Source organism: Microbacterium sp. Ag1 (assembly GCF_001005635.1).
Taxonomy (GTDB): Bacteria; Actinomycetota; Actinomycetes; order Actinomycetales; family Microbacteriaceae; genus Microbacterium; species Microbacterium oxydans.
Map to the genome: position 1 here is coordinate 282,637 of NZ_LBCR01000032.1, position 55,300 is coordinate 337,936.

The 55,300-nt window shown below is 67.5% G+C and carries 61 protein-coding genes and 1 riboswitch (2 of these 62 running past the window's edge); of the genes, 39 read left to right on the forward strand and 22 right to left on the reverse strand.

Annotated features, from left to right (window positions below):
- From AAY78_RS14510 to AAY78_RS20285, 11 genes are all read right to left on the reverse strand, one after another.
- Positions 1 to 272, reverse strand: the beginning of a protein-coding gene (locus tag AAY78_RS14510; protein WP_046748985.1) for a hypothetical protein. The gene continues 1,486 nt to the left of window position 1, outside the view; only the first 272 of its 1,758 coding nucleotides appear in the window; its start codon is at positions 270 to 272; its stop codon lies off the left edge, out of view.
- A complete protein-coding gene (locus tag AAY78_RS14515; RefSeq protein WP_156172660.1) occupies positions 269 to 631 on the reverse strand; it encodes a hypothetical protein in 363 nt (120 codons plus the stop codon). Before AAY78_RS14515 ends, AAY78_RS14510 begins: the two co-directional genes overlap by 4 nt.
- 2 nt (positions 632 to 633) lie before the next feature.
- Positions 634 to 1,857, reverse strand: a complete 1,224-nt coding sequence (locus tag AAY78_RS14520; protein ID WP_046748987.1) for a hypothetical protein — start codon at positions 1,855 to 1,857, stop codon at positions 634 to 636.
- Entirely contained in the window at positions 1,854 to 2,381 is a 528-nt protein-coding gene (locus AAY78_RS14525; protein WP_046748988.1) for a hypothetical protein, read from the reverse strand. The genes AAY78_RS14520 and AAY78_RS14525 overlap by 4 nt, the downstream gene beginning before the upstream one ends.
- A 5-nt stretch (positions 2,382 to 2,386) precedes the next feature.
- Positions 2,387 to 2,806 carry a hypothetical protein gene (locus tag AAY78_RS14530; protein ID WP_046748989.1) on the reverse strand — a complete coding sequence of 140 codons (420 nt, stop codon included), beginning with the start codon at positions 2,804 to 2,806 and terminating at the stop codon, positions 2,387 to 2,389.
- Positions 2,807 to 2,808: 2 nt separating this feature from the next.
- On the reverse strand, positions 2,809 to 3,204 hold the full coding sequence (locus AAY78_RS14535) for a hypothetical protein (protein ID WP_046748990.1): 396 nt from the start codon (positions 3,202 to 3,204) through the stop codon (positions 2,809 to 2,811).
- 2 nt (positions 3,205 to 3,206) lie between these two features.
- A complete protein-coding gene (locus AAY78_RS14540; protein ID WP_046748991.1) occupies positions 3,207 to 3,815 on the reverse strand; it encodes a hypothetical protein in 609 nt (202 codons plus the stop codon).
- A 57-nt stretch (positions 3,816 to 3,872) separates the two neighbouring features.
- Positions 3,873 to 5,489 (reverse strand): hypothetical protein, encoded by a 1,617-nt coding sequence (locus tag AAY78_RS14545; RefSeq protein ID WP_046748992.1) that lies wholly within the window; start codon positions 5,487 to 5,489, stop codon positions 3,873 to 3,875.
- Between the two features lie 64 nt (positions 5,490 to 5,553).
- Complete coding sequence (locus tag AAY78_RS14550) at positions 5,554 to 6,705, reverse strand: phage portal protein (protein ID WP_046748993.1); 1,152 nt, start codon at positions 6,703 to 6,705, stop codon at positions 5,554 to 5,556.
- Between the two features lie 59 nt (positions 6,706 to 6,764).
- Complete coding sequence (locus AAY78_RS14555; protein WP_046748994.1) at positions 6,765 to 8,204, reverse strand: terminase large subunit domain-containing protein; 1,440 nt, start codon at positions 8,202 to 8,204, stop codon at positions 6,765 to 6,767.
- A gap of 101 nt (positions 8,205 to 8,305) precedes the next feature.
- On the reverse strand, positions 8,306 to 8,602 hold the full coding sequence (locus AAY78_RS20285; protein ID WP_082108705.1) for a recombination protein NinG: 297 nt from the start codon (positions 8,600 to 8,602) through the stop codon (positions 8,306 to 8,308).
- Positions 8,603 to 9,408: 806 nt separating this feature from the next.
- Between AAY78_RS20285 and AAY78_RS14560 the strand changes: the two genes are divergently transcribed.
- Complete coding sequence (locus tag AAY78_RS14560) at positions 9,409 to 9,609, forward strand: hypothetical protein (protein WP_046748995.1); 201 nt, start codon at positions 9,409 to 9,411, stop codon at positions 9,607 to 9,609.
- Positions 9,606 to 10,976 carry a DNA primase family protein gene (locus AAY78_RS14565; RefSeq protein WP_046748996.1) on the forward strand — a complete coding sequence of 457 codons (1,371 nt, stop codon included), beginning with the start codon at positions 9,606 to 9,608 and terminating at the stop codon, positions 10,974 to 10,976. The genes AAY78_RS14560 and AAY78_RS14565 overlap by 4 nt, the downstream gene beginning before the upstream one ends.
- 96 nt (positions 10,977 to 11,072) lie before the next feature.
- On the opposite strand, the gene AAY78_RS14570 is transcribed toward AAY78_RS14565, so the two are convergent.
- Positions 11,073 to 11,675, reverse strand: a complete 603-nt coding sequence (locus AAY78_RS14570) for a DUF2576 domain-containing protein (protein ID WP_046748997.1) — start codon at positions 11,673 to 11,675, stop codon at positions 11,073 to 11,075.
- Between the two features lie 26 nt (positions 11,676 to 11,701).
- Entirely contained in the window at positions 11,702 to 13,246 is a 1,545-nt protein-coding gene (locus tag AAY78_RS14575) for a recombinase family protein (RefSeq protein ID WP_046748998.1), read from the reverse strand.
- 136 nt (positions 13,247 to 13,382) lie between these two features.
- Between AAY78_RS14575 and AAY78_RS14580 the strand changes: the two genes are divergently transcribed.
- The 3 genes from AAY78_RS14580 to AAY78_RS14590 are packed head-to-tail and all read left to right on the forward strand — an operon-like array spanning position 13,383 to position 14,645.
- On the forward strand, positions 13,383 to 13,784 hold the full coding sequence (locus AAY78_RS14580; RefSeq protein ID WP_046748999.1) for a TadE/TadG family type IV pilus assembly protein: 402 nt from the start codon (positions 13,383 to 13,385) through the stop codon (positions 13,782 to 13,784).
- Positions 13,753 to 14,211, forward strand: coding sequence for a hypothetical protein (locus AAY78_RS14585; RefSeq protein WP_046749000.1), 459 nt, complete (start codon positions 13,753 to 13,755; stop codon positions 14,209 to 14,211). Before AAY78_RS14580 ends, AAY78_RS14585 begins: the two co-directional genes overlap by 32 nt.
- Positions 14,212 to 14,261: 50 nt before the next feature.
- Entirely contained in the window at positions 14,262 to 14,645 is a 384-nt protein-coding gene (locus AAY78_RS14590; protein WP_171011067.1) for a hypothetical protein, read from the forward strand.
- A gap of 9 nt (positions 14,646 to 14,654) precedes the next feature.
- On the opposite strand, the gene AAY78_RS14595 is transcribed toward AAY78_RS14590, so the two are convergent.
- Positions 14,655 to 15,215, reverse strand: coding sequence for an NUDIX hydrolase (locus AAY78_RS14595; protein WP_046749002.1), 561 nt, complete (start codon positions 15,213 to 15,215; stop codon positions 14,655 to 14,657).
- Positions 15,212 to 16,471 carry an MFS transporter gene (locus AAY78_RS14600; protein WP_046749083.1) on the reverse strand — a complete coding sequence of 420 codons (1,260 nt, stop codon included), beginning with the start codon at positions 16,469 to 16,471 and terminating at the stop codon, positions 15,212 to 15,214. Before AAY78_RS14600 ends, AAY78_RS14595 begins: the two co-directional genes overlap by 4 nt.
- A 121-nt stretch (positions 16,472 to 16,592) precedes the next feature.
- Here AAY78_RS14600 and prfB point away from each other — a divergent pair, with 121 nt between their 5' ends.
- Complete coding sequence (gene prfB / locus AAY78_RS14605; protein ID WP_046749003.1) at positions 16,593 to 17,702, forward strand: peptide chain release factor 2; 1,110 nt, start codon at positions 16,593 to 16,595, stop codon at positions 17,700 to 17,702.
- A 52-nt stretch (positions 17,703 to 17,754) separates the two neighbouring features.
- Here prfB and AAY78_RS14610 read toward each other — a convergent pair whose 3' ends face one another.
- From AAY78_RS14610 to AAY78_RS14615, 3 genes are all read right to left on the reverse strand, one after another.
- Positions 17,755 to 18,441: a septum formation family protein gene (locus AAY78_RS14610; protein WP_046749004.1), complete on the reverse strand. Its 687-nt coding sequence runs from the start codon at positions 18,439 to 18,441 to the stop codon at positions 17,755 to 17,757.
- Complete coding sequence (locus tag AAY78_RS19575; protein WP_082108706.1) at positions 18,381 to 18,848, reverse strand: DUF2510 domain-containing protein; 468 nt, start codon at positions 18,846 to 18,848, stop codon at positions 18,381 to 18,383. The genes AAY78_RS14610 and AAY78_RS19575 overlap by 61 nt, the downstream gene beginning before the upstream one ends.
- 198 nt (positions 18,849 to 19,046) lie before the next feature.
- Positions 19,047 to 20,108 (reverse strand): DUF2510 domain-containing protein, encoded by a 1,062-nt coding sequence (locus AAY78_RS14615; RefSeq protein WP_046749005.1) that lies wholly within the window; start codon positions 20,106 to 20,108, stop codon positions 19,047 to 19,049.
- 184 nt (positions 20,109 to 20,292) lie between these two features.
- On the opposite strand from AAY78_RS14615, the gene ftsE reads away from it, so the two are divergent.
- The 3 genes from ftsE to smpB all read left to right on the forward strand — a co-directional run bounded on the left by ftsE (position 20,293) and on the right by smpB (position 22,892).
- Entirely contained in the window at positions 20,293 to 21,441 is a 1,149-nt protein-coding gene (gene ftsE, locus AAY78_RS14620) for a cell division ATP-binding protein FtsE (protein WP_046749006.1), read from the forward strand.
- Positions 21,438 to 22,352: a permease-like cell division protein FtsX gene (ftsX, locus tag AAY78_RS14625; RefSeq protein ID WP_046749007.1), complete on the forward strand. Its 915-nt coding sequence runs from the start codon at positions 21,438 to 21,440 to the stop codon at positions 22,350 to 22,352. Before ftsE ends, ftsX begins: the two co-directional genes overlap by 4 nt.
- A 63-nt stretch (positions 22,353 to 22,415) precedes the next feature.
- Positions 22,416 to 22,892 (forward strand): SsrA-binding protein SmpB, encoded by a 477-nt coding sequence (gene smpB, locus AAY78_RS14630; RefSeq protein WP_046749008.1) that lies wholly within the window; start codon positions 22,416 to 22,418, stop codon positions 22,890 to 22,892.
- Positions 22,893 to 22,913: 21 nt separating this feature from the next.
- On the opposite strand, the gene AAY78_RS14635 is transcribed toward smpB, so the two are convergent.
- Positions 22,914 to 24,794 carry a S9 family peptidase gene (locus AAY78_RS14635; protein ID WP_046749009.1) on the reverse strand — a complete coding sequence of 627 codons (1,881 nt, stop codon included), beginning with the start codon at positions 24,792 to 24,794 and terminating at the stop codon, positions 22,914 to 22,916.
- A 127-nt stretch (positions 24,795 to 24,921) separates the two neighbouring features.
- A complete protein-coding gene (lexA, locus tag AAY78_RS14640) occupies positions 24,922 to 25,608 on the reverse strand; it encodes a transcriptional repressor LexA (RefSeq protein WP_046749010.1) in 687 nt (228 codons plus the stop codon).
- A gap of 290 nt (positions 25,609 to 25,898) precedes the next feature.
- On the opposite strand from lexA, the gene AAY78_RS14645 reads away from it, so the two are divergent.
- The 7 genes from AAY78_RS14645 (at position 25,899) to AAY78_RS14675 (ending at position 30,763) form a co-directional block, all read left to right on the forward strand.
- Positions 25,899 to 26,267: a LysM peptidoglycan-binding domain-containing protein gene (locus AAY78_RS14645; RefSeq protein WP_046749011.1), complete on the forward strand. Its 369-nt coding sequence runs from the start codon at positions 25,899 to 25,901 to the stop codon at positions 26,265 to 26,267.
- 81 nt (positions 26,268 to 26,348) lie between these two features.
- Complete coding sequence (locus AAY78_RS14650) at positions 26,349 to 27,434, forward strand: histidinol-phosphate transaminase (RefSeq protein ID WP_046749012.1); 1,086 nt, start codon at positions 26,349 to 26,351, stop codon at positions 27,432 to 27,434.
- On the forward strand, positions 27,431 to 28,048 hold the full coding sequence (gene hisB, locus AAY78_RS14655; protein WP_046749013.1) for an imidazoleglycerol-phosphate dehydratase HisB: 618 nt from the start codon (positions 27,431 to 27,433) through the stop codon (positions 28,046 to 28,048). The genes AAY78_RS14650 and hisB overlap by 4 nt, the downstream gene beginning before the upstream one ends.
- Positions 28,045 to 28,680: an imidazole glycerol phosphate synthase subunit HisH gene (gene hisH, locus AAY78_RS14660; RefSeq protein ID WP_046749014.1), complete on the forward strand. Its 636-nt coding sequence runs from the start codon at positions 28,045 to 28,047 to the stop codon at positions 28,678 to 28,680. Before hisB ends, hisH begins: the two co-directional genes overlap by 4 nt.
- Positions 28,681 to 28,783: 103 nt before the next feature.
- Entirely contained in the window at positions 28,784 to 29,530 is a 747-nt protein-coding gene (gene priA, locus AAY78_RS14665; RefSeq protein WP_046749015.1) for a bifunctional 1-(5-phosphoribosyl)-5-((5-phosphoribosylamino)methylideneamino)imidazole-4-carboxamide isomerase/phosphoribosylanthranilate isomerase PriA, read from the forward strand.
- Positions 29,514 to 30,311, forward strand: a complete 798-nt coding sequence (locus AAY78_RS14670; RefSeq protein WP_046749016.1) for an SseB family protein — start codon at positions 29,514 to 29,516, stop codon at positions 30,309 to 30,311. Before priA ends, AAY78_RS14670 begins: the two co-directional genes overlap by 17 nt.
- A 23-nt stretch (positions 30,312 to 30,334) precedes the next feature.
- A complete protein-coding gene (locus AAY78_RS14675) occupies positions 30,335 to 30,763 on the forward strand; it encodes a hypothetical protein (RefSeq protein WP_046749017.1) in 429 nt (142 codons plus the stop codon).
- On the opposite strand, the gene AAY78_RS14680 is transcribed toward AAY78_RS14675, so the two are convergent.
- Positions 30,756 to 31,154, reverse strand: coding sequence for a DUF1844 domain-containing protein (locus AAY78_RS14680; RefSeq protein ID WP_046749018.1), 399 nt, complete (start codon positions 31,152 to 31,154; stop codon positions 30,756 to 30,758). The two genes, AAY78_RS14675 and AAY78_RS14680, sit on opposite strands and share 8 nt — an antisense overlap.
- A 231-nt stretch (positions 31,155 to 31,385) precedes the next feature.
- Here AAY78_RS14680 and infC point away from each other — a divergent pair, with 231 nt between their 5' ends.
- From infC to rplT, 3 genes are all read left to right on the forward strand, one after another.
- Complete coding sequence (gene infC / locus AAY78_RS14685; protein ID WP_082108707.1) at positions 31,386 to 32,027, forward strand: translation initiation factor IF-3; 642 nt, start codon at positions 31,386 to 31,388, stop codon at positions 32,025 to 32,027.
- Between the two features lie 72 nt (positions 32,028 to 32,099).
- Positions 32,100 to 32,294, forward strand: a complete 195-nt coding sequence (rpmI, locus tag AAY78_RS14690) for a 50S ribosomal protein L35 (RefSeq protein WP_017828564.1) — start codon at positions 32,100 to 32,102, stop codon at positions 32,292 to 32,294.
- Positions 32,295 to 32,328: 34 nt separating this feature from the next.
- Positions 32,329 to 32,715, forward strand: coding sequence for a 50S ribosomal protein L20 (gene rplT, locus AAY78_RS14695; protein ID WP_017202428.1), 387 nt, complete (start codon positions 32,329 to 32,331; stop codon positions 32,713 to 32,715).
- Positions 32,716 to 32,723: 8 nt separating this feature from the next.
- On the opposite strand, the gene AAY78_RS14700 is transcribed toward rplT, so the two are convergent.
- Positions 32,724 to 33,176 carry a ribosomal maturation YjgA family protein gene (locus AAY78_RS14700; protein WP_046749020.1) on the reverse strand — a complete coding sequence of 151 codons (453 nt, stop codon included), beginning with the start codon at positions 33,174 to 33,176 and terminating at the stop codon, positions 32,724 to 32,726.
- Positions 33,177 to 33,233: 57 nt separating this feature from the next.
- Between AAY78_RS14700 and AAY78_RS14705 the strand changes: the two genes are divergently transcribed.
- The 20 genes from AAY78_RS14705 to argH all read left to right on the forward strand — a co-directional run.
- Positions 33,234 to 34,046: a TrmH family RNA methyltransferase gene (locus tag AAY78_RS14705; protein ID WP_045263330.1), complete on the forward strand. Its 813-nt coding sequence runs from the start codon at positions 33,234 to 33,236 to the stop codon at positions 34,044 to 34,046.
- Between the two features lie 36 nt (positions 34,047 to 34,082).
- Positions 34,083 to 34,754 carry a response regulator transcription factor gene (locus AAY78_RS14710; RefSeq protein WP_046749021.1) on the forward strand — a complete coding sequence of 224 codons (672 nt, stop codon included), beginning with the start codon at positions 34,083 to 34,085 and terminating at the stop codon, positions 34,752 to 34,754.
- A gap of 3 nt (positions 34,755 to 34,757) precedes the next feature.
- Positions 34,758 to 36,134: a sensor histidine kinase gene (locus AAY78_RS14715; protein ID WP_046749022.1), complete on the forward strand. Its 1,377-nt coding sequence runs from the start codon at positions 34,758 to 34,760 to the stop codon at positions 36,132 to 36,134.
- Positions 36,131 to 37,093: a TAXI family TRAP transporter solute-binding subunit gene (locus tag AAY78_RS14720; RefSeq protein ID WP_046749023.1), complete on the forward strand. Its 963-nt coding sequence runs from the start codon at positions 36,131 to 36,133 to the stop codon at positions 37,091 to 37,093. Before AAY78_RS14715 ends, AAY78_RS14720 begins: the two co-directional genes overlap by 4 nt.
- 251 nt (positions 37,094 to 37,344) lie before the next feature.
- A complete protein-coding gene (locus tag AAY78_RS14725; protein WP_082108708.1) occupies positions 37,345 to 38,094 on the forward strand; it encodes an amino acid ABC transporter ATP-binding protein in 750 nt (249 codons plus the stop codon).
- 56 nt (positions 38,095 to 38,150) lie between these two features.
- Complete coding sequence (locus AAY78_RS14730) at positions 38,151 to 39,068, forward strand: glutamate ABC transporter substrate-binding protein (protein ID WP_046749024.1); 918 nt, start codon at positions 38,151 to 38,153, stop codon at positions 39,066 to 39,068.
- A gap of 79 nt (positions 39,069 to 39,147) precedes the next feature.
- On the forward strand, positions 39,148 to 39,795 hold the full coding sequence (locus AAY78_RS14735; RefSeq protein ID WP_046749025.1) for an amino acid ABC transporter permease: 648 nt from the start codon (positions 39,148 to 39,150) through the stop codon (positions 39,793 to 39,795).
- Positions 39,792 to 40,694, forward strand: coding sequence for an amino acid ABC transporter permease (locus tag AAY78_RS14740; RefSeq protein ID WP_046749085.1), 903 nt, complete (start codon positions 39,792 to 39,794; stop codon positions 40,692 to 40,694). The genes AAY78_RS14735 and AAY78_RS14740 overlap by 4 nt, the downstream gene beginning before the upstream one ends.
- Positions 40,695 to 40,736: 42 nt before the next feature.
- Positions 40,737 to 41,777, forward strand: a complete 1,041-nt coding sequence (pheS, locus tag AAY78_RS14745) for a phenylalanine--tRNA ligase subunit alpha (RefSeq protein ID WP_046749026.1) — start codon at positions 40,737 to 40,739, stop codon at positions 41,775 to 41,777.
- Complete coding sequence (gene pheT, locus AAY78_RS14750; protein WP_046749027.1) at positions 41,777 to 44,296, forward strand: phenylalanine--tRNA ligase subunit beta; 2,520 nt, start codon at positions 41,777 to 41,779, stop codon at positions 44,294 to 44,296. Before pheS ends, pheT begins: the two co-directional genes overlap by 1 nt.
- Before the next feature lie 74 nt (positions 44,297 to 44,370).
- Positions 44,371 to 45,093 carry a DUF402 domain-containing protein gene (locus AAY78_RS14755; protein ID WP_052748799.1) on the forward strand — a complete coding sequence of 241 codons (723 nt, stop codon included), beginning with the start codon at positions 44,371 to 44,373 and terminating at the stop codon, positions 45,091 to 45,093.
- Positions 45,090 to 46,052 carry an NAD-dependent epimerase/dehydratase family protein gene (locus AAY78_RS14760; RefSeq protein ID WP_046749028.1) on the forward strand — a complete coding sequence of 321 codons (963 nt, stop codon included), beginning with the start codon at positions 45,090 to 45,092 and terminating at the stop codon, positions 46,050 to 46,052. Before AAY78_RS14755 ends, AAY78_RS14760 begins: the two co-directional genes overlap by 4 nt.
- A gap of 6 nt (positions 46,053 to 46,058) precedes the next feature.
- Positions 46,059 to 46,153, forward strand: a riboswitch (TPP riboswitch).
- Positions 46,144 to 46,992 carry a hydroxyethylthiazole kinase gene (gene thiM / locus AAY78_RS14765; RefSeq protein WP_046749029.1) on the forward strand — a complete coding sequence of 283 codons (849 nt, stop codon included), beginning with the start codon at positions 46,144 to 46,146 and terminating at the stop codon, positions 46,990 to 46,992. It overlaps the preceding riboswitch by 10 nt.
- Positions 46,989 to 49,139, forward strand: coding sequence for a bifunctional hydroxymethylpyrimidine kinase/phosphomethylpyrimidine kinase (locus AAY78_RS14770; RefSeq protein ID WP_046749030.1), 2,151 nt, complete (start codon positions 46,989 to 46,991; stop codon positions 49,137 to 49,139). The genes thiM and AAY78_RS14770 overlap by 4 nt, the downstream gene beginning before the upstream one ends.
- A 239-nt stretch (positions 49,140 to 49,378) precedes the next feature.
- Positions 49,379 to 50,431: an N-acetyl-gamma-glutamyl-phosphate reductase gene (argC, locus tag AAY78_RS14775; RefSeq protein WP_046749031.1), complete on the forward strand. Its 1,053-nt coding sequence runs from the start codon at positions 49,379 to 49,381 to the stop codon at positions 50,429 to 50,431.
- Positions 50,428 to 51,585: a bifunctional glutamate N-acetyltransferase/amino-acid acetyltransferase ArgJ gene (gene argJ, locus AAY78_RS14780; RefSeq protein WP_046749032.1), complete on the forward strand. Its 1,158-nt coding sequence runs from the start codon at positions 50,428 to 50,430 to the stop codon at positions 51,583 to 51,585. The genes argC and argJ overlap by 4 nt, the downstream gene beginning before the upstream one ends.
- Positions 51,582 to 52,499, forward strand: coding sequence for an acetylglutamate kinase (gene argB / locus AAY78_RS14785; RefSeq protein ID WP_046749033.1), 918 nt, complete (start codon positions 51,582 to 51,584; stop codon positions 52,497 to 52,499). The genes argJ and argB overlap by 4 nt, the downstream gene beginning before the upstream one ends.
- A complete protein-coding gene (locus AAY78_RS14790; RefSeq protein ID WP_046749034.1) occupies positions 52,496 to 53,701 on the forward strand; it encodes an acetylornithine transaminase in 1,206 nt (401 codons plus the stop codon). The genes argB and AAY78_RS14790 overlap by 4 nt, the downstream gene beginning before the upstream one ends.
- Positions 53,698 to 54,627 carry an ornithine carbamoyltransferase gene (argF, locus tag AAY78_RS14795; RefSeq protein WP_046749035.1) on the forward strand — a complete coding sequence of 310 codons (930 nt, stop codon included), beginning with the start codon at positions 53,698 to 53,700 and terminating at the stop codon, positions 54,625 to 54,627. Before AAY78_RS14790 ends, argF begins: the two co-directional genes overlap by 4 nt.
- A protein-coding gene (gene argH, locus AAY78_RS14800) for an argininosuccinate lyase (RefSeq protein ID WP_046749036.1) crosses the window boundary here: on the forward strand, positions 54,627 to 55,300 show its 5' portion. 757 nt of this gene lie beyond the right edge of the window; only the first 674 of its 1,431 coding nucleotides appear in the window; it begins with the start codon at positions 54,627 to 54,629; its stop codon lies off the right edge, out of view. The genes argF and argH overlap by 1 nt, the downstream gene beginning before the upstream one ends.

Here is a 55,300-nt window from a genome sequence, read left to right on the forward strand (position 1 = left end):
GGGCGCGCGCTGCGTAGCGCGAGGTCGAAGCTGCGACTCTGCGAGAAGGCCGGGAACGTGGCGTCGGCATCGATCCGCACCCGAAGCTTGCGGCGCGGGTCGAAGTTCGCGAGCTTCGAAGAGTCGGTGACGGGCACCGTCAGCGAGGCCTCAACGTGGTTGAAGCGCGCGACATCGACGCTCACCGTGCCGTCTTTGATGCTGAGTGGAAGCATCTCGTCCGGCCCACCGAGCAGAAGCGTTGCGCTGTATTCGTGCGTGGAGATGGTCACGGAGTCACCTCGTGGAAGGGGACTTCGACCACCCAGTCATCCCGGGTGTCATCATTCAGGCGGAAGCTCAGACGCTCGCCCTCAGGTACGACGAAGTACATGCCGATCGTGCGTTCGTCCGACACGAGGCGGAAGACGCCCGCCGCGCTCAGAGCGTTGCGAGCGGTGAGGGCGTCCGCCTCAACGTCGAAGAGAAGCACGAGCTTGCCCGCGTCGAGACCGGCAGGGCGAAGCGTTACGTCGGGTTCGCGGCGTCCGAGGATCGGGTGAACGATCGTGCCGCCCTCGCGCTCGGACTCGTAGCCGTCTACGAGACGGGGCGTGATCGTGGTTACGCCTGCGGTGATGTAGGTAGCCATGATCAGTCCCACCCGCTCGTGACAACGCGGCCATTGATCTTGAAACTCTTGCCGTCGTTCGATCGGATGAAGTTGTTCACCGCGCGCTGCGCCTCGGCTACGTCCGCCTTCGTCTGAAGCACGACATCGCGCCCGTTCATCTGATCGACCTTCGAGTCGTAGTCGCCCTTGAACGCGGCGAGGTCGGTTGTCGCCTTGCCGGTCTTGGCATCGATGAAGATTTCCGTACCGTCAGGCAGCGCCACAACACGGTTGCCGAGTTCATCGACCGATACGGCGGCGTCGGTTGCCTGACCTACGAGGCTCAGAAGCGAATCGCTCGCGGCATTGGCCTGCTGCGCACCGGCAGACATCGCATCGGTGTGGCGCTTCCAGGCCTCTTCTGCCTTGTTCAGCTCCACCTCTTGCGGGGTCAGCGAGAGCAGGGCTGAGCCGTTTGCCTCGGCGGATTCCTGCGCCGCCTGTGCATCCTTCTCGGTTGCGACGCGCTTACGGTCAAGGGCGTCCTCAACGATCTTGATCGACCCGACGTTGCCTGCCATGGCGAGCATCGCGTCAGAGGTGGTGACGCCCCAGAGCTTGGCGTTCTCGGCGGCTTCCTTGTACTTCTCGGGGTCCGTCGAGATGTCGATGACGGCAGCGGACTGCTGCGCGGCGGTCGCCACGCGCTGACCGCTTTCGACAAAGCGGTCAGCCCACTCGCTCGCAAGCTCGGCGGCGCGCTGCTCGGCCTCGTGTACGTCCTCGAATCCGGCGATCGCGAGACCGATACCGGCAGCGGCAGCGATGCCCGCCACGGCCCCCGCAGGGCCGAAGCCAGCGAAGGCGTTCGCGGCAACTTCCTGAAGGGCGTCACCGATCGACTCGGCGCTACCGTCGAAGCTCGCGGCGGCTTCCTTCGCGGTCGAGTTGGCCTCGTCTCGGAACTCTTCTACGCCGTCCTCGGCGCGGCGCATGCCGTCCCGGGCATCATCCCCGGCGCGCTCGGCAGCGCGGCCCAGGTCTTTGAATGAATCCTGTGCCTTCTCAGTCTCGCGGCGGGCATCCCGCATGGAGTCTTCGAGTTCGTCACCAGCCTTCTCGAACTTGTCACCGCTCTTTCCTGCGGCGCGTGTGAGGTCGTCGAGGGAGTCCGTCACGTCCTCGATAGCGTCAGCCGCCTTGGCTGCGCCTGCTGCAACCTCTCGGGTGTTCATACCCAGGCTGATGTTCAGTGCGGCGCTCATGACACCTCCTCGATGCTTTCGGCTAGTTCTCGTACTGCGGTCTGTGCCCACAGTCGGAAGACGCGGGGGATAAGGTTCTGTGCGGTCGGCCCTGCGACGTACCCGCGTGCGCGGGGTAGCAGGAACTGACGGCGGGTGCGGCGCTTGACCTCGAAGGTTCCGCCCTTCTTGGCGCGGCGCTTGTAAGTCGTGAACTGCTCGCGGTTGGAGCCGGACTCGACCGCGTAGAAGTGATTCGGATTACGCGGATCGAAGCCGCCCTTGAAGCCACCCTTCGTCGCGCCTGATCGAAGCGTGACGTTTTGATCCGAGACGGCGACTCGGGCGGTGCCAACGATCGTGCGTTGCTGCATCTTGGTAGACGCGCGCTCGGCAAGACCCTTCTTCCACTCGGGTTCGATGACGCGCTTCGACTGTCCGCGAATGCTCTTCGCGATGTCCTTGTCTGCTCGCTTCAGAACGGTGATCAGGTCGCGAAGGGGCGCGTACGTGCGCGCGTCGATACGGAGGATCGGCGCGGCCATGGCACTTACGGCCCTACGGGTAGAGTGCCGGTCGTAACGTCACCGATGACAGGGAACTGAACCGTGAACGATGCCCACGTGTCAATTGCTCCACCGATCTCGATAGCCGGAATCGTCACGGTTACCGTGCGGGTACGTCCGCCGTCCTCAGGGGTAAGGATGAACGTCTTCTCCTGACCTCGGTTCTCGCGAAGGTAGGTGTAGTACGACTCGTCTGCATCGTCCTGGAAGGCGACTGTCTCCAGCGTCCATTCCGGGTCGGTGTAGCGCACCCAGCGGGCACCCGGCTTCAGGCCGCGCGCAGAGATAGCGGACTGTGTAGGGGTGATCTTGACGGAGGTCAGCGCGGCGGCGTAGTCGTCGCCTTCGATCGTGAGGACAGCGTTCGACATGAAGATCGGCTGTACGGGGGTGATGGTTGCCATGACTAGGCCTTTCGTGTGGTGTTGGCGTGAATGGTGATGGTGAACGCGATGCCGCGCCCGCCGAAGTCGTCGCGCTCGATGCGATCCCAGGTGCGAAGCCCCGAGTCTTCGAGCACGTCGAGAAGGGTGTCGAGCCAGTCGTCAAGCTGATCCTCGGAAGCGTTCACAGGTGCCACGAGATGCAGCGCGAAGGTGTGATCGAGGAACGCATTAGGCGCGTAGCTCGCTCGCTCGACGGACTGCCGCGCAAGTAGAAGGGTCGGCTTCAGAAGCTCGACATCGAAGACCTCGGCATAGCTGCGGGTGAACGCGAACGTCTTGCCTGCTGCGGCGTTGACGGTCTTCTCGATCTCGGTGCGTAGCTCACGGAAGCTCGATGCGGTTACGGGTAGTGGCATGATCAACGCACCTTCGGGACGCGTACGGGACGGAGCAGGGCGCGAACGCTCCAGTCGAGGGGGAAGGATGATGCGCCGTACTCGTACTCGTCATTGCCGAAGCCACCGCCAGGCTTGACCGTCCCGGAGTTCAGGACGTTGCGCGCCTGCATGATCTGCGCATCGCGCCATGTTGACGGGACGGGGAAGGCGTCGGCGTCGTCAAGTTCGAGATGTGCAAGGCACGCACGGCGCGAGCCGGCGAGTACGACGTACAGCGCTTCGTCGGTGAGCTTGTTCGTCCAGACGCGGCGAGCCGACGTGACGGTGTGCCAGTCGAGCGCTGAGAACGTATCGACTGGATCAACGATGATCGGCTCAGCCTCGAATGACTCTCGAGTCCCAGGGCCGGTGAGAGTCACCGTCACACCGAGAAGACCCGGTGTCTCGAAGATCGAGGGCACAGGCCACGGCGCGACGACGGCGTCATCTGCGATCGAGGCGAAGAGGGTATGCGTGTCCACCTTGACCTCGGCGTTTGCGAACGCGCCAAGCTCGACCGGCTCACCGTCGCGCGTGGGCACGATAGCGAGCGGTTCAGCGGGGATGTCCCCGACGCGGTAGACGGTCATACCCGCCCCCTTTCAGGTGGAGCCGGGACGCGCCAGACGACGCGCCCCGGCAGCGGGTCAGCCGCCTACGGTGTAGGGGGTGACCAGGGCGAATGCGGCAGGGTTCGTGACGGCTACACCGAGAGCGGCGTAGTAGTTCACGTCGAGTCCACCCTTAACGAGGTCGGGTGCCTCGGCGCGGACGGGGACGCCCGGAAGCTCCAGCGCGGTCATGCCGGAACGCGTTCCGACGATGATCGTTCCCGGGTCGAGTTCGTTCGCGATGCGGAACTCGAAGCCGTTGAGCTCGCCTGACTTGAAGCCCAGCGTTGCTGAGACGTAGCCGAGAATGTCGGCACGGTTGGTCTTGAAGATCGACTTGTAAACGTCGGGCGCGATGAGCGCGAACGTGGGCGTGTAGTCGCGGCTGTAGACCTCGAAGATTCCATCGATCAGGGCGGAGACGCCCGCGCCTGCGTCGAGGCCTGCGGGGTTGTCGGCCATGATGTCGTTCGCCGTTGCGGCGGTGTCGATTGCGGCGAAGACCTTCGCGTCTGCCCAACGCTTGTACGACTCGATCATCGCTGCGCCGTGCGCCTCGAAGTATCCGGCGTGACCGAACAGGCGGTGCTCGATCGCGATGTCGTGTCCACCTGCCCATAGCTCGGCTTCACCCTCGAATGGGGTCGTGGTCGGGGAGTTCGACGGAACGTTGGTCTTGTTACCGGCCCATGCGGCACCGGCAGGCTTGACGTTCCACTTGTAACCGGCGAACTTCTTCGAGGTCAGGTCGCCGTGCCCGATCAGGGGCAGGTACTTCTGTTCGAACTCGTTGCCGGTGTAGATGTCACCGAGCCACTGCGGAACACGCTGCTCCACAACGGGCGAGCCGGAAGCGTCGTACTTCACGTCGGACAGAGCCGCGAAGACGCGAGTCTGTGCGACGAATCCGCCTCGGTTCTCGATGCGTGCCAGCATCTCGGGGGACGCGCTACCGGCGTGTACGCGCTCGGCAATGATGTTCATCTCGGACAGGGATAGGGGTGCCGCCTCGGATGCTGCGGCGTGAACTGTGGTGTCAGGAAGGGACACGGGAGTCTCACTTTCGGTTGGGGCCGCTGCGGCGGCGGTTAGGGGTTCCTCGGCCTCGGGTTCGGCGTCGGGGGTATAAGTCGCGGACTCGCCTTCGGGAGTCGTCACGGTGATGTCTTCGGGCAGGGCGTCGGCCTCTAGCGCCAGGTGCTCGCCGTCTGCCTCGGTCGCCTCCTCTGCGAGGACGCGGGCGGACGGAAACGCGGGACGCTCCACGAGGGCGGCGGCGAAGATGCGGACGGCGGTTGCCGTGGTGCCGTCGAGATGCACGTCGAACTCAGCGGAGACGCTGCGGCGCTTGCCGTTCGGGTCGGCGGCATCCGCGAGCGCGGCGTCTCCCTCGGGGGTGCGCGCGATACGGAACGATGCTCGAACGGCGTTCTCCGTCGCTTCGAGCGAGACGGCACGGCCTACCGGCTGCCCTGAGTCGTGATCGAGGTTGAGTGTCACGATGTCGGGATCGGCAGGGAGCGTGACAACTTCAGCGCCGGGAATCGTCATGCGTCCCGAAGAGGTGTTGCCCTCTTCGCGGAACGGCAGAAGATCAGCAACAAGAAGTCGCTCGTTCAGGTCGGCGCGGACGCGCTTCGCTTCCCAGCGCACATGCGAAGGGGAATCATTCTCAATAACAATCGAGACGGGTGTCAGGGTTTCGATAGACATGGTGTTAGGCGGCTTCCTCGGTCGGCTCTACGCGCTCGGTGCGCGGAGCAGGTAGGGCGTTGGGATCGTTCGTCTCGGGCGCATCTAGGCCGGTGCGGCTCGGGGCGTCTAGAAGCTCGGTCAGATCGAACTTGATCGAGATGCCGTTGGGGGTGATGTCACCCAGGGAGAGGCGAGACTGGATCGGATCGAGCCAGCCGCGAAGAGAGAAGTCCACGAACCGGCTGCGCTGTCCGCGCTCGGTCGTGTACGTCATCGAGTCGATGGAGCTTGTACCTTCGAGCAGGCCGGAGGGGATGCCCGTCAGCTTGGCGATGTCCGAGATGACGGCGTTACGTGCGTCGAGCAGGAACTGATTCGAACCGTCTGGAAGATCAAGCGGCACGAGGTCAGTACCGAACGGGACGTACACGTTCGCGCCACCCTTCGCGCGGCGTGCCGCTGCGTAGGTGTCGAGGTATTCGTCGATCTCGTCGTCGGTGAGGTTCGCGGCCTGATCCGTCTCCTGAAGCTTGATCAGGGGAGACGGGTTCTCGCTGCGCGCCTTGATCGTGTCTTCGAGGTCGAGAGCATGGGCGATCGTGCGCCAACCGGCGTTGATGAGTCCGGGGTGAGCGGACTGGATGAAGGCGTACGTACCTTCGGGGGCGACCTTGCCTCGGATGAGGACAACGCGCTTCGTGCCCTGCACTTCGGTGCGCCAACCGTCCGCGCCGCCGATCGGCACATGCAGCAGGTCGAGGGGGTAGCTGTCGGCGCCGCGCTCCACGACCTCTACGAGGGAATAGCCCACGTAGTACAGATCGGACAGGATGCGGCAGTTACGCAGATAGGCGGACTGGAAGACATCGCTCGTGCGGTCGAGCCATGTCGGCTGCTTGGCCGCGAGCGTTCCGTCACGGTTGAATGCGCGGAGGGGTAGTGACCCGATGGTCTGATGAAGCAGGTTCTCACCGGCAAGCACGCCGGGAACCGTCTGCGCGAGTTCGCGGCTCGGCTGATCGTAGGTCGTATCGAGACCGATCAGCTGCGAGAGGATGACCCGGTTCAGTGACCCTTCGGCCCAGGGCGAAGAGATGCCCAGCCCTCCCGCTTCACCGGGGAGGGCTGGGAATCCGCCGTTCGAGTGGCGGAAGATAGCAGGAATAATGTTCATTGTCTAGTACCATTTTAAAGCAGATTGTAAGGTTCAACTAGTTGACAGTGTGCAATGTGCTAAGCGGCTACAAATCGCATGCCGCGTCGGCTACGGTTCGGCTGCTCGTCGTATTGGCGCAGGGCGAGCGCGGCTGCTTCGATCGGGGACACGTCGCCGCCCTCATCTGGCAGGCCAAAGCCGAAGCCCTTACCGATCTCGCGTCGGCGGGCGATGGTCGCGGCGGCGTCAAGCTGCGCCTGTCCGAAGTGGCGCAGGTTCCCGGAGTTGAGTTCACGCATGAACAGGGCTGACGCATCGGTGACTTGTGGCGTCTTGTACACGACCATGCGCGGGCGCGCGGTGCCCTTCTCGATTGCGGCGACCTCAACGCGCATCGCGGCGCGGTTATCGTCGTACGCGAACATGGCCTTCGGGCGGGCGGTCGTGAAGTCGCTCACCCATCCCGGAAGCCAGCGTGTACCGTCGTCCCACTGCACGACCATGACGCGAGCCGTGCCGTCGTCCTCTCGCCAGGCGGCGCAGACGGACGCTGACGACTCCAGATAGTTGACTGCGAGCGCCAGGCCCGCGTTATCCGGTACGCGCGGCAGATCATCGCTCAGCGCCGCCTCGCGCCACTTCGCGGGAAGGATAAGCGCGGCGGAGTTACCCGCGTCCTCGAAGATCGACAGGTACTCGGCCATGAACTGCGCGCGCCCCATGTGCGGGTAGTCGGCGCGCACGAGAGATAGCGGCGTGAGGTTGTCAGGCTGGATGCCGGGGTGCGATGCGAGAAGCAGAGGCTCGACCTGTTCCCATGTCTCGGCGTCCTCGATGGTCAGGTCAATGCCCGCGCTGTATTCGAGGATGCTCGTACCCTCATCGCCCGCTCGGCCCGCTTCGAGCGCGTCCCACAGCGCGTTCCCAGCACGCTGCTTGCCTGCCGTCCCCGAGAGGATTAGAAGCGGCATGTCGATCACCTTGCCGAAGCGCGTGTTCTGCGTCGGGCGTGCGGTCGAGAACCATCGCGTGGCGCGGGTATCAGCCATGCCCTGCGCTTCGTCAAGCCAAAGGATGTCCCACGTCTTACCGCGTAGGTCGGCCTCAGTTCCCGCCACGAGAAGACGCGAGCCGTTGTCGAACTCGATGCGCTCGCCTCCGTGCTCGCGCACGATCTTGAACGGGCGCGTGTCGGGATCGGGGTACTGATCGCGGAGCACGTCGAGCACGTACAGCACGAACCACAGGCGGATAGCCTTGCCGGTCTCACCTGACGACAGCGCGACCTGTAGACCCGGCTTCAGCGAGCACATGCCCAGAAGCCACGCCATGATCGTTGTCGTCTTGCCCGCCTGACGCGGCACGATGATCACCGAGTGCCGTCTGTTCGAGGACAGGCAGTCCACGATGTGCAGTTGCTGCGGGAAAACTCGAGACTGCTCGGGATAGTGGCCCATCATGCGAAGGCCTTCGAAAAGTGCCTGCCGGTGGAGCGGATCGGAGCGGTTCTCGGACACAACGCGGGGCGCTAGCCCGGAGTCGCGAACGTCCTCCCAGCTTCCGGAAAGAAACTCCTTCTGGAGCCCAGTCGACGGCTCAGCCGTTCTCTCAGAAGTGGTCACCATGACGGGAACTCCCCGCGCTTCGCACGAGAGCGAGCGCGGTTCGTCTTCGCTGCGCCCATGCGCCCGCCGTCTCGCAGGTTGCATCGGGCATGGCTCGGCCCTACGTTCGCAGGCACGAGGCCCAGGTGTGGGGCGAGGCTCACGGCGATGATGTGCCCGACGTGCCACTTCTGGGTACGGAGTACCGCACGCCCGCAGTCAACGCAGGGTGCAGGTAGGCGCTTCTCGATGAGGGCGCGCTGTACGTTGCGGAAGTCGCGCCACGCCTTGGTTCGGTGGAAGGCGGTCATGATGCCGCCGCACGCGCGCGCCGCGCATCGGCCCGCTGCGCAAGCCGGTAGTCCCGGTTCGCATCCCGGCAGGTGTAGCCGTCAGCGTTCCCCGGGCACTCGCGGCACTTGTGGTTGTTGTAGGTCGAGAGTGTGCCGTGCTTCGGTTCCCGGGGAAGAGCCGCCCCGGATCGGCCAAGTAGCGGTAGTTGATCCATGTCAACTATTGTACCGCGAATTGCACAAGTGACCATTCTGAGCGTGACCATTATATAAACCACGCAAGAGTACGGGCACTAAAGTTCGAGATGTAACGATTGCCCGTTCGAGCTGGCGTCGAGGTGGTCGAACCTGCGATAATGGGTCAGGTCGAAGTCGTGGGGGCAGCGGGGCAGTTTTTCGCCACATACTGCGTTCAGCGGGTGAAGCAGCCTGTCTCCGATTCTTCGTAGAATCACTACCCTGGGTGCCCTATCCCAGTCATAGAGCGAAACTACCTACCCCAATCGCTACCCTGAGCTTGCCCTGAAAGTACCCCAAGGTATCCAGCAATTCCATAGAGTCAAATGCCTGGGGCAGTTTCAGGGCAACGTTTGGGGCAGGCTCGATGTCAAACATAATAGACATTGCGAATTGGTGCTATCCTATTGATGTGCCCGCAAAGACCTTAAAGGCGGTCCGATCCGGCACACTCTTAAGCTCCAGTCACGAGCCGCCTTTCTGGTACAATGGTACTTGTAGAAATTCTTCTCTCTTATGAGATGCGGCCCCCGCCTGATGTTCGTGACTGGATCAGTTCGGGGGCCTCATCATATTGAGAGCAAGAAATGTCACCTACTCCGATCGATCCTGAGTACACGGATCGTCACCCCATCTGGGGACTGCCCGCCCGCCTGATCATCGACGGTTCGCCGTTCTGGTACGACTCGTACCTCGACTGCTGGACGAACGGCCTCGGCGTTGAACTCACCGGACGCACGATCATGCTCGGCATGAGTCTGCGTACCCGTGTGGAGGTCGCACGATGAGCGCCGTCAAGCTGAAGGCCGGGAACTACTTCACCGAAGGCGGCATGTTCAAGCCGCACGCCCTTGCTGTGGATGTCTCGACCGGCGTTGCTATCGGGCCTGACGGCTCACTGTGGTCATACGAAGGCGGCGTGTACCGCCCTGATCCTGACGTGGTTGATCGCCGCGTGGCGCGCACCCTGCGCGACCGATACACGATCGGCCGCGGCTCGGTCACCGAACGGCACGTGCGATACATGCCTGAGAAGATCGTCGCCCACCTGTCCGCCGAAGAGCCGCCCGCCTGGGATCGCATGATCAACCTCCGGAGTGGCATGTACGACTGGCACTGGAATCAGATCGAGGAACATCACCCCGTCTACCGATCCACGATCCAGCTTCCGTTCGACTACGACCCGGACGCGACTTGCCCGAACTTCGATGCGTGGCTCAACTCGGTTCTTCCGGACGAAGTTCACGGCCTGCTGTGGGAATCACTCGGGTACATGCTCATGACCGGCAACCCGCTTCAGACCGCGTTTCTCCTGCTCGGTCGAGAGGGCACCGGCAAGAGCACCCTTCTGCGGATACTCGAAGCGATGCTGGGGCGTGAGAACATCTCAGCCGAAAGCCTGAAGAGCCTGACCGAAAACCGGTTCGCCGCGTCCAGCCTCTACGGCAAGGCCGCGAACATCGTCGGTGACATCGATTCGAACTACATGGATGACACGAGCCTCTTCCTTCAGATCACGGGCGGCGACACCATGACGCACGAACGGAAGGGGAAGGACGCGTTCCCGTTCCGCCCGTTCGCTGTGCCGATCTTCTCGACGAACAAGGTCTGGCAGAGCGCGAACACGTCGGGCGCGTACTTCCGGCGCTGGACGATTCTTCCCTTCGATATCCAGGTGGACCGCTCGAAGCCGTTCGATGAGTCGGCGCTACACGCTGAGATTCCCGGCATCTTCAACAAGGCGATGAACGCCCTGCGTGCGCTGTACTACCGCACCGAGCCGAAGCAGGTCTTCGACGCTGACGGTCGTCCCACTGATCAGGTCATCGAGGAACCGGCCCGGTACTTCGAGATCGTCGGCGCGGCGAGCGAGGCACGCGAGCGCTTCGCCCGTGAGTCTGATCCGATCCGGGAATGGATGGATGCTGACGAACTCGTGTACGCCGACGCGGGGAACACGAGCTACCGAGTGCCGCGCTCGACGCTGTACGCCCGGTACGCGGCATGGTGCGATCAGAACAACGTGCGCGCGAAGAGCGGCCCGAAGTTCTACACCGCGATTCGCAACCTCGGCTACCGCGAGTTCAAGTCGAACGGCGTCATGACGTTCGAGGGCGTGTACGTGTATGTTCCGGGCATGGCGGGTGTCGCGTGATCGCGCTCGGGATCGCGATCGGATTCTTCGCGGCGGTCGGGTCTGCCCTCGGTGTTCTCGCAGGGCGCTGGTATGCATCCGATCGCGGGGACTGACTTACGCCTTGGCCTTGCCTCGGTCGAGAGAGTCAAGCCAGTTGATGTAGCTGTCGCTCTCGTCCTTGAAGTCCTTCAGAAGCTCCCTGACGCGCGTTCGGCTTGCATCCTCGGCACGGCGATACCTCTCCTGATCGCTCAGGTTCTTGGAGAGTATCTCCCGCGCCTCGCTTGATCTTTCCTCGTCGCCGCGTGAATCTGCGTTAGCCACGTGCTGCTGCCAGTCCACGACTGATTGCTTCGCCATAGCGGACATGTACTCGTCATGGAACGCGGATTCCCACTTGATGGATAGCCCGCTGACCTTGGCCTCGATCCGGCCAAGCCGAGCTGCTTCGGGCACTCGTTGAGCGAGAGCAGAGAACTCCTCGATGGTTCCGTCGAAACCCGTAGGCGGGGCGGTCAGTGGCTTGCCCAGTTGAAGGATGGTCGAGAGGTCCGTTGTCGACCGACGAAGAGACTCCAGCTCCTTGCGAATCTGATCACGAATGTCCCGCCGCCTTGCCAGCTCCGGCGCTGTCTTAGCGAGGTAGTGCGCGCGCCACGCGACGGCGAAGGCAGCGATCGCGACCGCGAACGCGAACGGGTCGAACTGAATCTGCATGCTCGAAGCGTAGCGGGGGAGGGGAGTCAGAGAACGATGCGACCCGGGATGACTCGCACTCGCTCGGCACCCCGCCCGCCCACCTTCACGAGGCAGACGAATCGCGCCCGAATCAGCGCCTGCATGTCCTCCAGCGGAACCTCGTTGAAGGCTTCGACAACTCGCTCGATCGCATCGCTTTCGAGTTCCGACAGGGGAGTGTCTTCCCCGAACATGATGCCTTCCATCACGTGCTGCAACTGAGACATGACCCGGAAGACGTTCCCACCTACGCGGTTCGCTTCGACCCGATCGCGCTCGGCGCGAAGCTCGGCGCGCTCGGCGCGGATGACTTCGAGCTTGCCCTTCAGTCGGGCCTTGTTCCCCAGCCCTTCGATGAGCGCATCCTCGGCGCGCGACTCCTGCTCATCGAGCGCGGCGAGCTTGTCGGCAATCTCTCGAAGCTGAACGCCGTACGTCGGTGCCTCATCCTGGATGCCGTACCCGATGGACATGAAGCCCATGACCTGAAGCGCGACCTCGTTTTCTGCGATCGTGCTGCGGATGCTCGCGTGACGCCGGGTCTTGTCGAAGGCGGTCTGGCTGCACTTGTAGATGTCGTAAACGTTGCGCGGTCCGCCCTTGCGCTGGGAGTAAGACTGAGTGAAGTGCATCGGTGCGCCGCACTCGCACTTCAGGATGCCGCCGAGCGCAGACTTCGCGCGAGCGCCCACGGGCGTTCCGATTTTCACTCGGGCCTGTAGCTCTTCGAGTTCGCCCCTCGTGATGATCGGTTCGATTTGGGAGTTCGGAAGTTCCGCCCCCTTGTGCATGAGAATCCCGGCGTTGCGCGGCCTGAGAAGCAGGCGTTGAACCGTGGTCGTAGTCCAGTACCCACGCGCCGGGGTTGGTTCGTCGTCATAGCGGCCCCGGCGCTCACGCTGCATGCCGTCCGTCTTCAGCCCCATCGCGTTCCACCGATGAGCGATTGCCGTCATGCTCGCGGTGCCGTCGAGATAGTCGCGAACTGCCTTCCGGATGTGAACCGCTTCACTCTCGCGAACATGAATCCGGTCCTCGTAGCCGAAGCTTCGAACCGTCCAGATCGGCATGCCGTTCGCACGCTCGCGGTCGTACCGGCGTTTCTGCCGTGCCATGCGAACGCGCCCCTCGCGGCGTCCAGACGCGAAGATCGATACCGCAGTTTCCTCACCGGCTGGGGTGCCCGGGTCGAGCCTGCCGTCAGTGTCCAGGTGCCAGGTCACGCCGCCCTGCGTCGAAGCCTGGATGAACTGCAAGCCGTCGAGGTACGTGCGCGCCAGACGCTCACCCTCCACGGAGTACAGCACATCGAGTTCCCCGGCCCGCATCGCGTCGAGAAGGCGGCGAGCATCGGGGCGGTTCTCTAGCGTGGTGTCATCGATGTTGCGCCCCGAAGCCGCGATACCGTCGTCAACGAAGACGTGACGGGGGTCAACGGTCACCCCGTCATCCTCGGCAAGCCTCATGCAGATTTCAACCTGAATCTCGGTCTTGGGGACGGACTTGTCCGCTTTCGAGATACGGGCATAGATGCCCCCGCGCTTGGTCATGTGTGAAAGTCTACGACTGGCTGGGTCCTCGTCACATTGATGACCGCCGGGTTGGTGGTGCTCATCTGGGCCGTCGCGGGCCCCGCGCTCACGTCGCTGTTCGAGCAGGCGATCCAGCGGGTGTCGGAACTCTGAGATGGACGACCGGCGTGTGTGCGCGGATGATCGCGGGTCGGCTCCGGTGGAGTTCGTGCTCGTGGGCACCCTCCTGACCGCGCTCACGCTCGCGGTGCTGCAGCTCGCATTCGCGGTGTACGTGCGCAACGTGGTCCACGATGCCGCCGTCGAGGGGGCCTACCACGCTGCACTCGCCGACACGACGCCGCAAGAGGGTGTGGATGTCACCCGGGAGGTCATCTCGCGCGCGGTCGGGTCGGAGTATGCCGATGACGTCCGCATCGGAGTCTCCGGTATCGCGCCGCACGAGACGGTCGACGTCCGAGTCCGTACGACGTTCCCCCTGCTGGGGTTGATCGGCATTCCCCTCGCGATGGAGGTGGAGGCGCATGCACCTGCCGAGACGTTCGGGGAGGAATGACGAGGGATCGGCTGCCCTCGAGTTCATCGCAGCCGGGGTGATCCTGCTGGTCCCGCTCATCTATCTCGTGATCGCGCTCGGCGCCATCCAGGAGCAGACCTTCGGAGCGGAGGCGGCAGCGCGGCACATCGCTCGTGTGATCGCCCGTGCTCCGGACGCGACGACGGCCGCGGAACGGAGCGACGCAGTGCTCGCCGGCATCGTCGAGGAGTACGGTCTGGACGAGGACACGGTCGACCTGACGCTCTCCTGCACACCGCAGTCTCTCGAGTGCCCGGCGGCTGGCGCGACGATCGTCGTCTCCATCTCCACGCGGGTACGGCTGCCCCTGATGCCGGAGGTGATCGGCCTCGACAGGTCAACCGCCGTCGCCGTTCAGGCCGAGGCCGTGCAGAAGATGTCCAGACAGTGGGGTACCGAACGGTGACGCCGGGCCGTCGCACCCTCGGCGCCGGGATCGAGTATGACGAGGGGAGTGTGCTTCTCCTCACGCTCGGGTATGTGCTGCTCGCGCTGGCCGTGATCTTCGTGTGTGTCTGCGCCACCGACCTCTACATCGCCCAGAAGCGGTTGGATGCGCTCGCCGATTCCGCTGCACTCGCCGGGGCTGACGGATTCACGCTGATGGTTCGCGACGGCGGCGCGCGAGCCGAGCTGACCGACGCCGGTGTCGAAGAACAGGCCGCGTCGCTCGTGGTAGCGGTGCCGGGCGATGCTTCGCTCACCGCTGCCGGAACGCCCGACGGCGTCACGGCGCGCGTCACCGTCGCCGCACAATGGCATCCGCCGTTGGTGTCCCTGTTCGTGCCTGACGGACTCCCGCTCGAGTCGACGGCCACCAGCCGCACGGCGCTGCGGTGAGAACCCCGCTCAGCGCGGGCTCTGCAGCTGCGTGAGCAGTCCGGTGAGACGGGGCACGAGCTGGGGTGGCACCTCCGCTGGCAGGGCATCGACGGGCCACCAGCGCAGGTCCTCCGACTCCTCGCGCACGGTGAGCGCCGACTCTCGGTCGACCACGACGGCGATCCCGATGTCGAGGTGCGAGGCGCATGCGCCGAAGCGCGAAGACAGGCCGTGGTGGTCGAGGTCGTAGGCGAGGGGCGCGTCCGCCGGGTCCACCACGATCCCGGTCTCCTCGCGCAACTCCCGCAGCGCGCCGGCCATGACCGATGCGTCTCCGTCCTCGACGTGGCCTCCCGGTTGCACCCAGAACTGCCCCTTGCGGTGGAAGACCAGCAGCGTGTGCTGGAACGTGGCATCGAACACCACACATGATGCCGTGAGGTGGTCAGGGCCTGCCTCGCGGTGCACAGGCCCGCCGTCGGCATCGAAGAACGAGGCGAAGTCCGCCTGCGCTGCGCGGTCTCGTGCGGATCGGGGGACGAAGGTCGCGACGAGGCGATGAGCATCCGCCTCAAGGTTCGGGATCATTCCGGGTCTCCTTCCGGCGGCTCTTCGCCGGACTCGGGCCGTGCTCGAGGGACGAACTGCGGGATCCAGCGCAGGAACCCGAGAGCACCCACCAGGCCGATGGCGCCCATCGTGGCCGCGGCGAACGGGAGCGAAGCCACCGCCGTGATCGCCGAGACGAGCAGCGGGGCGATCGCCCCGCCGGCATCGGTGAGCGTGCGCCACGAACCGAGGAAGGCGGCGGGATCCCGCTTCGGCGCGACATCCGCCCCCAGAGTCAGCAGGATGCCGCTGGACAGGCCGTTGCCGACACCCAGGACCGCGGCGAACATGCCGAACCACAGCACAGCCGCGTCCCCGTCGTGCGTGAACGACAGCGCCAGGAAACCCGCTCCCATGAGCACCATCGCCGGCATCGCCGCCCACAATCGGCCGAACCGGTCCATCACCTGGCCGCTCGCATAGAAGAGCGCGAAGTCGATGGCCCCGGAGACACCGACGACGAGGGCGATGGTCGATGCGTCCAATCCCAGGGACAGCCCCCACAGGGGGAGCACGACCTGGCGGGCCGACCGGACGGCGGAGAGCGAAGCGGCGGCGAGGCCGAGGCGTCCGAGCACCGCACGCTGGCGCCACATCGTCTGGAAGATGCCCAAACGCTCGACCGTCGGGATCGAACCGCTCACGGCCTCGCCGGAGTCCTCCGCATAGCGCTCGCGCGTGGCCGTCGTGACCGGCGGGACCATCTTCTCCGGATCGGGCCCGAAAAGGACCAGCGCGACCATCACCACGAGGCAGCCGAGGAAGAACCAGATCGCTGCGCTCTCGCTGCCGAAGAGCTGCAGCAGTCCTGCCGCGATGAACGGACCGACGAAGATGCCGAGGCGGAAGCTCCCGCCGAGCAGCGAGAGCGACCGCGCGCGGAAGGCGACAGGAACCCGCGTGGTCATGAACGCGTGCCGGGCGAGGCCGAAGGCCGCCGCGCAGATGCCCAGCAGGAACACCGAAGCCGCCAGCACACCGAGCGATGGCGCGAACACCATTCCGATGCCGGCGACGATCGAGATCACCCCGGCGATCACCATGGTGTAGCGCTCGCCGATCCTGCCGACCGCCCATCCGGCGGGGAGGTTCCCGCACAGCTGGCCGATGACGAGGCAGGAGGCGACGAGGGCGGCGAACGCCACGTCCGCTCCCATGGAGACGGCGAGCACCGGGATGAGCGGGATCACCGCACCCTCGCCGAGCGAGAACAGGATGGTCGGCAGATACACCATCGGTCCGAACTGCCGAAGGACCGTCGATGCGCTGCTCACGACTTCACGCTACTCCCGTTGCCCGGAGCTCCCGGACGATGGCGTCCCCGTGCGGGCAGGCGGCACGTTAGGCTGAGGTGTCATGCTCGAACTAGATCTCTCCGCCGAAATCCAGGCGCTCAGGCACACCTTCGGCGACATCAGCGAGGTCGTCGATGTCTCCCGTCTCCGCGACGACATCGCGCGTCTCAGCGAGGAGGCCGGCGCTCCCGACCTCTGGGACGACACCGAGAACGCGCAGAAGGTGACCAGCGCCCTCAGCCACCGCCAGTCGGAGCTCGCCCGCATCACCGGCATCGCCCAGCGTCTCGACGACCTGGAAGTGCTGGTCGGTCTCGCGAACGAGATGGGCGACGAGGACTCAGCGCAGGAGGCCCGCACGGAGCTCGCTGCGCTGACCGATCTGATCAACCAGCTCGAGGTGCAGACGCTCCTCGACGGCGAATACGACGAGCGCTCCGCGATCATCACGATCCGCTCCGGGGCCGGCGGCGACGACGCCACGGACTTCGCCGAGATGCTGATGCGCATGTACCTGCGCTGGGCCGAGCGGCACAAGTACCCCGTCAAGGTCATGGACACGTCTTACGCGGAGGGCGCCGGCATCAAGTCGGCGACCTTCGAGATCGACGCTCCCTACGCCTTCGGCACCATCTCGGTCGAGGCCGGAACGCATCGTCTCGCCCGCATCAGTCCGTTCGGCTCCGCCGACAAGCGGCAGACGTCGTTCGCCGCCGTCGAGGTCATCCCGCTGATGGAAGAGGCCACAGAGGTCGACATCCCGGAGAGCGACATCCGCGTCGACGTGTTCCGCTCCTCCGGCCCGGGTGGGCAGTCGGTCAACACGACCGACTCCGCCGTGCGCCTCACGCACCTCCCGACCGGCATCGTCGTGTCGATGCAGAACGAGAAGTCGCAGATCCAGAACCGTGCCGCCGCCATGCGCGTGCTGCAGACGCGACTCCTGCTGCTGCAGAAGGAGCAGGAGGCTGCGAAGAAGAAGGAACTCGCGGGCAACATCACCGCGAGCTGGGGCGATCAGATGCGCTCGTACTTCCTCTACGGCCAGCAGCTGGTCAAGGACCTCCGCACCGGCCAGGAATCCGGCAATCCGGCTGCGGTCTTCGACGGCGACCTCGACGACTTCATTTCGGCGGGTATCCGCTGGCGCAAGCGCAAGACCGAGGACTGAGTCCACGAAGAAGGCCCCGGAGCGATCCGGGGCCTTCTTCGTATCGTTGTGGTCAGCGACCGGAGTCCCGCAGGGTGCCGGTCACATCGTCATAGCTGAAGAGGATGCACTGCACGGTGCGGTCCCCCTCCCGGATCCACGTGCCCTTCGTCGGCTGGTAGTTGTAGAAGTCGAGCTCCGAGGCCTCGTACGAGGTGCCGACGTACGCCTGGAACGCCTCGTAGCAGCCGTTCCACGAGGTCTCGGTGAGGGCGTCGTCGCCCGGGAACTCACCGTCTTCCACGTCGTAGATGAAGAAGACCTCGTCGGTGTGCGGCTGCTCGCAGGGCACGACGGGCAGCTCGAAGACGAGCTCGTCCTCGTCGTACACGACCAGGGGCAGACAGTCACCGACCTCGAGATCGGCGAAGTTCGTCATCTCGGCGCCCTCGATCGCGGACGGGTCCGGACGTTCCGTGGACGTGCCTCCATCCGTCGGCCGTTCGCTCGGGATCGCGGACGAAGCACCGTCCGACGATGTCGCGGCGAGCAGCAGCAGCGACACGGCAGCCGCGAGCACGGCTCCGATCACAGCGAGGGCGAGACCGGTGATGCCCGGCCACTTCCGCCCGCGCAGGAACAGGGAGACGAGCGACATCACGAACCCGACGGCGAGGAGTGCCCACCCGGCGATCGCGATCACGGGGATGCACGCGCAGACGACGCCGATGACCACGGCTGCCAGGCCGATGATGCCCACGACAGGGACGCCGGGGCGGGCTTGCGGGGTGGAAGGCGTGGGCCACGAGGCTGCCGGATACCCGCCGTATGGAGCGGAGATCGCACCGTTCGAGGGCACCGTCCCGGCGGGGAGGCAGGCATCTGGTGCGCGAGCGTGTACGGCGGGGCGAAGGGCGCGGGTTCGAGGTCGGCCACGGTCCCGAGGGGCTGACCCGTGGCGGCGGTCGTCGGGACCCCGGGGTCCGTCGCCGCTGCGGGAGCCGTCGGGTCAGCAGCGACGTGCGCGTCCTCGGCAGTCGAGGTCGTGACCTCCGATTCCGTGACGGCAGCGGGGTGCCCGGTGACGACATGCTCCGTCCAGCTCAGCCCATCCCACCACCGTCGGTTCCCGGAGCCGTCGTCGTACCAGCCGGCAGGTGTTGTCATCAGGCGTTCCCGTGCGTCTTTCTCGGTCGGCGATTGCGTGGTGAGGTCGTCCTCGCGACGCCGGCCGTTCTGCGAGGGGCGGCCGTCAAAGATGACGGTAGCGCCGGGGACGCCCCTGTGTCGAATACCGGTTCGATCACACGAAGAAGGCCTCGAGAGCATTGCCCTCGAGGCCTTCTTGAATTGAGCTGACGTCGCTCAGGGAACGAGGCAGGCCGTGATCGCCTCGGTATCGCTGAGCACCTCGGCGACACCGTACAGAGCGTCCGTGTCGGTGAGATTGCCGTCGCTGTCCGCGATCGTGCGCAACGTCGCGTTGTCGAGATCCGAGGCCACGAGCAGATCGGCGAGGCAGGACACCTGGGGCTCCGTGTACCCCTCAGCGCCCGACGAGGCGAGGATGGCGGTCAGTCCCTGCGCCACTTCCGGCGAGGTCGGACGCACACCGGCGTCGGGCCCCTCGCTCTCCGGCGGTGCCGATGCCTCGATCGAGGGGGAGGAGGTGGGCAGCTTGTCGATCTCCTCGCTCACGCCCTGTGCGAAGGCGAAGAGGTAGACGAACGACATGATGATCCCGATGATGGTGCCGACGACCGCGAGGACGAGGCCCGCGATGCCCGGCCACTTCTTGCCCTTCAGGAAGAGCGAGATCAGCGAGACGACGAAGGCGGCCGCGAGCAGCACGAAGCCGATGAATCCGACGACCGGGATGAAGACCAGGATCGTGCCGAGCGCAGCGACACCGAGACCGACGAGCCCCAGGACCGAGAGCTTCTTCGGCTCCTCGGAGACCGGCTGCCCGTAGGGGGCGGCGGCGGGGTAGCCCGTCGTGGTGCCGGGGTAGGCGGGTGCGACGCCGGGGTAGGCGTCCGTGGACTGTCCGGGGGCGGCTGCCGGGTATGCGGGAGGGGCCGCCGGCGCGGAGTAGGCGCCGAGGTCGTCGCCGAGCGGGGTCGTCGCGGCGGTCGCACCCGCAGCATCGACATCGCCCTGGTCCGCGGGGGCCGACGAGCCGTGCTCCTCGGGAATGATCACCGTCTCCTCGGACGGACGGATCACCGTGTCTTCGATCGCCGTGTCTCCGATCACCGTCTCCTCGATGACCGTGTCCTCGATCGGCGTGGTCTCGGAGACTTTCGGCTCCTCAGAGGCCGACCCCGCATCCGTCGCCTCAGGGGCGAAGTGTTCCGTCCACTGCTGGCCGTCCCACCAGCGCTGCCGTCCGGATCCGTCGTCGTACCAACCTGCAGGTGTCGTCATGGCTCCCCCTCGAAAGAACTCGGCGACCGCTTCGTGCGGTCGGCATCTTCATGTATAGCAGTGGCAGGTGACGCGGCGGTGGCGTGTGCATGGGGAGCAATCCCCATCCGGGCGGAGGGCGGACGTGCCTGTGCGGGGTGTCGCTCGCCGTCAGGGAAGAGCCCGCGCTTAGGCTCGTAGCGCCATGATTCGGTTCGAGAACGTCACGAAACGCTACCGCGGGACGTCGAAGCCCGCCCTCTCCGGTGTCGACTTCGAAGTGCAGCGCGGGGAGTTCGTCTTCCTCGTCGGGGCCTCGGGTTCCGGCAAGTCGTCCTGCCTGCGCCTCATCCTGCGCGAGGACGTCCCCACCTCGGGACGGGTCGCCGTGCTCGGGAGGGACCTGCGAGCCCTCGCGAACCGCAAGGTGCCATACTTCCGCCGCCATATCGGGTCGGTGTTCCAGGACTTCCGGCTCCTCCCGTCGAAGACCGTCCATCAGAACGTCGCGTTCACGCTCCAGGTGACCGGTGCCTCCCGCGGCTTCATCCAACAGGCGGTGCCTGAGGCTCTCGCTCTGGTGGGCCTCGACGGTAAGCAGAAGCGGATGCCCCACGAACTGTCGGGCGGTGAGCAGCAGCGCGTCGCCATCGCGCGCGCTCTCGTCAATCGGCCCCAGGTTCTGCTCGCCGATGAGCCGACCGGAAATCTCGACCCTGCGACCTCGGTCGACATCATGCAGCTGCTCGCCCGCATCAACGCGGGGGGCACCACGGTGCTGATGGCCACCCACGAGGCCGGTTTCGTCGATCAGATGCAGCGCCGCGTGATCGAGCTGCGCGACGGCGAGATGGTCCGCGATGAGGTGCATGGCGGATACGGCGACACGTCCAACATCCCGCGCCTCGTGCCAGAGGAAGTGCGTGGTGCGGCAGCCGCTGCCGCACTGACCGCCGTCCAGGAGGTGCAGCGCCAGACCGCCGATCTCTCGGTGGTGCGTGCCGCACTCGCAGAAGAGCTCGCCAGTCAGCGTCAGGCTGCGGCAGCAGTCGATCGCGACGGGGAGACGGTGGTTCCGCCCGCCCCGCGCACGGTCGAAGCGCCGGAGCCGCAGCCCGCGGTGCAGGAGGGCGCAGCTGCGAACGTCGTCGAGCCCCCCGCCGTGGTCGAGCCTCCCGCTGCCGTCGAACCTCCCGCGGTGGTCGAGCCGCCTTCGGCCGTCGAACCCGCTCCGGCGGCACGCCCGCGAACGCATCCGATCGTCCTGCCGACGGTCGACGTCGCCGAACTCGGTGTCGCGGATCGCCTCGGTCTCTCCGACGAGGACGACGAGGAAGTGGGCCCGACCTCATGAGAATCGGACTCATCCTGACCGAAGCCCTCGTCGGACTCCGGCGGAACATCTCGATGGTGATCTCCGTCGTGCTGGTCACCTTCGTGTCCCTGACCTTCGTGGGCGCCGCGATCCTCATGCAGGGGCAGATCGGCGTCATGCGCGGCTACTGGGCCGAGCGCGCCCAGGTGGCTGTGTACATGTGCTCGGCCGTGTCGGAATCCGAGACGTGTCTCGACGGTGCGGCGAGCGAGGAGCAGGTGGCAGCCGTGCGTGCGCAGCTCGAGGGCGACGCGCTCAAACCGCTCATCAGCTCGATGACCTTCGACACCAAGGAAGAGACGTACGCCAAACTCGTCGACCAGCTCGGCGCGGACCAGGCGAGCGTGCTCACTCCCGACCAGGCCTTCGAAGTGTTCTTCGTGACCATGAAGGATCCCGGCCAGTCCCAGGTGCTCGCCGAAGCCTTCAGCGGACAAGCTGGGGTCGAGCAGGTGAAGGATCAGCTGCAGTACCTGGAGCCCCTGTTCTCCGCTTTGACCGTCGCGACCTACATCGCGGTCGGGATCGCCGTGCTCATGCTCATCGCCGCGACTCTCCTGATCGGCACGACGATCCGCCTGTCCGCGTATGCGAGGCGCAAGGAGATCGGCATCATGCGCCTCGTCGGAGCTTCCAACCGCTTCATCCAGACCCCGTTCGTGCTGGAGGGCGTGTTCGCGGCCTTCCTGGGGTCGGCTCTGGCCAGCGCCGCGGTCGTCGCCGGCGTGCACTTCGGCGTCAACGGCTATCTGCGGGGAAGGGTGCCGTTCATCACGACGTGGGTCACGATGCAGGACGCGGCACTAGTCGTCCCGGTGCTGATCGGCATCGGAGTGATCCTCGCCGCCCTGTCCGCGGGCTTCGCGATCCGACGCTGGCTGCGCACCTGATAGCCTGAAAGGCTGCGCGGTCGGATCGATCGATCGGGCTCATCACGGCAACAGGAGAGCATCATGCCCAGGGAACGCGGAGAGAAGGTCGTCGCGACCAATCGTCGCGCACGTCACGACTACGCCATCGAGAAGTCGTACGAGGCGGGGATGGTGCTCACCGGCACCGAGGTCAAGTCGCTGCGTCAGGGACGAGCCAACCTCAGCGACGGCTACGCGTTCGTCAAGGGGAACGAGGTCTTCCTCGACTCGGTGCACATCCCGGAGTACTCGCAGGGGCATTGGACGAACCATTCGGCCAAGCGCATCCGCAAGCTGCTGCTGCACCGTGAGGAGATCGCGAAGATCGCCCACGCCGTCTCGGCAGGGGGATACACCCTCATCCCGCTGAAGCTGTACTTCTCCGACGGTCGCGCCAAGGTCGAGATCGCCCTCGCCAAAGGTAAGCGCGAGTACGACAAGCGACAGACCCTGCGTGAGCGTCAGGACACCCGCGAAGCCGACCGCGCCATGCGTCTGCGCAACCGCGTGGGGGAGTGACCCTCGCGGGGGAAGCCGCCCTCACAGACGCGGCTCGAAGCCGAACACACGGCCGAGGAACGTCAGCTCGCGCTCGAGGGCGTCGACGATCGTGTCGGCGCTGCGGAATCCGTGCCCCTCGGCGGGGTACAGCACATACTCGTGGTCGACTCCGCGTGCCGCGAGCGCGTCTCGGATCGCCTCGGACTGCGAGGGCGGAACCACGCGATCCTCGCCGCCCTGCAGCAGCAGCACGGGCGCGTCGATCCGGTCGGCGTGCGTGAGCGGTGAACGCTCCACGTACAGGTGCTCGTGCTCGGGGAGGGGACCGACCAGACCGTCGATGTACGAGGCCTCGAAATCGTGGGTCTCCGCGACGAGCATGCGCAGATCGGCGACCCCGTAGCGGCTGATCCCGGCAGCGAAGGCTCCGCCCCGCACCAGCGCCGACAGCACGGTCCAGCCGCCGGCCGACCCGCCGCGGATCGCGATCCGGTCGGGGTCGGCCAGGCCCGCGTCCGCCAGACCGCGGGCCGCGGCGATCACGTCGTCGACATCGACGATGCCCCACTGGCCGTCGAGACGTTCACGGTACGAGCGGCCGTACCCCGTGGATCCTCCGTAGTTCACGTCGAGCACGCCGATGCCGCGGCTCGTGTAGAACGCGATCGCCTCGGACGCCGCCCCGGTGACGTGCGCCGTCGGCCCTCCGTGCACGAGGACGATGTAGGGCGGGAGCTCGTGATCGGGAGCCGTCGCGTGCGGGTTCGCCGGCGGGTACGCGAACGCGTGCACCTCTCCGTGCGGGCCCTGGATCTCGATCGGCATCGCAGCGGGCATCCACTGCGGATCGACCGGTTCGCCGCCGCGCACCGCCACGGTGGCACCCGATACGACGTCGACGCACCACAGCCCGGCGTTCGCACGCGAACCGTTGCCGGAGAGGAGCACGCGGGTGCCGTCGACATCGTCGACGCTCACATGGCCGTCTCCGGGGAACGAGATGACGTCGACGCGGTCGTCGGCAGCATCATCGGTATCGATCACCACGACCTCGTCGCGCCCGTTCGTCCGGACGGCGACGACGCGGCCGTCGTCGAGCAGCTGATACCAGCGGTTGCCGAGGACCCAGAGTCCATAGCCCGTGTCGGCGTCCGAGGGTGAGACCTGCCGTGCGGTGCCGACCGGGACCACACCGTCCAGGGAGATGCGTTGCAGGGCCCAGCGCCCACCCGGATCATCGGCGAAGAGCAGCTCCGAGTCGCTCAGCCACTCCGGCTGCAGCGCCGCCCGTGAGGGGATCGTGCGCGGAGTGTCCTCACCGACCTCGGCGACCTGCACGTGCGCGTCCTCCCACGGCATGCGGCCCCTGTCCCACGCGACCCACGCGGCGCGGGTGCCGTCGGGGGAGAGCGCGGGGTGGGCGAAGAAACCATCGCCCTGCACGATCACCGTGATCGCGGACGCATCCTCGGCTGCGGAGCCGTCGAGCGGGATCTCGACGATCGCTCGGAGATGCGGCGTGCGGGAGAGGTCTTCGCGCACGGCCAGCAGTCGACCGGACTGCACACGCAGGCCGCCGTGGGAGGGCCCGGGAGGGGTGAGAGCAACGGGCTCGCCTCCCACGCTCAGACGATGAACCCGCTGGTCGTTCGCGTCGACGAAGTAGAGCGTGCCGTGCTCGTCCGCCGTCCACGCACCCCCGCCGTACTCGTGCACACGTGAGCGTGCGCTCCAGGGGGAGGGGAGGATCTCGGCTCCGGAGGAGCTCCGCACCGTCACGCGGCCCTTCTGGGCCGGCACCGACTCGCCCCACCAGATCTCCGAGCCGACGAAACGGGCGCCGTCGATGCGCGGTGAAGACGCGGCGACCGAGGCGGCGGAGAACGGGGATGACCAGGAACCGTAAGGGGACGACGACATGTCTCGAGCCTATGCGGCGTCGCACCGCGTGTGCGGCCACGCCGTGGGCCCGACCACTGTGGAAGCGCGCGAAGGGAAGACGGTCACCGACACGACCAGGCCCGGTCTGCGCTGACCGGATCGAGGGTCAGACGGCGCGGAGCACCGCCACGACCTTGCCGAGGACGACGGACTCGTCGCCGAGGATGGGTTCGAATGCCGAGTTGCGGGGGAGGAGCCAGGTGTGGCCGTCCCGGCGGCGCAGCACCTTGACCGTCGCCTCGCCATCGAGCATCGCCGCGACGATCTCGCCGTTCTCCGCGCTGTTCTGGGAGCGGACCACGACCCAGTCGCCGTCGCAAATGGCGGCGTCGATCATCGACTCGCCGGAGACCTTGAGCATGAACAGGTCGCCCTTGCCCACCAACTGGCGGGGGAGCGGGAAGATCTCCTCGACCTGCTGATCCGCGGTGATCGGCACGCCGGCGGCGATCCGTCCCACCAGGGGGACGAGCGCGGCGTCGCCTACGGGAGTCGCGACGTCGGCCGGGTTCTCGGTGCTGGCGCCCGGCAGATCGATGAGCACCTCCATCGCCCTGGTCTTCCCCGGGTCGCGGCGCAGGTAGCCACTCAGCTCGAGCTGTCCGAGTTGATGGGTGACGCTGGAGAGGGACTTGAGACCGACGGCGTCTCCGATCTCGCGCATGCTCGGCGGATAGCCGTGGTTCGCGATCGAGTTCTGGATGACCTCGAGGATCGCCATCTGCTTCGGGCTGAGGCTCTTCCGGCGGCGCGTGCGCGGTGCCTCCGACTCGGCGGCAGAGTTCTCGCTCATGGTGCTCCTTCAGTGCGTGATCCGACGTCCCTCTTCGAATGTCGGAGGCCCGTGGTGGGGTGTCCTTATCGAAACCGTATCCGAGAATCGGGCCGATCTGGAAGATCTGTTCGAGCGTGTCGGCCTCTTTCCCCGATGTGGTTTCGAAGAATACTTGACAGATGTTCGAACTCGAAGATATCTTCGGTACGTAGCTTCGCATTCCCGGCTCCCGGCCGAGTCGTGAATGCGAACGCTACGCCAACTTCCCCGGCAGCCTCACCGCTCCGGGACAGGCTAAGGAGCACCACATGAGCAGCATCGGCTTCAGCACCGCAGCAGTCATCCCGGCATCGCCCCGTCCTTCGACGAGACTCCGGCTGACGACGCGAGGTCGCGCTGTACTGCTCGCCCTGGCGTCGGTGCCCCTCGCCGCCGGCATCGCGTTCGCGGCGCTCAGCGGCGGCAGCGCGGTCGCGTCGGGTGCCGACACCGCACCCGTCGGCGTCGAGACCGTCACCGTCATGCCCGGTGACACGCTCTGGTCCATCGCCACCGGCGTCGCGCCCGACGCCGACCCGCGCGATGTGATCGGCGACATCAGCCGGATGAACCTGTTGCGCGGTGGGGAGCTGCAGATCGGGCAGACTCTGGCGATCCCGGCTCAGTACGCGCGCTGATCCGGCGGAGGGCTCAGACGAGGAGTTTCTGGGGCGGCGACTTTGCGTCATCAACCTCAAGCGCCGCCTAGCATGGGAAGGGTGACCCTCTCCCTCAACGATCTCCCGCTACGTGACGATCTCCGCGGATTGAAGCCATACGGTGCTCCACAGGCGCCGCTTCCCATCGCGCTCAACGTGAATGAGAACACGCATCCGATCCCCGATGCGGTGGCGAGCGACATCCTCGATGACATCGCCGTCGCGATCCGTGATGTCAACCGCTACCCGGATCGTGAGTTCACCACGCTTCGCGAGTCTTTCGCGGAGTACCTGGGCCACGGTCTCGTCCCCGAGCAGATCTGGGCGGGCAACGGGTCCAATGAGGTGCTCCAGCACATCCTGCAGGCCTTCGGAGGCCCTGGTCGCACGGCTTTCGGGTTCGCGCCGACCTATTCGATGTACCCGCTCATCGCGCAGGGCACCGGTGCGCGGTGGATCGCCGGCACGCGTCAGCCCGACTACACCATCACTCCGGAGGAGGCGGCCGAGCAGGTGCGGGCCGCCGAGCCGGACGTGGTCATCCTCTGCTCTCCCAACAACCCCACCGGCACGCCGCTCGGACTCGACGTCATCGAAGCGGTGTACGAGGCTGCCAGGGGCATAGTGATCGTCGACGAGGCCTACCAGGAGTTCGCGCCGCATGACGCGGTCTCCGCACTGACGCTGCTCGAGGGGCGGCCGCGTCTGGCCGTCTCGCGCACGATGAGCAAGGCCTTCGCGTTCGCCGGGGCCCGTGTCGGGTATCTCGCGGCCGACCCGGCGTTCATCGACGCGCTGCGGCTGGTGCGTCTGCCTTACCACCTGAGCGCACTCACCCAGGCGGCGGCCATCGCGGCGCTGCGCAATGCCGACGTCATGCTCGGCATGGTCGAGGAGATCGTCGAGCAGCGCGACCGCATCACGGCGACTCTCGAGGCGCTGGGTTACCAGCCGCACGAATCCTGGTCGAACTTCGTGCTGTTCGGTGGAGTCTCCGACCCGAAGGCCATCTGGCAGCAGCTGTACGACCAGGGGGTGCTGGTACGCGATGTCGGCATCCCAGGACACCTGAGGGTGAGCGCGGGCACCGAGGCCGAGACCACCGCGTTCCTCGATGCTCTGGCCTCGATAGGATCGGCTTCATGAGCACTTCCGCACCGACCCCGCGCACCGCGAGCCGTGTGCGCCGCACGTCGGAGTCCACCGTCGAGCTCGAGCTGAACCTCGACGGGACCGGCGCGAGCCACATCGACACCTCGGTGCCCTTCTTCGACCACATGCTCACGGCGTTCGCGAAGCACTCGCTGACCGACCTCACCGTGCGCGCCTCCGGTGACACCCACATCGACGCACACCACACCGTGGAAGACGTCTCGATCGTGCTCGGACAGGCGATCCTCGAAGCCCTCGGCGACAAGTCCGGCATCTCCCGGTACGGAGACGCCCTCGTCCCCCTCGACGAGGCGCTCGCGCAGGCCGTGGTCGACATCTCGGGCCGCCCGTACCTCGTGCACACGGGGGAGCCCGAGGGGTTCGAGCACCACCTGATCGGCGGACACTTCACAGGGTCGCTCGTCCGCCACTCCTTCGAAGCCATCACGTTCAATGCCGCTCTCACGGTGCACGTGCGTGTGCTCGGCGGCCGAGACCCGCATCACATCGCGGAAGCGGAGTACAAGGCGTTCGCGCGTGCGTTCCGTCAGGCCAAGGCGCTGGATCCGCTCGTCGACGGCATTCCGTCCACCAAGGGCGCGCTGTGACGTCGGCTCCTCGCGTCGCGGTGTTCGACTACGAGTCGGGCAACGTCCACTCGGCCGTCAAGGCTCTCGTGGCTGCCGGTGCCGACGCCGTGCTGACGCGCGACCGCACCACCGCCCTCGAGGCTGACGGCCTGGTCGTTCCCGGCGTCGGCGCGTTTCAGGCGGTTCGCGATGCCCTGCGTGCGCACGGAGGCGACGAGATCATCGACCGCCGTCTGGCCGGTGGCCGTCCGGTCCTCGGCATCTGCGTCGGGATGCAGGTGCTGTTCGAGCACGGCGTCGAGCGTGGGCGTGATACCGCTGGGCTCGGAGAGTGGCCCGGAGCCGTCACCGAGCTCAACGCGCCGGTGCTTCCGCACATGGGCTGGAACACCGTCGCGCCCGGTTCCGACAGCGTGCTCTTCCGCGGCATCGAGCAGGAGCGCTTCTACTTCGTGCACTCCTACGCCGCCCAGTCCTGGCAGCTCGATGTCATGCCGCCGTTCCCGGAACCCGTCCTGACCTGGACGACCTACGGCGATCCCTTCCTCGCCGCCGTGGAGAACGGCCCGCTGTCGGCGACGCAGTTCCACCCGGAGAAGTCCGGCGAAGCAGGTATCCAGCTGCTGCGCAACTGGGTCGAGAGTCTCTGACGACGCCCGCCGACGTCACCCGTTTTGTTCCCCGCCGCCCGGCGGACTACCCTCGGTTCTCGTGCCCGCACCGGGCCGAAGAGCTTCCCGATCCAAGGACCCCATGAACGACTTCGCGCAGTCCCCCTCGCTCACGCTCCTTCCCGCGGTCGATGTCGCCGGGGGCAAGGCCGTCCGACTGACTCAGGGCGAGGCCGGAACCGAGACCAGCTATGGCGACCCGTTGGACGCCGCAGGGGAGTGGGTGTCGCAGGGCGCCTCCTGGATCCACCTGGTCGACCTCGACGCGGCCTTCGGTCGGGGCAGCAACGCGCCGATCCTGCGCAAGGTCATCAAGCAGTTTAAGGGCGTGAACATCGAGCTTTCGGGTGGTATCCGCGACGACGCGACGCTGGAGGCGGCTCTGGAGAGCGGCGCGACGCGGATCAACCTGGGCACGGCGGCGCTGGAGAATCCGGAGTGGGCTGCCGACGTGATCGGCCGTTACGGCGAGGCGATCGCCGTCGGTCTCGATGTGCGCGGAACGACGCTCGCCGCCCGCGGATGGACCAAGGAGGGCGGGGACCTCTGGGAGGTGCTCGACCGCCTCGAAGACGCCGGCTGCAGCCGCTACGTGGTCACCGACGTCACGAAGGACGGAACCCTCCGCGGTCCGAACCTCGACCTTCTCCGTGAGGTCACCTCCCGCACCCCGAAGCCGGTGGTCGCGTCAGGCGGCATCTCGAGCCTGGACGACATCGCCGCGCTCCGCGACCTCGTGCCGTTGGGCGTCGAGGGCGCGATCGTCGGCAAGGCACTCTACGCCGGCGCCTTCACGCTGGCTGAGGCACTGGATGTCGCAGGAGACTGACGCGCACGCGTGCGGCCCCGAGCCGCACAACCACGGCGATTCAGCAGGCGTCCCGTGGGAGGGGCGCAGCTTCGAGTCGAATCCGCACGCCGCGGACGACGGTTCCGCCGACCCCGCGCTGCTGGCGGCGCTGCTGCGCTTCCGCGCCGGCGAGGGCAGCCAGTCCGAGGTCGTCGACGCCTTCCGTGCCGCCCGTGTGCTGGTGCCCCTCATCGCGGAGAAGGGGGAGGAGGGGATCGCCCCCAACGGCCTCACCGTTGATAAGACGCAGGAGCTCTCCATCGTCACGGTCGCGGCTCCGGATGGTCGGCGCGTGCAGCCGGTGTTCTCGTCGGTCCAGGCGATGCAGGCGTGGGACCCGACGGCGCGACCCATCCCCGTCGAGGCTATCCGCGCGGCGCTGGCCGCCTCGTCGGAGGACACCGACCTGATCGTGCTCGACCCGACGTCCGACACCGAGTTCGTCATCCGGCGTCCTGCCGTGTGGGCGATCGCTCAGGAGCAGCGCTGGGAGCCGAGCTTCCTGTCGACCGAGGTGTTCACGGCGCTGCAGGAGAGCGTGGCCCACGAACTGGCCGTCATCGACGTGGCTGTGGCTTCCGGGGACCCCGACGCCCGTCTGCGCGGGCCCGAGCTCATCGTGGTCCTCGAGCTGGTCGACGGACTCGAACGCGAGGTGCTCGACGCCGTGCTCTCGCGTCTCGCGTCTCGCTGGGCATCGGACGACCGGATCGCCGTGCTCGTCGACTCCCTCACCGTGAAGCTCCGCCGCAGCGCCTGAACCGCTTCGCTACGCTCGGGGACATGCCCCGGACTCTGTTGCGAGCCCTCGCCGCCGTCGTGCTGCTCGGAGGCGCCGTCGCCGGCACTTCCGGCTGCGTGGTCAACGCGTGCCCGACGATCGCCTACATCAGCACGGTCGTCGTCGACGTGAGCGCCTTCCCGGCGGCGACCGACCTCCAGTTCTGCGCGGACGGGCAGTGCTCACCGGGGCCGGGGGAAGATGCGAGCTCGTCCGCGAACCTGTTCTCGGCGTCTCCGTCGGCCGACGGCACGTGGAGCATGTCCTTCGACATGTCCACTCCCGACCTGGTCGACATCCGGTTGTTCGATGCGCAGGGTGCCGTCATCCATGAGTCGGAACAGGAGATCTCCTGGACTCGCACCGAAGGGCAGTGCCCCGGCCCGGCCTCGGCCGACCCTCTGGTCGTCGAGCCCGCGGCAGCTAGTTGACCGGGCCGGTCCACTTCTCGCCCGGTCCCTTGCCGATCGGATCGGGGATCGTGGACGCCTCGCGGAAGGCGAGCTGGAGTGAGCGGAGACCGTCGCGCAGGGACCGCGCGTGCATGTCGCTGATCTCCGGAGCGCCGGCGGTGATGAGCCCGGCGAGGGAGTTGATGAGCTTGCGCGCCTCGTCGAGGTCGAGCTGCGCTGCGGCGTCCGGATCGTCGGCGAGCCCGAGCTTGACGGCTGCCGCGCTCATGAGGTGCACGGCGGCGGTGGTGATCACCTCGACTGCGGGTACATCGGCGATGTCACGGGTGGCCGACGATGCGGCCTCCTCCTGACGTGCCCAACGCTCTTCGCGCTCGCGTGCCGCCTCGTCCGGTGCCTGGTTCGTCACTTCGCCTTGCTTTCTGTTAGACTTTGGCGGGCTCCGGAGCGTCATGCTCCGGAACGAAAGAGGATTCACTTCCCACCCGCGCTTGCCGTTCAAGGCTACCGGGTCTTGCACTCCACCGGCTCCGTTCGAAAGAAGGAGCCGGCAGACAGGGTGCGGAGCCGGCGTCTGAATGCCGGTGGGTGGGGACGATTCCGATTTCGCCCGTGATGCAGACAGCGTCGCGGTGGCCGAATCACATCGTCTAAGGAGTTCCGCATCAGCGATCCCCGTACCAATGAGCGCATCCGCGTCCCCGAGGTCCGCCTCGTCGGCCCCGCGGGTGAGCAGATCGGCGTCGTCCGCATCGAAGCCGCACTGCGCCTCGCGCAGGAAGCCGATCTCGACCTCGTCGAGGTCGCCCCGAACTCGAAGCCGCCCGTCGTCAAGATCATGGACTACGGCAAGTTCAAGTACGAGGCCGCCCAGAAGGAAAAGGAAGCTCGCCGCAACCAGGCGAACACGATCCTCAAGGAAGTGCGCTTCCGTCTGAAGATCGAGGCTCACGACTACACGACCAAGCTCAAGCGTGCCGAGGGCTTCCTCAAGGCCGGCGACAAGGTCAAGGCCATGATCCTGTTCCGCGGTCGCGAGCAGTCGCGTCCCGAGCAGGGTGTGCGTCTGCTGCGCAAGTTCGCCGAGGACGTCGCCGAGTTCGGCACCGTCGAGTCGAACCCGACCATCGACGGTCGCAACATGGTGATGGTCGTGGCTCCGCTCAAGAGCAAGTCCGAGGCGAAGCAGGAGCAGAACGCCGTGCGCGATGCTCAGCGCGCGGACAAGAAGCAGGCTGCGCGCGAGGCGAAGAACGAGGCCGCCGCCACCACTGCGGAGTAGTACCCGCCCCAGAACTCCCGCACCGCGGGTTGACACCGTCGCCTGAGAAGGCGCCATACGAAGGAAGAGAAGATGCCGAAGCAGAAGACCCACTCGGGTGCTAAGAAGCGCTTCAAGATCACCGGCAGCGGAAAGCTGAAGAAGCAGCAGGCCGGGATGCGCCACAACCTCGAGCACAAGTCGAGCCGTCGCACGCGTCGTCTGAACCAGGACCAGGTCCTGTCGAAGGCTGACACCAAGGTCGCGAAGAAGCTTCTCGGTCGCTGACGCGCGCCGAACGCACGAATAGGAACACAGGAAAATGGCAAGAGTCAAGCGGGCAGTAAACGCCCACAAGAAGCGCCGGGTCATCCTCGAGCGCGCCTCCGGTTACCGCGGACAGCGTTCGCGCCTCTACCGCAAGGCCAAAGAGCAGGTCATCCACTCGCTGGTCTACTCGTACCGTGACCGTCGCAAGCGCAAGGGCGATTTCCGTCGTCTGTGGATCCAGCGCATCAACGCTGCGGCCCGCCAGAACGGCATGACGTACAACCGCTTCATCCAGGGCCTCGGCCTCGCGGGTGTCACGGTCGACCGTCGTATGCTCGCCGACCTCGCGGTCAACGACGCTGCCACGTTCACGACGCTGGTCGAGACGGCGAAGAAGGCTCTTCCCTCCGACGTCAACGCGCCGAAGTCGGCTGCGTAAGCACCTCTTCACACAGGGCGCTCTCCTTCGGGAGGGCGCCCTGTGGCGTTTCCCGGCGTGGCGAGGACTGCCGCGCGGCTGAGCGCGAGATCGACGAGGGCGGCCGCGGCGACGGCACTCGCGTATACGGCTATGTCCCGTCCATCGAATCCGGAGCCGAGGACGAGTCGGACCGGGGGAAGTGCCGATGCCCACTCGCGAGGGATACCGGTGAGCTGGAACAGTTCGACGCCGGCGCAGAACACGAAGGCGACGAGGGCCGGCGCGAGGGGGCGCCGCCGCACGGCGATCAGGGCGACGAGCAGATAGATGAGCACGGCGTACAGCGCATCGCCGATGATGTCGCCCACGACCCCGCCCGCACTGCGATGGATGACGAGCCCGATCGCGACCGTCGCGACGGCGAGCACTGCGAGGACGATCCGCCGACGGGAGCTCCTCACCGCGGCATCGATCGTCATGCAGGCACCCTACCCGGATGGTGCGGGAGAGGGCCGTGCGTTCCCTAGACTGTGATCGTGCTGGAGAACCCCCGTTCGCCCCGAGTCCGTGCTGTCGCGAAGCTGACCAAACGCAGCGCGAGGACTGAGACAGGCCTGTTCCTTCTGGAAGGCCCGCAGTCGGTGCGCGAGGCGCTCACCTACCGTCCCGAGGCGATCGTCGAGCTCTTCGCGACGCCGAACGGCTGGGAGCGGCACCCCGACATCCGCGCGAAGGCCGCAGAGGCGGACATCGAGGTCGAGTACGTCACCGAGTACGTGCTCAACGCCATGGCCGACACCGTCACACCGCAAGGCCTCGTCGCCGTCGTGCAGCAGACGCCGACGTCGGTGCGCGACATCTTCGACGCCTCGCCGCGACTGGTGGCGATCTGCGAGGAGGTGCGGGATCCAGGGAACCTCGGCACGATCATCCGGGCAGCAGATGCCGCGGGTGCGGATGCCGTCGTCCTGACCGGTCGCACCGTCGATCCGTACAACCCGAAGGTGGTGCGCGCGACCACAGGGTCCCTGTTCCACCTTCCCGTCTCGGTCGGGGGCGACCTCGCCGAAGTCGTGAAGCGTGCTCACGCCGCAGGTCTGCGCATCCTCGCGGCGGACGTGAAGGGCGATGACCTGCTGGAAGCGCGCGCGGAGGGCGTGCTGGCCGAGCCGACGGGATGGCTCTTCGGCAACGAGGCGCGCGGACTCGAAGACGAGGCGCTGGATCTCGCGGACCGCGTGCTCAAGCTTCCGATCTTCGGCCGAGCCGAGTCGCTCAATCTGGCGACGGCCGCCAGCGTCTGCCTGTATGAAAGCGCATTCGCTCAGCGGGCGACGTCCGTCGACTGAGGTGACGGACGCCGGGGGAAGCGGGAAGCGGAGTCGATGAGGATTCTGATCGTCGAAGACGACGACCGGGTCGCAGGCGCACTGGAGGCGTTTCTCGCCCGGTCCGGGTACGCGACCGTCCGTGCGGCGGATGGAGCGTCTGCACTGGGTCTTCTCGGAGCGGACACCGAGGTGGTGCTGCTCGATCTCGGTCTGCCCGACGTCGACGGGGTCGACCTGTGTCGCCGGATCAGGGGCCGCTCCGAGGTCCCGATCGTGATCGTGACCGCCCGCAGTCAGGTCGCGGAGCGCATCAAAGGGCTCCGCGCCGGAGCCGATGACTTCGTGGTGAAGCCCTACGATGTTCACGAGCTCCTGGCGCGGATCGAGGCGGTCACACGGCGATCCAGGCCGATGAGGCCCGAGGCGGATGCGCGCGTCCTGCTCCACGGAGGCGGCGTGCAGGTCGATCTGATCGCTCGCCAGGTGCTGGTCGACGGCGCGGCCATCGACCTCACGCGCAAGGAGTTCGACATCATCGCCGTCCTGGCCCGCTACCCGGGAGTGGCGGTGCCGAAGGACCGGCTGATCCGCGAGGTGTGGAACACCGACTGGCGAGGATTCGGCCATTCTCTGGAGGTGCACGTCGGGGCGATCAGGAAGAAGACCGGGGTCCGCGGGGTCATCGAGACGGTCCGCGGGGTCGGCTATCGGCTGGCAGGGTCCTGAGTCGTGCGTCGTCGCCTCATCCTCGTGTTCCTGATACCGCTCGTCGCGATCCTGGCCGGACTCGGCGGTGCCGCGGGGTGGAGCGCCGCCCAGAGCGTGCAGCAGGCCTTCTATGCGCAGCAGATCGGCGACCTCGGCTACTTCGTCACGAGCGCGCGCCAGGCTCTGCGTTCCGGCAGTGCTGCCGTGATCGAGGCGGAGGTGGAGCGGTTCCGCGAGGTCTACGGGATCGAGGTGACCGTGTTCGATCTCGGGGGCGGCGTGTGGGCCGCAGCGGATCAGGAACCGGCGGTGCTTCGCGAAGACGATGCCGAGCGCGTCAAGCTGGCGCTCTCCGGTCGACGAGCCGAGCAGCCGACGGTGGTGTTCCCGTGGAGCGTCTCGGATTCCGCATTGGCCGAGCCGGTGTTCGATGACGGTGACGTGATAGGCGCCGTGCTCGTCGCCGGAGATGTGGCGGCTCCGCGCGCCGCGATCCTGCACCAGCTCCTGCTCATCTCGGCGATCGCGGGCGTGCTCGTCGCGCTCGGCGTGCTCCTGGTGTTCCGGCTCGCGCGTTGGGTGCTCTCGCCGGTGCGCCGACTCGACGAGGCCATGGTCGCGATTGAGCGCGGCGAGATGGACGCGCGCGTTGCTGCGGACGACGGTCCGCCGGAGCTCCGCCGCATGGCGCACGTGTTCAACGGCATGGCCGACGAGATCGAACGGGTGATGACGAGGCAGCAGGAGTTCGCGCTCAACGCCTCACACGAACTGCGCAACCCCCTCAATGCTCTGCTCCTGAGAGTGGAGCATCTGGCGACGGGACTCGGCGACGAGTGGCAGGGCGACGTCGAGGAGACGAGGGAGGAGGGGCGCCGGATGACCCGCATCCTCGAGACACTTCTCGGCCTCGCGCGCGGCGGCCGTGGCGACTCGACCATCTCCGCTGTGGATCTGGCGACTCTGGCCGCTCGTCGCCGGGAAGCATGGCGCGATGTCGCGGCTCAGCGCGGAGTCGGGCTGCGCCCCACCGGTGTGTCATCGGTGATGAGCGTGACCGACCGCACGATCGTGGAGAGCGCGCTGGATGCCGTGATCGACAATGCCGTGAAGTTCTCGCCCGAGGGGGCGCACATCGAGATCGGGGCGAGACGGGAAGGAAGCGTCTGTCGGATCACGGTCCGCGATCACGGTCCGGGCCTCACCGACGAGCAGGCAGCTGCGGCGACCGACCGGTTCTGGCGCAACGTCGACACCGGGGATACACCGGGGTCAGGACTCGGGCTGGCGATCGCGAGCGATCTGCTGGCGACGATCGGGGGAGAGCTGGCGGTCTCTTCGGCACAGGGTGGCGGACTCGAGGTCGCGCTCGTCCTGCACGACGGGTCCACGCCATGAGGTCGGCCGCCAGGGGACTTCTCGCGGGAGGACTCGCGTTCGTGCTGCTGACCGGGTTGACCGCGTGCGTCCCTCGCTCCGACGAGTGGAGCGACGTCGAGTACGCGATCGCCAGCGGGGGCTCGACCGGTGTGTACTACGACTACGGCAGCCACCTGGCGGAAGAGCTGTCGGACCGGCTGGACCTCCGGATGGTCGCGCAGGAGACCGCGGGATCGGTCGACAACCTGCTGCGGGTGAGTTCGGGCGAGGCCCTGCTCGGATTCGCGCAGGGGGATGCCGCCGCCGACGCGGTGTCGGGCACCGGCGCCTTCGAGCGGCCGTTGGAGGTGGAGGCTCTCGCCCGCCTGTACGACGAGTACGTTCAGGTCGTGGTGCGGGGGGATTCGGACATCGACGACATCGGCGATCTTGCCGGCCGCACCATCTCACTCGGCGCCGAGAACTCCGGCGTCAACGTGATCGCTGGCCGAGTGCTCGACGCGGCAGGCGTCGCGCTCGATTCCGTCCGCGACCCCCAGCTCGACCTCAGCGCGTCGATCGGTGCGATGGAGCGTGGTGAGATCGACGGCTTCTTCTGGGTGGGGGGCCTGCCCACTCCCGGCGTGGCCGAACTGTCCTCGCGGGCTCCGGTGCGTCTGCTCCCGATCGAGCCCGAGTGGGTCAATGCCGTGAACGAACGGTACTCGCATGCCTATCGGCAGGCCGATGTCCCCGCGGGGACATACGGCCTGCCGGACTCCGCGCCGACGATGGCCGTTCCCAACTATCTCGTCACCGCCGCGTCCACGCCGGATGCCGTCGTGCACGATGTCCTGGCCGGGCTCTTCGACGCGCGACTGCGCATCGCGGGGGAGGTGCCGACCGCGGCGCTGCTGGATCGGCGCTCGGCGATCTTCACCGGTCCGGTCCCTCTCCACGATGGTGCGATCGACTACTACCGCGACCTGCGCGGTTGACTGCTCAAGAAATCCTCAAGAAGTCTGACAGCGGGGCCGGCGCTCTGCCATTGTGAGGTCGATCGCGCACGATCGTCGCCTGCTGCACAACTGTCGTTGGGGCATCGCAGCAGGACGATTCCGCGGCCCGTGGGGGCGGGCCGCGGGGTACCCATGCACAGCAGCATTGGTGCCGCGATCAGGTGATTACGAACGTGTAAATCTCACCGAGGTGCCTGGAGACCCGCGCCCGACGTGGCTAGTTTGGAGAAATGATGACCTCTGATACCCCGCTCGTCGTGGTCGAGAACGTCCAGAAGCACTACGGCGACTTCCAGGCGCTCACCGACATCGATCTGACCGTGAACTCGGGGGAGGTCGTCGTCGTGATCGGCCCGTCCGGCTCTGGGAAGTCGACACTGTGCCGCACGATCAACCGCTTGGAGACGATCACCAGCGGGAGCATCCGCATCGACGGCAAGGAACTCCCGGCCGAGGGCAAGGGCCTGGCTCATCTGCGCGCCGACGTCGGCATGGTCTTCCAGTCGTTCAACCTCTTTGCCCACCTCACGATCCTCGAGAACGTGACTCTCGGACCGATCAAGGTGCGCGGCATCAAGAAGGCCGACGCCGAGAAGGAGGCGATGATGCTGCTCGAGCGCGTCGGCGTGGCGCAGCAGGCCTCGAAGCTCCCTGCCCAGCTCTCCGGTGGTCAGCAGCAGCGCGTGGCCATCGCCCGCGCTCTCGCGATGCAGCCCAAGGTGATGCTGTTCGACGAGCCCACCAGTGCTCTCGACCCCGAGATGATCAACGAGGTGCTCGACGTCATGGTCGAACTCGCCCAGGACGGGATGACGATGATCGTCGTCACGCACGAGATGGGCTTCGCGCGCAAGGCCGCCGACCGCGTCGTGTTCATGGCGGACGGACGGATCGTGGAGGAGGCGACTCCCGAGGAGTTCTTCACGCACCCGAAGAGCGATCGCGCCAAGGACTTCCTCTCGAAGCTCCTCACGCACTGACGCGCCCGCACACTCACACACAGACCCTGCACACACAGCACACGAAGGAGACGCACATGCGACGCACACGGACACTGGCAGGCATCGGAATCGCGGCAGCCGCGCTGCTGACGCTCACCGCCTGCAACAGCGGAACACCGTCCAGCACGGGGGCCCCGGAAGGCGGCGACGAAGGTGACTCCTCCAGCAGCACGCCCTGGACAGTCCTGACCGACGTCAGCATCGACGGCAGCCCGACGTTCGACCGGATCGAGTCGTCCGGAAAGATCAAGGTCGGCGTCAAGGAGGACCAGCCCGGTCTCGGCTACCTCGACCCCGTGACCGGTGACCGCACCGGATTCGACGTCGACATCGCCCGCTGGATGGCGGCATCGCTCGGTGTCGACCCGGAGAAGATCGAGTTCCAGGCGATCGCCTCCGCGAACCGCGAGCAGGCCATCGTGAACGGCGACATCGACTACTACGTCGGCACCTACTCCATCACCGACAAGCGCAAGGAGCAGATCTCCTTCGCCGGTCCGTACTTCGTCACCGGCCAGGGTCTCCTGGTGGCAGCTGACAGCGATATCAAGAGCGTCGACGACCTCGACTCCTCGACGACCGTCTGCTCGGCGACCGGCTCGACGCCGATCCAGAACATCAAGACGAACTACCCCGACGTGCCCACCAAGGAGTACGACACGTACTCCAAGTGCGTCGAGGACCTGAAGAACGGCCAGGTGGACGCGGTCACCACCGATGAGGCGATCCTCATCGGCTACGCGGCTCAGGACCCGGACAACCTCAAGGTCGTCGGTGAGCCCTTCAGCGAGGAGCGCTACGGCATCGGCGTCGCCAAGGGCGACGACGCCCTCGTGGAGTACTTCAACACGCAGCTGACCGACGGTGGCGAGATCTGGCAGCAGATCTTCGACAACAACCTCGGTGCCTCCGGCGTCAAGGCGACGCAGCCCGAGGTCGACCCGGTCGGTTGATCTCCGCGGGGCGGTCGGCATGGTCGGCCGCCCCGCTCATGCAGGACACTTTCGAGAACCCGAATCGACAGGAGCAGCAGTGGGAGTCATCTCCGACCACCTCGACCTCTGGGGAGAGGCACTGTGGGGAACCATCGTGCTGTTCCTCGGCGGCGGCATCATCGCGCTGGTCCTCGGGCTCATCGTCGGGGCCGCGCGTGTGTCGCCGGTCCCGATCGCCCGCGCCGTCGGTGGCGTGTACGTGAACTGGATCCGCAACACACCACTGACCCTGGTCATGTTCTTCTTCGCCTTCTGCCTTCCGATCCTGCTGGGGGAGCGGGTGAACTCCCTGCTGCTGGCCGTGATCGCGCTCGGCATCTACACCGCGACCTATGTGGCGGAGGCGCTGCGAGCCGGCATCAACACCGTGCCGGTCGGCCAGGCGGAAGCCGCACGGGCGATCGGCCTGAACTTCGGCCAGGTCATGCGCTACGTGGTGCTGCCGCAGGCGACGCGCTCCGTCGTCCCGCCCATGATGAGCGTGCTCATCGCCCTCATGAAGAACACCACGGTTGCCGCAGGGTTCTCGGTCGTCAACCTCGGCACCATCCGCGCGGCGCTCAGCGAACGCGGTGAGAACGCGCTCGTCGTGCTCCTGTGGGTCATGGTCCTGTTCGTGGTGCTGGTGCTGCTGCTCGCCTGGGTGCAGCGCGTTCTCGAGAACAAGTGGAGGATCGCGCGATGAGTTCCGTCCTGTTCGACGTCCCCGGCCCCCGTGCCGTCGCCCGCAACCGGCTCATCGGAGTCGCCACGGTGCTCGTGGTCCTCGCGGTGCTCGGCTGGGTGGTGTGGAGGCTGTTCGCCACCGGGCAGTTCTCCGCAGAGAAGTGGAACATCTTCACGTTCTCCGCGGTCTGGATCCGCTTCGGCGAAGGCCTCCTGGCCACGCTGGCCGCGTTCGCCGTCGCCGGCGTCGGGTCCCTCGCGCTCGGATTCCTGCTCGGCATCGGCCGCCTCTCGGAGCACGCCTGGGTGCGTGAGCCGGTCCGGTGGATCATCGAGGTGCTGCGAGCGGTGCCCGTGCTCATCCTCATGATGCTGCTGTACTACGGCCTCCCGGTGATCGGCGTGAAGATGCCGCCGTACTGGGCCGTCGTCATCGCCCTGATCGTCTACAACGGCTCCGTGCTCGCCGAGGTGCTGCGAGCTGGCATCGAGTCGCTGCCCCGCGGACAGAAGGAGGCCGGCTACGCGATCGGACTGCGGAAGACCGGGGTGATGTACTTCATCCTGATCCCGCAGGCCGTCCGGGCCATGATGCCGGTGATCATCGCGCAGCTCGTCGTGGCGCTCAAGGACACCGCGCTCGGCTTCATCATCACGTACCAGGAGCTCCTCTACGTCATCAACCAGATCGGCAACCAGGCGCCCTACGGCTCCCCGCTGATCCCGGCGGCGATCGTCGGCGGATCGATGTACGTGGCCGTCTGCCTCCTGCTCTCCTACATCGCCTACCGCCTGCAGAAGCGTGCCAAGCGCTCGCCGAAGGCAGGGCCTGCGGTGCCGGATCCCCGCCAGCACGGAGGCGAGACCAACACCTCGCTCATCGTGCTGCAGGGAGATGGGTCCGAGAAGGCGCGCTGATCCGCGAAAGCCACCTGCGCGCCCCCGGTAGACTCGATTCTCGTGTCAGAGTCTCCTGAAATCACCCCGGAAGCGGTCGAGTCCGCTGTTGCCGATGCCCTCGCGGCGATCGCCGCAGCCGCCGACACCGCCGAGCTGAAAGCGGCCCGCGCCGCACACGTCGCCGACGGATCGCCGCTCGCGGTACTGAACGCCTCGATGCGCCAGGTCGCTCCCGAGAACAAGGCCGCATTCGGCAAGCTCGTGGGCCAGGGGAGAGGGCAGGTGACCCAGGCGCTGGCCGCGAAGGAGGCCGAGCTCGCCGAGGCCGAGGTCGCCGCGCGCCTCGAGTCCGAGCGGGTGGACATCACCGCCGTGCCCTCGCGCACGCGTGTCGGCGCCCGACACCCGCTCACGCTCCTGCAGGACCAGGTGTGCGACATCTTCGTCGGCATGGGCTGGGAGATCGCGGAGGGACCGGAGCTCGAGCACGAGTGGTTCAACTTCGACGCACTGAACTTCGATGTGGACCACCCCGCACGCCAGGAGCAGGACACGTTCTACGTGGACCCGCCCTCGCGTCACCTCGTGATGCGCACGCACACGAGCCCGGTGCAGGTGCGCTCGATGCTCGACCGCGAGGTGCCCATCTACGTGCTGTGCCCCGGCCGGGTGTATCGCACCGACGAGTTCGACGCCACGCACCTGCCGGTGTTCACGCAGTTCGAGGGACTCGTGATCGACAAGGGCATCACGATGGCGCACCTCAAGGGCACGCTCGACCACTTCGCGAAGCTGCTCTTCGGCCCCGAGGCCAAGACGCGCTTCCGCACCAACTACTTCCCCTTCACCGAGCCGTCCGCCGAGCTCGATCTGTGGCACCCCACGTTCAAGGGCGGTGCGCGCTGGATCGAGTGGGGCGGCTGCGGCATGGTCAACCCGAACGTGCTGCGCGCGGCAGGGATCGACCCGGAGGAATACAGCGGCTTCGCGTTCGGCATGGGCATCGAGCGGGGCCTGATGTTCCGCAGCGACGTCCAGGACATGCGCGACATGGCCGAGGGCGATGTCCGATTCAGCGAGCAGTACGGGATGGTGGTGTGATGCGCGTCCCGCTTTCGTGGTTGCGTGAGTACGTCGATCTGGCAGCGGACGCCACGCCCGAGGATGTCCTCGCGGCCCTGGTGACCGTCGGCTTCGAAGAGGAGGACGTGCACCGTTTCGACATCACGGGCCCCGTGGTGGTCGGCCAGGTCGTCTCGCTCGAGCCGGAGCCCCAGTCCAACGGCAAGACCATCAACTGGTGCCAGGTCGACGTCGGCGAGGCGAACGGCGGCATCCGTGGCATCGTCTGCGGCGCGCACAACTTCGTCGTCGGGGACAAGGTCGTCGTGACCCTGCCCGGTGCGGTGCTGCCCGGTCCGTTCCCGATCGCCGCCCGCAAGACCTACGGTCATGTGTCGGACGGCATGATCGCCTCTGCGCGCGAGCTGGGACTCGGTGACGAGCACAACGGCATCGTCGTGCTGTCCGACCTCGGCATCGATGCGCCCGTCGGCACCGACGCGATCGCCCTGCTCGGCCTCGACGACGTCGCGGTGGAGATCAACGTCACGCCCGACCGCGGTTACGCCTTCTCCCTGCGCGGGGTGGCTCGTGAGTACGCGCACGCGACCGGAGCGACCTTCCGCGACCCGGCGGAGCGCGACTTCGCCGAACTCCAGCCGGGCACCGGACACACGACCGTGGTCGACGACGTCGCACCTGTGCGTGCGAACGTCGGCGCCAGCGAGTTCGTGACCCGTGTCGTCCGCGACGTCGATCCCTCGCGTCCGACTCCTCCGTGGATGGTGGCGCGGCTCAGCCTCGCCGGCATGCGGTCGCTGGGCGTGCTCATCGACATCACCAACTATGTGATGCTCGAGCTCGGACAGCCGCTGCATGGCTACGACCTCGACAAGCTCACGGGCGGCATCACGGTCCGCCGCGCGACTCCGGGCGAGAAGATGACCACCCTCGACGGCGTCGAGCGCGCGCTGCACACCGAAGACCTGCTCATCACAGACGAGTCGGGTCCGATCGGCCTGGCCGGCGTCATGGGCGGCGGCACGACGGAGATGAGCGACTCCACCCGGAACGTGATGATCGAGGCGGCGAGCTTCGACCCGACCACGATCGCCCGTTCGGCTCGTCGTCACAAGCTGCCCAGCGAGGCGTCCAAGCGTTTCGAGCGCGGCGTCGACCCGCTGATCCCCTTCGTCGCGGCCCGGCGCGCGGCCGACCTCATGGTCGAGTTCGCCGGGGGCACGCTCACGGAGGAGGGCGGCGCGCTGTTCGCCGAGGTCTTCGTCGCGGAGATCGAGCTGCCCGCCGGCTTCGTGCAGGGGCTCATCGGCGTCGACTACACCGATGAAGAGATCACCGGTGCGCTGACGACGATCGGCGCGGAGGTCAGCCCTTCGACCGGCTCAGGGACCCAGGGCGGGTGGACGGTCATCCCGCCGACCTGGCGCCCCGACCTCACCGACAAGTGGACGCTCGCCGAGGAAGTCGCCCGCATCCACGGGCTCGACCGCATCCCCTCGGTGCTGCCGACGCCTCCCTCCGGGCGCGGCCTCACCGCGCACCAGCAGGGCCGCCGCCGCGTGGCCGATGCTCTGGCTGCTGCGGGGCTGGTCGAGACGCCGTCGTTCCCGTTCACCACGGAGGCGCAGAACGATCTGCACGGCTCCGCGTCGGGCGAGCACCTGCCGAGCATCCGTCTGGCGAATCCGCTCGACGGGCAGGCGCCGTACCTGCGCCGGTCGCTGATCCCCGGTCTGCTGCAGACCGCGCACCGCAACATCTCCCGCGGGCTCACCGACCTCGCGATCTTCGAAACCGGGGTGGTCTTCCTTCCCGAGCCGGGTGTGGAGTACGGCACCGATGAGGTGCCGCCGCTGGGGGAGCGTCCGTCCGACGAGACGCTCGCGGAGCTGAACGCCTCGATCCCGCCACAGCACCGGTTCGTCTCCGGACTCCTCACCGGCCATGTCGCACCGCGCCAGCCCGGTCGCCCCGCCGAGGCCGCCGGCCTCGTGGAGGCTCTGGACGCGGTCCGTGTGATCGCGGCAGCCGCCGGGGTCGACATCGACGTGCTCCAGGCCGAACGCGCCGCCCTCCACCCCGGGCGCACCGGGTCGCTCCTGGTGGCAGGCGAAGAGGTCGGATACGTCGGCGAGCTGCACCCCGCTGTCGCCGAGGGGGCCGATCTTCCCGGGCGCGCGACCGTGTTCGAGCTCGACCTCGACCGCATCCTGTCGCTTGCCGGCGGACGGGTCGTCGCGGCTTCGCTGTCGACGTTCCCCGCCGCTACGCAGGACGTGTCGCTCCTGGTTCCGGCCGGGGTCCCCGCCGCGGATGTGCAGGCCGCCCTCGCCGAAGGTGCGGGCACGCTGCTGGAGTCGGTGCGCCTCGTCGACGACTATCGCGGAGAGGGCGTTCCGGAGGGTTCCAAGAGCCTGACCTTCGCACTGAGGTTCCGGGCGGATGACCGCACCCTCACCGCGGCGGAGGCCACGGAAGCCAAGCTCGCCGGAGTCGAGGTCGCTGCGCAGCGCTTCGGAGCGACGCTGCGCGACTGAGGGCCGATCCGCGGTGTGAGGCGCACCGTGTCGTCCTCGGATGATCCAGGTCGGCGCCGGAGTACCGTGGCGGGATGAGAATCCTCCCCCAGGGCACTCCGGCCGCCGTCCCCGACGGGGCGCGACCGCTCGGCGAGGGGCCGTTCCTCGAGCCCGGCGCACAGATCGACTGGCACTACCGGAAACCGGGGTGGCAGCCGGGAGAGCCGTCCAGGATCTCGCCGATGCGCGTGGTCCGTGATGATGAGCGCGGTCTCGTGGCCTGGCTCGCTCCCGGGACGCTCCAGGAGGCGCCCGGCTCCAGCGATGGACAGCGCGTTCGGGAAGTGCCTCTCGCCCGGCGCTGGCTCGAGCCGCGGACGCGCATCGTGGAGCGCTGGCGGGGCAACGGGGTGCTGTGCATCGCCCCTGCGGGGATGCCGTGGTCGATCTGGCTTTTCTGGAGCGACACCACCGGGCCGGACTGGGCGTTCTCCGGGTGGTACGTGAATCTCGAAAACGCGCATCTGCGGACAGACCGGGACACCTTCTCGTCCGACCATATCCTCGACGTCGAGATCGATCCGGCGGGCGGCATCCACCTCAAGGACGAGGATGAGCTCGTCGCCGCGATCGCCCAGGGACGGCTCAGTTCCGAGCAGGCCGCGCAGATCGAGCGGCACGCGGACGCGGCCATCGCGTCGTTCGAGGCCGACGACTGGCCGTTCGACTCCGCGTGGACCCGCTGGCGGCCCGACCCCGCCTGGACGGTTCCGGTGCTGGCAGGCCTTGACCGGTTGGGTGCAGGCACACCATGACGGATGTTCTGATCCTGGGCGGCACCGGGTGGCTCTCCGGGCGCGTCGCCGGTCACTGGCGCGACCACGGAGCCACGGTCACCTGCCTCGCTCGAGGCACACGGCCCGCGCCGGAGGGAACGGTCCTGGTGCGTGGCGATCGCGAGGAGGCTTCGACCTACGCCGACCTCGCACGACGGGAGTGGGACCACGTCGTCGACATCTCCTCCCAGGCGGCGCATGTCGATCGGGCAGTCGAGATGCTGGGCGATCGAGCGGCACGATGGACGTACGTGTCATCCGTGTCGGTGTACTCCGATGACGAGACGGTCGGTGCGGACGAATCGGCTCCACGACACCCGGCGGCGGTTCTCGGCGACGAGTACGAGTACGCGGCGCAGAAGGTCGCCGCCGAGGACTCCGTCGCCCGATTGGGGGAGCGGGCACTCGTGGTGCGTCCCGGCCTGATCGTGGGCGACGGAGACCTGAGCGACCGCTTCGGCTACTGGAGTGCTGCGTTCGCTCGTGCCGACGCTGACGCCGTGCTGCTGCCCCCGCTGGACGGGCGGAGCGCTCAGTTGATCGACGTCGACGATCTGGCGGAGTACATCGTCACCGCGCGAGGCAGCGGAGCCGTCAACGCCGTCGGCGACGAGAGGCCTCTCGCGGATGTGCTGCGGATGGTCCGCGCTGCATCCGGGCACACCGGGGCGACCATCGTCGCGGACGAGGAGTGGCTCATCGCGCATGACGTGGACCACTGGGCCGGCCCGCACTCCCTGCCGCTGTGGCTCCCGCCCGAGATGACGGGATTCATGACCCGCTCGAACGCGGCATTCCATGAGACCGGTGGGACGCTCCGTCCGCTCGTCGACACGATCGAGCGCGTGCTCGCCGACGAACGGGAGCGCGGACTCGACCGCGAACGACGTGCCGGGCTCACGCGGGCGCAGGAGCGGGCGCTGCTGGCCGATCGATAGACTGCGGACAGTGACACGGGGTGCCGCGATCCGCGGCTGAGAACAGACCCGTCGAACCTGATCTAGTTCGTACTAGCGAAGGGATGTCGCGATGAGCGATCTTCTGCGTCCTGATTCCACACACGATCTCGCCGAAAAGGCTGCGGTGCTGCTGGGGGTGTTGCGTGAGGCGCCACCGCTGACGCACTGCATCACCAATGCCGTGGTCACCGGCTTCACCGCCAACGTGCTGCTGGCGCTCGGGGCTGCCCCCGCCATGGTCGACATCGTCGGGGAGGCCGGCATGTTCGCCGGTGTCGCCTCGGGGATGCTGGTCAACCTGGGGACGCCCACCCCGGAGCAGCGCGCGGCGACTCTGGAAGCCGTCACCGGTGCGAGGGCAGCCGGTACGCCCTGGGTGCTCGACCCCGTCGCGGTCGGTGCGCTCCCGGTGCGCACCGCACTCGCGCGTCAACTCGTCGAGCAGCGTCCGACCGCGATCCGCGGCAACGCCTCGGAGGTGCTGGCTCTCGCGGGGCTCAGCGCCGGTGGGCGAGGTGTGGATTCCACCGACAGCACCGAGTCCGCGGCCGAGGCCGCATCGGCGCTGGCTCGGACGACACGCGGTGTGGTGGCCGTGTCCGGCCCGATCGATCTGCTCACCGACGGCGAACGCGTGCTGCGGTTGTCCAACGGGCACGAGCTGCTCACGAGGGTCACGGGCGGCGGTTGTGCTCTGGGCGCGGTGATGGCGGCCTTCCTCGGCGCTGCGCGGGCGACAGGGCACGACGCGCTCACGGCGGTCGCGTCGGCGAGCCTCGTGTACACGATCGCGGCGGAGCAGGCAGCGGAGCGGTCCACCGGGCCGGGGAGCTTCGCCGTCGCGCTGCTGGATGCCCTCGCCGCGGTGGATTCCGCTGACATCAGGGTCCGTGCCCGCGTCGAAGGCGGTGCCCTGTGAACGCCGACCTCTCGCTCTACCTCGTCACGGATGCGGAGCTGTGCGGAGACCGGGGCGTCGTCGAGACCGTCCGGCACGCGGTGGAAGGCGGGGTGCGCATCGTGCAGCTGCGCGACAAGGACGCGACCGACGAGGAGACGGTCGAACAGCTGGTCGCGCTGTCGCAGGCGATCGACGGTCGGGCGCTGCTCGTGGTGAACGATCGGCTGGGCGCGGCCGTGGCTGCTCGTGAGCGTGGAGCCAGGGTCGATGGCGTGCACCTCGGTCAGGGCGACGCCTCGGTGCTGCGCGCCCGTGAGGCACTCGGACCCGACGCGTTGATCGGCCTCACCGCCAACACCGCCGCGCACCTCGACGCGGTGCGGGCCCTCCCGGCCGGGACGGTCGACTACCTCGGGGTCGGCGTCATCCGTCCCACCCTCACGAAGCCGGATCACCCCGTCCCGCTGGGCGTGGAGGGATTTCGCGACTTCGCCAGGCGCAGCGCACTCCCGTGCGTGGCGATCGGCGGTGTCCACATCGACGACACCGAGGCCCTTCGCGATGCCGGTGCGGCGGGGGTGGCCGTGGTCTCGGCGCTGTGTGCCGCCGACGATCCGGCCGCCGTAGCGACGCGGTTCCTGCGGCGCTGGCGCTCCGGGGGTGTACCGCGAGTGCTCAGCATCGCCGGGAGCGACCCGTCCGGAGGTGCGGGCATCCAGGCCGACCTCAAGTCCATCGCCGCGAACGGCGGGTACGGGATGGCTGTGCTCACGGCGCTGACCGCGCAGAACACGCAGGGCGTGCGCGCTGTGCACGTGCCGCCGGTCGACTTCCTCCGCGCGCAGCTCGATGCCGTGTCGGACGACATCGTGATCGACGCCGTGAAGATCGGGATGCTCGCCGACGCCGAGGTCATCCGCGCAGTGGGGGCGTGGCTCGACCGCGTGCGCCCGCCTGTCGTGGTGCTCGATCCCGTCATGGTCGCGACCTCCGGCGACCGGCTGCTGGATCCGGAGGCGGAGCGAGCACTGCACGGACTCCTCGCGCGGGCGACTCTGGTCACTCCGAATCTCGCCGAACTCGCGGTGCTCGCCGGTCGGGAGATCGCCGACTGGGAGGATGCCATCTCCGCGGCGCACGAGCTGTCCGCCCGGATCGATGCGGCCGTCCTGGTCAAGGGCGGCCATCTCGTCGGCGATGAGGCCCCCGATGCGTTGGTCGACGCGGCGCGCGGTCTGCGCAGAGACTTTCCAGGACGACGGATCACGACCGGAAACACCCATGGCACCGGCTGCTCGCTGTCGTCCGCGCTCGCGACCCTGCTCGCGCGGGGGCACGACGCAGAAGCGGCCGTCGGCGCCGCGCGCATCTGGCTTCGCGAAGCCCTGCGGGCGGGGGACGCGTTGCGCGTCGGCGGTGGGCACGGGCCGATCAACCACTTCTCCGGACTCTGGGAACGGGCGGGAACAGAGGCCCGTCCGGTCGCGGACGACATCGCGGCGGACTGGTGGCACGACATCAGGGAGATCCGCACCGCGATCGACGAGCTGCCCTTCATCCGCGCGCTCGCCGACGGGACGCTGGAGCGCGGACCGTTCCTGTCCTATCTCGCCCAGGACGCGCTGTACCTGCGCGAGTACGCCCGTGTGCTCGCGGAAGCGTCCCGGCTCGCGCCGACATCCGATGAGCAGGCGTTCTGGGCGGAGTCGGCACGCGGTTCGATCGTGGGCGAGCTAGAGCTGCACGCGTCGTGGTTGACTCCGACGCAGGGGGTGAGCGCGGACACGTTCTCCGCCGAGCCGGGGGCGGCCACCACCGCCTACCTCGATCACCTGCGCTCTGTCGCGTTCGGTGGGGACTACGCAGAGATCGTCGCGGCCGTCCTCCCGTGCTTCTGGCTATACACCGACCTCGGCCGACGCCTGCATGCCGGGGCCTTCGGTCAGTACGCGCAGGATCCCCAGCACCCCTACGCCTCGTGGCTGGTGGCCTACGCCGATCCCGCGTTCGAAGAGGCGACCGAGACGGCGATCGCCTACGCCTCCGAAGCGGCGGCAACGGCTGATGCCGCGACCCGCGCCAGGATGCGCCACGTCTTCGAGGTCTCGAGTGCCCACGAACTCGCCTTCTTCGCCGCACCGCTGGAGCCCTCACCCCGCAGATGACGAACCGGATTTGCGGTGGCAGCCGAGGCCGCGCTACTGTCGCGACATGCCTTCGGCCGCCACCGCTTCTCCGACGCTCGCTCCGAGCGTCATCGCTGTGCGCCGACGCCGCGGCCGCCGACTGTAGGCGACCCCGCCCTTCTGCCCGTGCGCGCACGGCGGTCGAGTGCCGGTGTCGCCGCCTCCGGCCCCGTCCACGGTCCCGATTTCCTCGAGGGCCTGACCGTTAAGGTAGAAGCATGACGTATTCCGTCGCCGTCTCCGGCGCATCCGGCTACGCAGGCGGCGAGATTCTGCGCCTCCTGGCCGCCCATCCCGACATGGAGATCCGCACCGTCACGGCGCATTCGAACGCCGGGCAGCCTCTCGTCGACCACCAGCCGCACCTGCGCTCACTCGCACACCTCACGCTGCAGGACACGACACCGGAGATCCTCGCCGGCCACGACATCGTGTTCCTCGCCTTGCCGCACGGGCAGTCGGGGCAGTACACCGATGCGCTGGGCGATGTCCCGCTCGTGATCGATGCCGGCGCCGACCACCGACTCACGTCCGCCTCGGCGTGGGATGCGTTCTACGGCGGCGACTTCCACGAGCCGTGGACCTACGGTGTGCCAGAGCTCCTCATCGACGGGGTCAAGCAGCGTGAGCACCTCCGTGGAGCCACGCGCATCGCGGCGCCGGGATGCAATGCCTCCACCGTGAGTCTCAGCCTCGCGCCCGGTGTGGCCGCCGGGGTGATCGACCCCTCCGACATCGTCTCCGTGCTCGCCGTCGGACCGTCCGGCGCGGGGAAGAGCCTCAAGACGAACCTGCTCGGCAGCGAGATCCTGGGCACCGCCAACCCCTATGCGGTCGGCGGAACCCACAGACACATCCCCGAGATCCGTCAGGCGCTCGCCGCGGCGTCCGGGGTGGAGTCCGACGGCATCCGGATCTCGTTCACGCCGGTGCTGGTGCCCATGTCGCGCGGGATCCTCGCCACGTCCACCGCACCCATCGTCGACGGTGCGACGGATGCGCAGATCCGTGACGCTTGGCAGAGCGCCTATGGCGACGAGACCTTCGTGCAGCTGCTGCCCGAGGGACGCTTCCCCCGCACGGCCGACGTGCTCGGAGCCAACACCGCGCTGATCGGCCTCGCGATCGACCGGGCCGCGAACCGGGTCACGGTCGTCACCGCGGTCGACAACCTCGTCAAGGGCACCGCCGGCGCTGCCGTCCAATCCATGAACATCGCGCTGGGTCTTCCCGAAGCCCGCGCCCTCTCAGTGAACGGAGTAGCGCCGTGAGCGTCACCGCCCCCGCAGGATTCGAAGCGGCCGGTGTCGCCGCCGGGCTGAAGTCGACCGGCAAGCCCGATGTCGCCGTCGTCGTCAACCGCGGACCTCGCAAGGTGGGTGCCGCGGTCTTCACCAGCAACCGCGCCAAGGCGAACCCGATCATCTGGTCGCAGCAGGCAGTGGCCGACCGGGTCGTCGAGGCCGTGGTGCTCAACTCCGGCGGTGCGAACTGCTTCACCGGCGCGTTCGGGTTCCAGACCACCCACCAGACGGCGGAGAAGGCGGCCGAACTGCTCGGCGTCAGCGCCGGGGACGTGCTGATCTGCTCCACCGGCCTCATCGGCACCGGGGACGAGACGTTCCGCTCGCGTGTGCTGGCCGGCACCGAGCAGGCGATCGCCGAGCTCAGCGCCGACGGCGGGGAGAGCGCGGCACAGGCCATCATGACCACCGACACCGTTGCGAAGACCGCCGTGATCAGCCGTGATGGCTGGACGATCGGCGGTATGGCGAAGGGTGCGGGCATGCTCGCGCCGGGACTCGCCACGATGCTCGTGGTGATCACCACCGATGCCGTCCTCGAGCCGCTTCAGGCCGATGAGGCGCTGCGCCGTGCGACAGGGCAGACGTTCGACCGTCTCGATTCCGACGGCTGCATGTCGACGAACGACCAAGTCACGCTCCTCGCCAACGGGGCATCCGAGGTCGTGCCGGACCTCGACGACTTCACCGCCGCGCTCATCGAGCTCTCCCAGGAGCTCGCGGTCAAGCTGCAGGGTGACGCCGAGGGCGCGAGCCACGACATCACGATCGAGGTGCAGCATGCTGTGACCGAGCAGGACGCCGTCGAGGTCGGCCGGTCGGTCGCGCGCAACAACCTCTTCAAGGCGGCGATCTTCGGCAACGATCCGAACTGGGGGCGGGTGCTCGCGGCGATCGGAACGACGAATGCGCAGTTCGACCCCTACGACGTCGACGTCTGGATGAACGGCGTGCGCGTCTGCAGCCAGGGTGGTCCGGACCGCCCCCGCGAAGAGGTCGACCTCACCCCGCGCGCCACGCACCTCATGATCGACCTCAAGGTCGGGGAGTCGACGGCCACGGTGCTCACGAACGACCTGACCCACGACTACGTGCACGAGAACAGCGCCTACGCCTCATGACCGACATCCAGGACACCACGCCGGACGTCGCCGCGCAGAAGGCCACGACGCTCATCGAGTCGCTGCCGTGGCTGAAGAAGTTCCGCGACCAGATCGTCGTCATCAAATACGGCGGCAACGCCATGGTGTCGGAGGAGCTGCAGGACGCCTTCGCCCAGGACATCGCCTACCTCCGCTACGTCGGGGTGCTTCCGGTCGTGGTGCATGGTGGAGGGCCGCAGATCTCCAACATGCTGCAGCGGCTCGAGATCCCGAGCGAGTTCAAGGGCGGCTACCGCGTCACCAACACCGAGGCGATCAGCGTCGTGCGCATGGTGCTCACCGGTCAGGTCAACCCGCAGCTCGTGTCGAAGATCAACTCGCACGGCCCGATCGCGACCGGCCTCAGCGGGGAGGACGCCGGACTCTTCGGAGGGCGCCGTCGTGGTGTCGTGATCGACGGCGAAGAAGTCGACCTCGGTCGGGTCGGCGACGTCGTCGAGGTCGATCCGACGCCCGTGCTCGACCACCTCGCCGCAGGGCGCATCCCGGTGGTGTCGAGCATCGCGCCCGATCTCGATCACCCCGGGCAGTCGCTCAACGTCAACGCGGATGCCGCGGCAGCCGCTCTCGCGGTCTCGTTGCACGCGCGAAAGCTCGTCATCCTGACCGACGTGCCGGGGCTGTATGCCGACTGGCCCAACCGCGACTCGCTCGTCTCCCATCTGACGTCGGATGTGCTCATCCAGATGCTTCCGACGCTCGAGTCGGGGATGATCCCGAAGATGCGGGCCTGTCTCGACGCGGTCGAGGGCGGCGTCGACGCGGCGGCGATCATCGATGGGCGGGTGCCGCACTCGGTGCTCGTCGAACTCTTCACCAGCAAGGGAATCGGGACCGAAGTGGTCCTGGGAAAGAACGAGGTGACGGCATGACCGTCTGGCAGGACGATGCGGCACGCGATCTCGTGCTCAACGCGGGGGAGCGGCTCGCGCTGCTGGTCCGCGGTGAGGGCTCGTACCTGTGGGATGCCGACGGCCGACGCCACCTCGACTTCCTCGCGGGCATCGCGGTGACCTCGCTCGGGCACGCGCATCCGGCCTTCGTCGAGGCGGTCTCGACGCAGGCGGCCACGCTCGCGCACGTGTCGAACTACTTCGCCACCCCGCCCCAGCTCGCGCTCGCGGCACGCCTGAAGCGTCTGGCCGGTGCCGGCATCGACGGTCGCGTGTTCTTCTCGAACTCGGGTGCCGAGGCCAACGAGGCCGCGTTCAAGCTCGCGCGTCTGCACGGCGGCTCCGAGCGGCCGCGCATCCTCGCTCTCGAGAACGGCTTCCACGGTCGTACGATGGGCTCGCTCGCGCTCACCGCCAAGGCCTCGATGCGCGCGCCGTTCGAGCCGATGCCCGCCGGGGTCGAGCACATCCCCGCCACGATCGAGGCTCTCGAGGCCGCGATGGATGACCGCGTCGCCGCGATCATCGTCGAGCCCATCCAGGGCGAGGCCGGAGTGGTCGAGCTGCCGGAGGGCTATCTCGCCGCTGCGCGCTCGCTGACCCTCGCTCACGGCGCCCTGCTGATCGTCGACGAGATCCAGACGGGTGCGGGTCGTACCGGTGAGTGGTTCGGTTTCAGTCACGAGGGCATCACCCCCGATGCGATCACCCTCGCCAAGGGCATCGGCGGCGGCTTCCCGATCGGCGCGCTGGTCACCTTCGGTGCTGCCAGTGCGCTCTTCACCCCGGGATCCCACGGTTCCACCTTCGGCGGCAACCCGCTCGCGACCGCGGTCGCGGATGCGGTCCTGGCCGAGATCGAGAGTGCCGGCCTGGTCGAGAACGCCGCCCGTCGTGGTGCCGAGCTGCGCGAGATCCTGCTCGGCATCGACTCGCCGCTGATCGACGGTGTGCGCGGACGTGGTCTGCTTATCGGCGTGGCGCTGACCGCACCCGTCGCCGGTGAGGTCGTCGCGGCCGCCCAGGAGCGCGGTCTCATCGTCAACGCCGCCAACCCCGAGACGGTTCGCATCGCACCGGCTCTCACGATCGGCGACGCCGAGCTCGCCGAGTTCCGCGAGCTGTTCACGGCTTCGCTCGCCGACGTCCAGGCCTCTGCTGCCGGAAAGGTATCCGCATGACCCGCCACCTGCTGCGTGACGACGATCTGACCCCCGCCGAGCAGGCCGAGATCCTCGATCTCGCGATCGAGCTGAAGAAGGACCGGTGGGCCGACAAGAGCCTGGCCGGCCCCCAGACCGTCGCGGTCATCTTCGACAAGTCCTCCACGCGCACCCGCGTCTCGTTCGCGGTGGGGATCGCCGACCTCGGCGGTTCGCCGCTGATCATCTCGACAGCGAGCAGCCAGCTCGGCGGCAAGGAGACCCCGTCCGACACCGCTCGCGTCCTGGAGCGCCAGGTCGCCGCCATCGTGTGGCGCACGTACGCGCAGTCGGGTCTCGAGGAGATGGCGGAAGGTACACGTGTGCCGGTCATCAATGCGCTGTCGGATGACTTCCACCCGTGTCAGCTGCTCGCCGACCTGCTCACGATCCGCGAGCACAAGGGCGACCTGAAGGGGCTCACGCTGACGTTCTTCGGAGACGGCCAGAGCAACATGGCGCACTCCTACGCGCTCGCCGGTGTGACTGCGGGCATGCACGTGCGCATCGCGTCGCCCGAGGACTACGCTCCTCGTGCGGATGTCATCGAGGCCGCCGATCGACGCGCCGCCGAGACCGGCGGGTCGATCACCCTCTTCACCGACCCGGTCGAGGCCTCTGCCGGTGCCGACGTCGTCGTGACCGACACCTGGGTGTCGATGGGCAAGGAGGAGGAGAAGCTCGCACGCATCCGCGACCTCGGCGGCTACAAGGTCACTCCGGAGACGATGACCCTGGCCGATCCTGAGGCGATCTTCATCCACTGCCTCCCTGCCGACCGCGGCTACGAGGTCGATTCCAGCGTGATCGACGGTCCGCAGAGCGTGGTCTGGGACGAGGCCGAGAACCGCCTGCACGCGCAGAAGGCGCTGCTGGTCTGGCTCCTCGGCAAGAAGGACACGTGATGAGCGACGCGACGCACGAAGGCACCAACGAAGGCGCGCTCTGGGGCGCCCGCTTCGCCACAGGGCCCTCGCCTGAACTGGTGGAGCTGAGCCGTTCCACCCACTTCGACTGGATCCTCGCTCCGTACGACATCGCGGGCTCCCACGCGCACGCCACCGCGCTCGAAGCGGCCGGGTACCTGGAACCGGACGAGGCGCGGCGGATGCACGAGGGGCTGGACGCGGTCGCGCGCAAGGTCGCCGACGGCACTCTGCGCCCCGTGCCGACCGATGAGGACGTCCACGGCGCGCTGGAGCAGGCGCTGATCGTCGAGCTAGGGCCGGAGCTCGGCGGGCGGCTGCGTGCCGGTCGCAGCCGCAACGACCAGATCGCCACGCTCGTGCGCATGTACCTGATCGACCATGCGCGAGTGATCGCCCGCGACATCCTCCGGGTGATCGATGCCTTGGTCGCTCAGGCCGAGGCTCATCCGACGGCGATCCTTCCCGGCCGCACGCATCTGCAGCACGCACAGCCGGTGCTGCTCGCCCACCACCTGCAGGCGCACGGGTGGCCGCTGGTGCGTGAGCTCGAACGTCTCGTGGACTGGCGTCGTCGCGCCGGTGTCTCGCCGTACGGCGGCGGAGCGCTGGCCGGTTCCACCCTCGGGCTCGACCCCGCACTCGTGGCGAC

Coding starts and splice junctions, on each gene's coding strand:
- AAY78_RS14565 (WP_046748996.1), top strand. CDS start 9,606: ATGAGCGCCGTCAAGCTGAAGGCCGGGAACTACTTCACCGAAGGCGGC.
- AAY78_RS19575 (WP_082108706.1), bottom strand. CDS start 18,848: ATGACAACACCTGCCGGCTGGTACGACGACGGCTCCGGGAACCGACGG.
- AAY78_RS14645 (WP_046749011.1), top strand. CDS start 25,899: ATGAGCAGCATCGGCTTCAGCACCGCAGCAGTCATCCCGGCATCGCCC.
- AAY78_RS14530 (WP_046748989.1), bottom strand. CDS start 2,806: ATGGCAACCATCACCCCCGTACAGCCGATCTTCATGTCGAACGCTGTC.
- AAY78_RS14725 (WP_082108708.1), top strand. CDS start 37,345: ATGATGACCTCTGATACCCCGCTCGTCGTGGTCGAGAACGTCCAGAAG.
- AAY78_RS14740 (WP_046749085.1), top strand. CDS start 39,792: ATGAGTTCCGTCCTGTTCGACGTCCCCGGCCCCCGTGCCGTCGCCCGC.
- AAY78_RS14720 (WP_046749023.1), top strand. CDS start 36,131: ATGAGGTCGGCCGCCAGGGGACTTCTCGCGGGAGGACTCGCGTTCGTG.
- AAY78_RS14525 (WP_046748988.1), bottom strand. CDS start 2,381: ATGGCCGCGCCGATCCTCCGTATCGACGCGCGCACGTACGCGCCCCTT.
- rplT (WP_017202428.1), top strand. CDS start 32,329: ATGGCAAGAGTCAAGCGGGCAGTAAACGCCCACAAGAAGCGCCGGGTC.
- AAY78_RS14540 (WP_046748991.1), bottom strand. CDS start 3,815: ATGACCGTCTACCGCGTCGGGGACATCCCCGCTGAACCGCTCGCTATC.
- AAY78_RS14595 (WP_046749002.1), bottom strand. CDS start 15,215: ATGATCCCGAACCTTGAGGCGGATGCTCATCGCCTCGTCGCGACCTTC.
- AAY78_RS14560 (WP_046748995.1), top strand. CDS start 9,409: ATGTCACCTACTCCGATCGATCCTGAGTACACGGATCGTCACCCCATC.
- AAY78_RS14580 (WP_046748999.1), top strand. CDS start 13,383: ATGGACGACCGGCGTGTGTGCGCGGATGATCGCGGGTCGGCTCCGGTG.
- AAY78_RS14575 (WP_046748998.1), bottom strand. CDS start 13,246: ATGACCAAGCGCGGGGGCATCTATGCCCGTATCTCGAAAGCGGACAAG.
- pheT (WP_046749027.1), top strand. CDS start 41,777: ATGCGCGTCCCGCTTTCGTGGTTGCGTGAGTACGTCGATCTGGCAGCG.
- AAY78_RS14670 (WP_046749016.1), top strand. CDS start 29,514: ATGTCGCAGGAGACTGACGCGCACGCGTGCGGCCCCGAGCCGCACAAC.
- AAY78_RS14520 (WP_046748987.1), bottom strand. CDS start 1,857: ATGAGCGCCGCACTGAACATCAGCCTGGGTATGAACACCCGAGAGGTT.
- smpB (WP_046749008.1), top strand. CDS start 22,416: ATGCCCAGGGAACGCGGAGAGAAGGTCGTCGCGACCAATCGTCGCGCA.
- AAY78_RS14710 (WP_046749021.1), top strand. CDS start 34,083: ATGAGGATTCTGATCGTCGAAGACGACGACCGGGTCGCAGGCGCACTG.
- AAY78_RS14635 (WP_046749009.1), bottom strand. CDS start 24,794: ATGTCGTCGTCCCCTTACGGTTCCTGGTCATCCCCGTTCTCCGCCGCC.
- AAY78_RS14535 (WP_046748990.1), bottom strand. CDS start 3,204: ATGCCACTACCCGTAACCGCATCGAGCTTCCGTGAGCTACGCACCGAG.
- AAY78_RS14760 (WP_046749028.1), top strand. CDS start 45,090: ATGACGGATGTTCTGATCCTGGGCGGCACCGGGTGGCTCTCCGGGCGC.
- AAY78_RS14585 (WP_046749000.1), top strand. CDS start 13,753: ATGCACCTGCCGAGACGTTCGGGGAGGAATGACGAGGGATCGGCTGCC.
- AAY78_RS14730 (WP_046749024.1), top strand. CDS start 38,151: ATGCGACGCACACGGACACTGGCAGGCATCGGAATCGCGGCAGCCGCG.
- argC (WP_046749031.1), top strand. CDS start 49,379: ATGACGTATTCCGTCGCCGTCTCCGGCGCATCCGGCTACGCAGGCGGC.
- argB (WP_046749033.1), top strand. CDS start 51,582: ATGACCGACATCCAGGACACCACGCCGGACGTCGCCGCGCAGAAGGCC.
- AAY78_RS20285 (WP_082108705.1), bottom strand. CDS start 8,602: ATGACCGCCTTCCACCGAACCAAGGCGTGGCGCGACTTCCGCAACGTA.
- AAY78_RS14570 (WP_046748997.1), bottom strand. CDS start 11,675: ATGCAGATTCAGTTCGACCCGTTCGCGTTCGCGGTCGCGATCGCTGCC.
- lexA (WP_046749010.1), bottom strand. CDS start 25,608: ATGAGCGAGAACTCTGCCGCCGAGTCGGAGGCACCGCGCACGCGCCGC.
- prfB (WP_046749003.1), top strand. CDS start 16,593: ATGCTCGAACTAGATCTCTCCGCCGAAATCCAGGCGCTCAGGCACACC.
- hisB (WP_046749013.1), top strand. CDS start 27,431: ATGAGCACTTCCGCACCGACCCCGCGCACCGCGAGCCGTGTGCGCCGC.
- AAY78_RS14600 (WP_046749083.1), bottom strand. CDS start 16,471: ATGGTGTATCTGCCGACCATCCTGTTCTCGCTCGGCGAGGGTGCGGTG.
- AAY78_RS14700 (WP_046749020.1), bottom strand. CDS start 33,176: ATGACGATCGATGCCGCGGTGAGGAGCTCCCGTCGGCGGATCGTCCTC.
- rpmI (WP_017828564.1), top strand. CDS start 32,100: ATGCCGAAGCAGAAGACCCACTCGGGTGCTAAGAAGCGCTTCAAGATC.
- argF (WP_046749035.1), top strand. CDS start 53,698: ATGACCCGCCACCTGCTGCGTGACGACGATCTGACCCCCGCCGAGCAG.
- priA (WP_046749015.1), top strand. CDS start 28,784: ATGAACGACTTCGCGCAGTCCCCCTCGCTCACGCTCCTTCCCGCGGTC.
- ftsX (WP_046749007.1), top strand. CDS start 21,438: ATGAGAATCGGACTCATCCTGACCGAAGCCCTCGTCGGACTCCGGCGG.
- AAY78_RS14790 (WP_046749034.1), top strand. CDS start 52,496: ATGACCGTCTGGCAGGACGATGCGGCACGCGATCTCGTGCTCAACGCG.
- thiM (WP_046749029.1), top strand. CDS start 46,144: ATGAGCGATCTTCTGCGTCCTGATTCCACACACGATCTCGCCGAAAAG.
- AAY78_RS14675 (WP_046749017.1), top strand. CDS start 30,335: ATGCCCCGGACTCTGTTGCGAGCCCTCGCCGCCGTCGTGCTGCTCGGA.
- AAY78_RS14550 (WP_046748993.1), bottom strand. CDS start 6,705: ATGAACATTATTCCTGCTATCTTCCGCCACTCGAACGGCGGATTCCCA.
- AAY78_RS14515 (WP_156172660.1), bottom strand. CDS start 631: ATGGCTACCTACATCACCGCAGGCGTAACCACGATCACGCCCCGTCTC.
- AAY78_RS14755 (WP_052748799.1), top strand. CDS start 44,371: ATGAGAATCCTCCCCCAGGGCACTCCGGCCGCCGTCCCCGACGGGGCG.
- ftsE (WP_046749006.1), top strand. CDS start 20,293: ATGATTCGGTTCGAGAACGTCACGAAACGCTACCGCGGGACGTCGAAG.
- AAY78_RS14615 (WP_046749005.1), bottom strand. CDS start 20,108: ATGACGACACCTGCAGGTTGGTACGACGACGGATCCGGACGGCAGCGC.